The following is a 57,671-nucleotide window of genomic DNA, read 5'->3' on the forward strand; positions in this document are numbered from 1 at the left end:
CCCAGGCCTTGTTCGATGCACTGCGCAAGCGCGTACTGTTTCTCGACCAGGATCGCCCGCTGACCAACGATTTCCGCGCCGCCGCGGACGTGCTGCGCCAGTTGCCGCAATAAGCCGCTTTTCCCCCTAAAAAAATCGGACGGCGAATTTGCCGTCGATCCGACGCTGCGTATGCAGCTCTCTAGTCACGCCTGTTGTGTCTGGCATGTTGGCGTCTGCCGTCAGTTCACCGGCGCTAGGGGGGAAGCCGTCGTTATGCGTGCAGCGTTGTGCGCATGACCAAAAACAGATTTTTCCATCCCTTGGGAGTACTACATGAAGAAAGTTATTCTGGTTGCAGGTTTGTTGAGCGGTATTGCCGGCATGGCGCAAGCCCAAACCAACATCACGATGTATGGCATTGTCGATTTGGGGTTGAACTACACCAACAATGACGCTGGTAAAAGTGCGGTTCAAATGGAAAGCGGCTACGCACAAGGTAGCCGCCTGGGCTTCAAAGGCAACGAAGACCTGGGTGGCGGCTTGAGTGCGGTGTTCCAGCTTGAAAACGGTTTTAATGCAAGTACTGGTGCGCTGGGTCAAGGCGGGTTGCTGTTCGGACGCAAGGCATTGGTCGGTTTGTCGAGCACAACCGCCGGTACCGTCACACTCGGGCGTCAATATGACTCCATCATCGATTACGTCGCCGGGCTGACAGCGAATGGCAACTGGGCCGGCTATCTGTTCGCGCATCCGCTGGATAACGACAACACCGATTACTCGTTCCACATCAATAACTCGCTCAAGTACACCAGCCCAAGTTTTAGTGGCTTGCAGTTCGGCGGCGTGTATGGCTTCGGCGAAACAGCCGGCAATAATACGGCTAATCGTACCTATAGCCTGGGCGCCAGCTATGTTAACGGTCCATTGTCGGCTGGCCTGGGGTACATGAATCTGACCAGCCCCGGCAGTACTGCCAGCGGTTCTGTCACGCCAACCGACGTGACCTTCCTGGCTGCGCGGCAAAAAACCTTCGGCGCCGGTATCAACTACGCGATTGGTGATGCGACGCTCGGGTTCGTGTATACCGGCACCAATCTGACCAATCCAAGCGGCGTGAACAGTTACATCAACTCGTTTGCACCAGCCGTCGGCACCTTGACTTCGCTCAAGTTCCAGAACTACGAAATCAATGCCAAGTATCAATTCACACCTGCGTTTTACGCCGGGGCGATGTACACCTACACAAAAGCCAAGTACGACACAACGGTTGGCACTGCCAAACCGAAATGGTCGACCTTTGGTCTGATGGCGGATTACAACTTCTCCAAGCGGACTGATGTTTATGCGCAAGCCGTTTATCAAAAAGTTGGTGGGGATGCGACTGGATCGGTACTTGATCAAGCCTACATCCCCGGTTCCGGCGGCAGCGGTTCGGACAATGAAAAGCAAGTTGCCGTGCGCGTAGCATTGCGTCACAAGTTCTAGGCAACATCCGGGTAGCGCAGGGTTGCGCCGTTGGAGTTTGGCGCGACCCTGCAATATCTGTCATTTTGGTGCGGTGAAAGTCGTCCGGCGACAACCCGGGCTGGCAGGAACAGCTAGGCTACCTTTTCCACAGACTGGAGCCGAAACCGTCACTCGCTTTACCCGATAGCGGCCGTTTGAAGTTGGCCATAAGTACGGTCAGCTACTGACCCGTTTTGCAAGGCCCAACGCATTGTGACGGACGCATCCAGAACGAAACCGCCTGCCATCAGCGTCGTCCTCGCAGGCGCATTTCGGAGAATTGCTCTTGATTAATCGCAGCTGTACGCATTGCCTTGATAGCAACGATTGCTCCCCGCGTCTGTTGCGCAGCGCGACTGGCGCTGGGCACCAGATCAGCCACAGGTTCGCCCCGATTTGTAATGGTGATCCGTTCGCCCTGTTGCACTTGCTTGATGAGATCGGGCAGTTTTGTCTTTGCCTCATAAATACCGTATTCGCGCATGACTACCTCCGTAATTTCCGTGACATGGTCTAATCTAGACACTAGACCAACTTCATGCAAGGGATGAAATACTCAATGTCCGACAAATTAGGTTTTTATCTTATGGATGATTTGGAGCGGTCAACTGCCGGCAAGTACGGTCCTACCAGTTCGGGGTTTGTTTGCCAGGGATGTTGATTTGCCCATCGGATTGACGCATTTCCAGCCTACTTCTTAATCCGCCATGGAGGGATCGGCCCAAACTGTTGCGTCACATGCTCGATAAATTTCTTTACCCGCGCAGACAGGCCGCGGCGTTGGGGAACCAGGGCAATGACGTCGGCGGGCGGCATGCTCCACTCGGGAAGAAGTGCAATTAGCTTGCCGCTCCTTATGTTGTCAGCGACGTCCCACTCGGAACGGATGATGATTCCCTTCCCAAGCAAGGCCCATTGGTGGATAACTCTCCCCAAATTTTGACGCCCTGGTTAACCGACCTTGAAACCCCGGCACTTGTCCTGGATAGAGACCGGATGGACGGCAATATTGCGCGCATGCGTTCAAGCCTGGCCCGGTTCGATGTGCGTTTCAGGCCGCACGTAAAGACCAATAAGTCGATCAACGTTGTCAAGAATATGCTTGGAAATGCCTCCGGGCCAATGACGGTATCGACACTTAAGGAAGCCGAATATTTCTCGGCATATGGCTTTAAAGATATTTTGTACGCCGTGGGCATCATTCCGGGCAAGTTCGACCATGTGATCAAGCTGCGGCAAGCGGGTACAAAACTCATCGTGGTATTAGATAGCCTCGAAATCGCGCAGGCGTTATGCGACAAGGCGAAGCAAGCGAGCACCAGCTTTGACGTAATGATTGAAATCGACTGTGACGGTCACCGCTCCGGCGTCGCCCCCGAATCGTCATCCCTGATCGATATCGGCACAGCCCTGGTCGCAGGTGGACAACATCTCAGCGGCGTCATGACGCATGCCGGCAACTCCTATAACTGCCGATCCATAGACGCCATAAAAATGATGGCCAGCCAGGAGCGCGATGCCGCAGTGCGTTGCGCGCAACGCTTGCGCGACGCCGGAATTTCATGTCCCACGGTCAGCGTCGGCTCGACGCCTACGGCCATGTTCGCCGAAAACCTCGATGGTGTGACCGAAGTCCGTGCAGGCGTTTTCGTCTTCGGCGACCTGGTCATGGCGGGGCTGGGTGTCTGCAGCGCGGAAGACATTGCGCTTTCGGTACTCACAACGGTCATAGGCCATCAAAAGGATAAAGGCTGGATTATCATGGACGCGGGCTGGATGGCCATGTCGCGCGACCGTGGGACTGGCAAACAGCCGGTCGACCAAGGTTATGGCCTGGTCTGCGATCTGAACGGAGAGCTGCTTCCCGATGTTCTGGTGATCGACGCCAATCAGGAACATGGCGTGATAGCGCATCGTTCAGGGGATCCTTTGAAAACGCCCGATCTGCCCATCGGCACCATTCTGCGCATACTGCCAAATCATGCTTGTGCAACCGGCGCGCAACATTCCCGCTACCACGTAGTCCATCGTCATTCTTCCGAAATCCTGGACGTATGGGAGCGATTTCGCGGTTGGTAGAAAGTGAGGCGCTGATAGCGCTTGCTGAAAAGTTCGAAAGGAAAAATTCCAAGCTCAAGTCACCCGCCCGTAGTTTCAAAGCCTTGCCGCATGCCGATCGTCCTCAGCGCATCCAGGAGAACTTTAGTGCGACGTGGCAAGCCCTTTGAGCCATACACGGCATGCATCTGAGGGCTCTGTCCCGCTGAAGATACCAGGCGATATGCCGGGCATACCTGTACCAGGGTGCCGGCCTTGAGCGCCGGTTGCGCCACCCAGCTTGCGAGTCGTCCTATCCCAATCCCGGCGCACACCAATTCATACAGCCCGCTCCCGGTATTGACCCGATGGGCGGCCTGCATGCGCATCCGTACCGTGCGCAACTCAGACTTGAAGTACCAGTCCTTCAAAATTCGCGGAGCGGTATGCAGCGCCATGGCATGGCCGACCAGATCCTCCGGTTCCAGCGGCGCTCCATGCTGTGCGATATACCGGGGGCTGGCGCACAGGATACGGTCATACTTCCAAAGCGGATAACCAATCAGCTCGCTGGAAGCGGGATAGGCGCCGCGAATCGCAAAATTCAGGTTCTCCTGGATTGGATCGATTACCACGTCGGTATACAGAACATCGATCCGGATATCCGGAAAATCTCGCGCCAGAATGCCAATTTGCTCTGGAAGAAAGAAGCGGCTGCAGATTTCCGGCGCCGAGAAGCGGATCCATCCTTTTGGGTCGGATTGGAGGCTTGAAATTTCTTCTTCCGCTTCAGCCTGGACTTCAAGCATCTTCTTTGCGAACTCATAATAAATTTCGCCGGCGCCCGTCAAGCTAAGAAGCTTGTGCGAGCGCTGGAGCAGCTGGACGCCTAGTTGCTCCTCCAGAGACTGCAGGGTTCTTGTCGCGGAGCTGGGGGATATACCCATGAGTCTTGCCGCAGTGACGAAGCTTTGTTTCTCCACGACGGCACAAAATACCTTGAGTTCCCATAGTGTTCTTCCTTGCATCTGTCCAGATCCTCATTTGGTTTGCTGCAACACCGTGTTGCAGCAGCAACCAAGGCATCGACTCTACACTTCACCCGTCCGATTCTTAACCAAAATTCATATCCTGAGTCGGAGCCTTCTTCCGGAATCATTGTTAAGTGCAGCTTAATTTAGCAATACGGATAATTTAACCACATTGGCGAGGCGGGGAATGATAATTCGCAAACGCCAACCTGATTGGGACTGAGATGACCCCAAAATACCCAGCTTTGCATTCTAGAAAACGCGCTACGCGTTCATCTGATTCTGAACTATCAAAACAAATTCATCATGAAAATTATCCATACGCAAGCATCGCCGGCTCCGCTCGGTCACTATTCCCAGGCTGTTGAACAGAGCGGCTTTGTGTTTGTATCAGGAATGCTGCCGGCCGTCGGCGTGATTGACCCAGGCAAGCACGATTTCAAGCAGCAGTCTGAAGCGGTACTCAGTCAATGCCAGAAGGTATTGGAGGCAGCAGGTTGTACCTATGCCGACGTGGTCCAGGCCACGGTCTATTTGGTTGGCGTTGAAAACTGGGGCGCGTTCAACGAGGTGTATAGCCGCTTTCTCGGCGAGCACAAACCGGCCCGCGCGGTGGTGCCGGTTCCAGCCCTGCATCATGGTTTCGCGGTGGAGTTGCAAATCGTCGCGTATCTGCCGCCGGAGAAGCAATAATGACCAGCGATCAGAACGAAACTGCCATTGGCAGTCAGCACATACTTCTGCTCTCGGAAACAGGTACTGCTCCTCATTTGGTCTAGTGCAACACCGCGTTGCAACAGCAACCAAGGAATCGGCTCTACACTTCACTCATCCCATCCTTAACCATAGCCGAGAGATAAACATGAACACTAGCGATAACCTGCGCTTCAGCGATGTGCGACAAGCTGCCCAAAGGATAAAAGGAGCGGCGCATCGCACGCCGGTCATGACTTCCAGAACGGCGAATGAGCTCGCCGGCGCGGAACTTTTTTTCAAGTGTGAAAACCTGCAGCGCATTGGCGCCTTCAAGTTTCGCGGCGCCTGCAACGCATTGTCCCGATTCTCTGAAGAGCAGCGTCGCAACGGTGTGCTGACGTACTCGTCCGGCAACCATGCCCAGGCCATCGCATTGGCCGCCAACCTGCTTGGAATCCGTGCAGTGATCATCATGCCCGAGGATGCGCCCGAGTTAAAGATTCAAGCGACGAAAGGCTATGGCGCAGAAGTCCTCACTTACAACCGCTACACGGAAAACCGCGAAGAAATCGGCCGCAAGCTAGCCGAAGAAAAAAACATGACGCTGATTCCGCCCTATGACCATCCGGACGTCATTTGCGGCCAGGGCACGGCGGCGCTGGAACTGTTCGAAGAGGTGGGCGAGCTTGATGTGCTGCTGGTCTGTCTCGGCGGTGGCGGTCTGTTGGCTGGATCGGCGCTCGCCGCAGCGGGGCTCAGTCCACAATGCAAGGTGATCGGGGTCGAACCGGAACTTGGGAACGATGGACAGCAATCATTCCGTAAAGGGGAGGTTGTACATATTGCGGTGCCGGACACCATCGCCGACGGCGCAAAGGTAACGCATATCGGCCAGCATAATTTTGCGGTGATCCAGCGCCATGTTCACGACATTGTCACGGTATCAGATGCTCAACTCATCGAGACGATGAAATTTTTTGCCGAGAGAATGAAGCTCGTAGTGGAACCGACAGGTTGCCTGGCGGCTGCAGCGGCGCTTCACCACGCGTACCCGATAGCGGGAAAAAGGGTCGGCGTCATCATCAGCGGCGGCAACGTCGACCTGACTTCCTTCGCAAAATTTATAGCCTGACGTCATGCGGAGGGGCCGCCGCTGAAGCGGCCCGGCCCCTGTGAACAAGGTCACATTCGTCAGATTGCCGGCCGTCCGAGCGCCAATACTTTGCCCAGAAAAGCGCGGGTGCGCTCATTCGCCGGATTCGTGAAAATGGCTTCCGGCGGCCCCTCTTCCACGATCACGCCCTGATCGATAAAGATGACCCGATCGGCCACCTCGCGGGCAAAGCCCATTTCATGGGTGACGACGACCATCGTCATGCCTTCGATCGCCAGCGCTTTCATGACGGCCAGAACTTCCCCGACCAGTTCCGGGTCCAGTGCCGAGGTCGGCTCATCGAACAACATGACTTTCGGCTCCATCGCCAGGGCTCTGGCAATCGCGACACGCTGCTGCTGGCCGCCCGACAGATGATTCGGGAAGGCCGCGATCTTGTCGCTCAAGCCGACCTTCTCCAGCAGCTTTACCGCCATTTTCTCGGCGTCCTCGCGTTTTGTGCCGCGCACCTGCATCGGTGCCATCATCACGTTTTCAAGCACCGACAGATGCGGGAACAGATTGAAACGCTGAAACACCATGCCGACGCTTGCGCGCATTTTATTCAAATCGGTTTTGTGGTCATGCACCGCAAAACCATTGACAAACACTTCACCGGACGAGAGTTCTTCCAATGCGTTCAGACAGCGCAGGAAAGTACTTTTGCCGGAGCCGGACGGTCCGATCACGCAGACCACTTCGAACGGACGGATATCGCAATCGATACCTTGCAATACGGCATTGCTGCCGTAATTTTTGTGCAGAGCCTTAACGTGAATCATTTTTTCCATACCTTTTTTCCAGATGCTCCACAAACGCCGACATCATCAGGGTCATGACCCAGTAAATCACTGAAATCGTCAGATACGGCTCCCAATACCGCGCATACGCGCCCGACACGGTGCGTGCGGCGTAGGCGAGTTCGCCCAGGCCGATGGCAGACACCAGCGACGATTCCTTCAGGATAGCGATCGCATTATTGCCGAGCGGCGGCAACATGCGGCGGAATGCCTGCGGCAGGATGACGCGGCGCATGGTCTGCATATACGTCAGACCCAGCGAACGCGAAGCCTCGCTTTGTCCGCGATCCAGCGATTGAATCCCGGCCCGGAAAATCTCGGACACGTAGGCTCCCGAATTGAGCGAAATGGCGACCACGCCTGAAATGAACGCGCCGTAGTTGGAGCGCAGATAGCCGCCCATTTCGCCGGAGAAAATCAGGCCGTTGTTCGGGCTGATCAGCAACGGCATCAACGCAAAATGAATCATCAGAATTTGCACGAACAACGGTGTGCCGCGAAAGAAGCTGACGTACACGCGTACCGGAAATTGCACCAGATACTTCAGGACGTATTTGAGCGGCGCGTGCCGTGCCTCGGCCAGCCGCCCGACGCCCAGCAATAGACCGAGCGAAGTGCCGACAATGACACAGACCACCATACTCTTGACCGTCATCCAGGCACCCTCGACAAACAAGGGGGCGTATTCCTGGATGATGTCCCATCGGAACCAGGGTTGCATGTATTAAATCCTATAAAGTAAAGATGACGTAGCAGATCTGCGTACGTCGTCGAGGCAGCGCCAAATTGCCAGGGATTATTGGGCCGGTAATGCCGGTGCATCGGCACCGAACCACTTGCGATGGATCTTGTTGTAAGTACCGTTGGCGATCACGGCTTTCAGCCCGCCGTTGAGTTTATTCAGCAATTCCTTGTTGCCTTTTTTCACGGCCATGCCCAGATACTGGTCTTTGAAACGCGGATCGCGCATCACTTTGAAGTTCTTGTTCGGGTGGCTGTTGGTATAAAACTGCAATACGCCGACATCGCCGATAGCCGCACCGACGCCGCCCTGGAACAGCTCTTCGAGCATCAGCGGGGTCGAATCGAAACGTTTGATGGTCGGGCTGTTTTTACCGAATTCTTCGGAGGCGGCCGTGTCGCCTGCACTCGAATTGACGACCCCGATATTCACGCCCTTCAGGTCTTTCAGGGTCGCGGCCTTGCTGTCCTTGTTCAGCGCAACCGACTGATAGGCCACAAAATAGGGAGCGGAGAAATCGACTATTTCCTTACGTTTATCGGTGATGGTGATGCCGGACATCAAAATGTCGCGGTCGCCGGTGTCCAGCGTTGCGAAAATACCTTCCCAAGGCGTATTCACCACCTTGACCTTGAAGTGGCCCGCTTCGGCAATCGCCTTGATCAGGTCGATATCGAAACCGACGATTTCCTTATCTTTCGTTTCAAACTCGAACGGCCGGTAAGTCGCGCCTGAGCCGACGATGTATTCGCGTTGCTGTGCAGCAACGCCACTGGAAATCAGGACCAGCATCGCGCTCGCGGCGACGGTCAACAACTGTTTGAAAGACATAAAAACTCCTGTGGATGAAGATGAAACAATAAAACAGCATAAAACGAGCATGAAGCCATGAGCGGTTTAGCGCCCCTCGCTGACCCATCTTGCCGGACGCATGCCGGGTGCAATGCATCGCTGCGCTGACTGCCGGCGCGGTGCCGCTGACATGATTTCGTAGTCGAACCGATCCGTCAAGCATCGGCACCGAAAATATCCCGGTCAGCGTCCTGCGGACCCATTCGCAGGTATTCCGGCTGCAGCGCCTCTCAAGAGCGAAAAGCGTGCCAACTGCAGCAGGCATTACAGAAGCTGGCGGCATCCTGATGCATCACTTCGGTGACTTCCGTGATACATGCTGCACCGAAACAACGCTAGCACAGCAACGCCCGTGATTTTGCGTCGCCGGCCAGCTGGCGCGCTCATTGCACCGCCTTTCGATGCCGTGCATAGATTTCCACCGGATGGCCCGGCTGGTTGCCAGGGACGCTTTGGCGCCACCAGTCGGCGACCTCGGCGCCGCTGGCGAACCAGACGTCGCCGCACGCGCGCATGTGGCCGAGCAGTTCGCGCAGGACCTCGATGCGTCCCGCCGTGCCGATGATTTCCGGATGCAGCCGCAGCACGAAACACAGGCCGAAACGATGGAACCCGTCGAAGTCGGCCTTCCAGTTCGCCAGCACTTCGCGATACGATGGAATTCTCGGCTGTCCGACCGGCACCGCCGGTGCCAGGTTGTAGACGAAGTACGGTTCGTCTTCCAGTTCGTAGTGCAGCGGCAGCTCCACCAGACTTGGCGCGCTGCTTTCCGCAGCGGTATCCGCAACATGAAAATAAGGCAGATCGTCGCCGCGCCAGGAGGACGACCACGTCACCCCCTGCTCCCGCAGAAAGTCCGCGAATCCCGGCGCCCAGTTGCCGCTGAACGAGCGAAACCCCTGGGCGGGTCGGCCGAGCGCTTCCGCCAGCGCAGCCTGTCCCGCGCAGAACGCTTGTTTTTGCTGGTCGAGCGTCAGCCCGTCGAAATCCTCGCAGCGATAGCCGCTGATGCCGATTTCGTGCTGCTGCGCAGCAATGCGCCGCAGCAGCTCGGTATGCGTCTGGGCGACACAACCGGGCACAAACCAGCTCGCGCGCAGATTGAATTCTTCGAGGGTATCGAGAACCCGGTCCACACCGCGTTTTGCGCCATAGCGCCATACGGAAAGCGATTTTTCGCGTCCCGCGATAGCTGGCGCTTGCGTCAGGATGCCGTGTTCGTCGTTGAAGTCGACCGTGATGACGACCGCGCTTTGCGCGTTCTCCGGCCAGCGTGGATGTTTCATCTGTGGATTTCCTGTTGATGCGACGATGGATCTTGCGTACGCCACCACTCGGCCACTTCGCGGCAACGCGCGAACCACACGTCGCCTTGCGCCAGCATGTGGTCGATCAGACGTTCGAGCAGGACGATCCGGCCCGGCTTGCCCGACACCTTCGGGTGAAACAGCGTCGTCAGACACAGGCCGTCGCGATGCGAGCCGTCGAATTCGCGCCGCCAGTTGTCGAGCGTGCCGTCATAGCCGGCGATACGATCGAGGCCGGCAGGAAAGTCCGGATTGCGGTGATACGCGAGCGACGCGTAGTCGTCCAGTTCCCAGCGCCCCGGTATCTCGACCATCGTTTGATCGCTGCCGTCCACGTGCAGCAAATAAGGGCGGTCGTCGCCGCGCATCGAACTCGAATAGCGCACACCGGCTTCCATCAGCACGCGGATCGTGTCAGGCCCCCAGTCGCCGGAGGGCGTGCGAAAGCCGACCGGCCGAATGCCCAGATAGTCATCGAACACCTGTGCCGAGCGCGCCATCACTGCGCGTTGCTGAGCGCGGTCGAGTACCCAGAACGACTCGTGCCGGTAACCGTGATAGCCGATCTCATGACCGCGCGCGACGATCGCCGCGCATTGATCCGGCCAGTTCTCGACCACCCATGCGGGCACGAAGAAGGTGGCCGGAACCGCGCGCTCGTCGAGCATGTCCAGCAGCCGGCCGAGCGCGCGCCACGGACCGTAGCAGCCAAGCGTGAAATACGACGGATTGTTCCAGATCGAGCCGTCGAGCATCGCGGCGCCCGTCGGGCCGTCCAGGTCGAACGCCAGCGCGACGCAGGAACGGCGTCCCCCGGGCCACTGCGGCATAGATTGCATGTTCAAACCCCTTTCCACCCAGTTTCAATTGCTGGCATTCACCATTTGTCTTTGGATGCACTTAACTTAATACGATGGTCCAGTATAGGCATTGGCCCAGGCAACCTGTTCGTCGATAGCGCTTTGCAGGCGGGCGATCTGTTCAGCGACGCGCGCCGGCGCCGTGCCGCCGAAGCCGCTGCGCGCCGCCACTGCCGCATCCAGCGTCATGCACTCCAGCACCGCCGGCTCGAGGCGGGCGTCGACCTGCGCCAGCGTGGCGACCGACACCTCGCTCAACTCGATGCCCTGCTGCTCGCATGCGCGCACTAGCGCCCCCGTGATTTCATGGGCCTCGCTGAACGGCACGCCGCGCAGCGCAAGCCAGTCGGCCACTTCGGTTGCCAGTGTGAAGCCGAGCGGCGCCTGGCGCCGCATCTCGGCGACGTTCACCCGCATCGTGCGGATCATGCCGGCCATCGCCGGCAGCACCAGTTCGAGCGTGTCGAGGCTGTCGAAGGCCGCGATCTTGTCTTCCGCCAGATCGCGGTTGTAAGCCAGCGGCAGCGATTTCAGCGTCGCCAGCAAACCGCTCAGGTTGCCGATCAGCCGCCCCGCTTTGCCGCGCGTCAGTTCCGCGATGTCGGAGTTTTTCTTCTGCGGCATGATCGAGCTGCCGGTGGCATAGCCGTCGTCCAGTTCCACCCAACGGAACTGGCGCGAAGTCCAGAGGATGACTTCTTCCGAGAGGCGCGACAGGTTGACCGCCAGCATGCTCGTGATGAAGACGAATTCGGCGGCGTGATCGCGTGAGGCGACGGCATCGATCGAGTTCTCGCACGGCGCATCGTAGCCGAGTTCTGCGGCTGACAGGTCGGGCCGGAGGCAGATTGCGGATCCGGCCAGCGCTGCCGCTCCGAGCGGCGAACGCGCGCTGCGGCGATCCCAGTCGCGCAGCCGGTCGATGTCCCGATAGATCGCCTGGGCATGGGCCAGCAACTGATGGGCGAACACGATCGGTTGCGCCGGCTGCAGATGGGTAAAGCCCGCGACCACGCTGCGCAGGTGCGTGCCGGCTTGCGCGATTAATGCATGTTGCAAATCAATCACCGCCAGCGCCAGTTTGCGTGCCTTGTCGCGCAGGAACAGGCGCAGGTCGTTCGCGGCCTGATCGTTGCGTGAGCGGCCGGCGCGCAATTTCCCGCCGGTTGTGCCCAGCCGTTGCGTCAGTTCGCGTTCGAGGAAGGTGTGCACGTCTTCGTCGTCCGGCGACGGGCCGATCTTGCCCGCGAGAAACTCGCCTTCGAGACTATCCATCGCGCTCAGCAACTGCTGCAACTCGTCGTCGGTCAGGATTTCCGCGCGCTTGAGTTCCTGCGCATGGGCGCGCGAGCCCGCCAGGTCATAGGGTGCCAGGCGAAAGAAACTCGGGTCCGAGCGCGACAGAGCGGTCAATGCGGATGCCGGTTCGGCTTTGAAGCGGCCGCCCCACAGGCGGTCTGAGTGTTGGATCATGTAATGCTTCCTTGAAGTTGATGTTGCAAATGTGAGGCCGGCGAGCGGTGTTGCGTCATGTCCGGAATTCATGAATTCGACCGAAGCGGCGTTCAGGACCGGTGCAGCGATTTATGGATTCTAAAGGCTATTTTTTTTGCGACAAGTGGTAAAATTTCATGGTTTCCATGCACAACTTGCATAAATGAAGATCGATCGATATCCGCCGTTCAATGTGCTGCAGTCGCTGCTGGTGGTCACCCGCTGCGGCAGTTTCACGGCCGCGGCCCAGCAACTGTTCCTGAGCCAGAGCGCGGTGAGCCGGCATATTCAGCAGATCGAAGAGTATTTCGACTGTTCGCTGTTCGTGCGGCATACGCGCATGGTGGTGCCGACGGCGGAATGTCTGCGGCTGGTGCCTATCGTCGAGGAGCTCCTGGCCACCGCGCGTCGCTCGATGCAAATTGCCAGCACGGGCGGCCAAACCATCACGCTGCGCGTCACCCCGACGCTCGCTACGCGCTGGCTGCTGCCGCGCCTGATGAACTTCTATGCCGAGGTGCCCGGCACCCAGTTGAACATCGATACCGCGTGGTTTCTGCCGACCAACTTCGGCGAAGGAACGCTCGACGCCGTGATCCAGTTCGGTACCGGACGCTGGGACGGCCTTGAAGCCACCTGCCTGATGCGCGAAAGAGTGACGCCGGTTTGCTCGCCGCAGACAGCGCGCGGCACGCCGCCGCTGGTCGTACCGGCGGATCTGATGCAGCACACGCTGTTGCATTCGAATTTCGGCCGGTACGGCTGGATGTTGTGGCTGGAGCAAGAAGGCGATCTGGCGGCGCAGACCTATCGGGAACAGGTATTCGACACGCTGGACCTGGCATTCACTGCGGCCGCACGCGGGTTGGGCGTTGCGCTGGGCGACCTGAATCTGGTGGAAGAAAGCCTGGCGAGCGGCGAGCTCGTCACGCCGTTCGAACGCGTGGTCGAGACGGGTGCCGGGTATTACCTGGTGCACCCGCCGCGCAATGAGTATCGGGAAAAACTGAAGCCGCTCCTGACCTGGCTACTCGATTGCGCCAAGGATCAGCGCTGATCGGATGTGATGACGCCGCTCGTCTTCAGGCGTCGCTGGCCGGCGGCATCAGCGAGATGGCGAGCAAGGCGACCAGCGCCGCTCCCATTACATACAGCGCCGGCGCGAAGGCAACGCCGGTGGTGTAGGTGATCCAGGTCAGGATCGCCGGCGCAAAGCCACCCAGCAGCGTGACGGCGGTGTTATACGACAACGACATGCCGGACGAGCGCACCGCCGTCGGAAATATTTCCGCCAGGGCTGCCGGCGCGACACCGGCGAACATGGCAATCATTGCGCAGAACAGCGATTGGACGATGACCAGCGTCGCGGTGGTATGCGAAGCCTGCAGCCACATCATCAGTGGATAGACGCCGACCAGCAGCAGCACGGCCCCGATCCGCAGCATGGCGTGACGCCCGACTTTATCCGATAAGGTGCCGGAGAATACGCAGCCGGCGATCAGGAAGAAATTGCCGATGAACGCCGCCAGGAAGGCTTGCGAACCGGTGAAGCCCATCGTCTTTTGCACATAAATCGGCATGAAGATAATCAGCGCATAAGGTCCCGCGGCCCACAGCACCGACAGGCCGAAGCCGGCCAGCAACTGCTTCGGGCAGGCGCGGATCACTTGCAGCAGCGGCGTCTTGTTTTTCACGCCGGCCAGTTGCATGCGTTCCTGTTCCAGCTTGAAGTGCGGCGTCTCATCCAGCGTTTTCCGCATCCACAGTCCGACCGGCGCGATCGCCAGTCCGATGATGAACGGAATTCTCCAGGCCCACTCGCCGATCTGATCTTGCGTGAACAGCATCGTGACGACGGTCGCCACCAAGGCGCCGAACACATTGCTGATGCCCATGCTGGCTTGCAGCCAGGACGCATACTGCCCTTTCTTTTCGGCCGGTGCATGCTCGACCAGGAAGGCGGTGGCGCCGCCGATTTCGCCGCCGGCGGAAAAGCCCTGCAATACGCGGCCGCAAACGATGAGCAAGGGCGCGCCGATGCCGATGGCGGCATACGGCGGGGCAATCGCGATCAACAAGGTGCCGAGCGCCATCAGCATGATGGTCATGGTCAGCGCCGCCTTGCGTCCGGCCCGGTCGCCATACGAACCCAGCAGCAAGGCGCCGAGCGGACGTGCGACATAACCGAGCCCGAATGCCATGAACGCCCCCATCAATTGCACAGTGGCATTATCGTTCTTGAAAAAATTCTGTCCGATATACACGGCAAACAATGCGTACACGGTAAAGTCATACCATTCCAGCGCATTCCCTGCCGACGCGGCGATCACCGCCCTGCGACCGGTTTTTGCATCGTGCCTGACCTTGTCCGCGTGCGCCACGGGAGGATGATCGATGCCATCTCTTCCCGGATTGAATGCAACATCTTTCATTCGAATATCTCCTGTTGATCACATTGTCTGTGTTGCTGAATCGGATCCCGTCGCAAATCCAGGCGCAAATCCCATCGGTTGTCCGCCGACGGGCAACTTTCGCCGTTACCGATACCTGGCATCCGCAGTGTCGATCCGGCTGATCCCTTTTTTTGCAACCTCATCCAGCGCCTCGTCGTAACCGGCATCCGCATACCGCAGTACGCCGCTGGCCGTGTCATTGGTCATCGACAGACGCAGACGCTGTTCGGCGGCTGCGCTGCCGTCGGCGACCACGGTCACGCCGGCGCTGGTCATGTAGCCGCTGTAACCGCCGCCGCCGGAATGGATGGCGACCAGATCCGCGCAGGAAGAACAGTTGATCATCGCGTTGAGCAACGGCCAGTCGGCGATGGCGTCGGAGCCGTCGCGCATGTTTTCGGTCATGATGTTGGGGTGCGCCATCGCCCCGGCGTCCAGATGATCGCGGGTAAACGCGATGGGGCCGCTCAACTCGCCGGCGCGCACCATGCGATTGACTTCCAGCGCCAGTTCGGTGCGTTCGCCGTGACCGAGCCAGGCGATGCGCGCCGGCAAGCCTTCGAACGGAACGTACTGACGGGCCAGCCGCACCCAGTTGACGACGATCGCATTCTCGGCAAAGCGCTGCAGCAGAAATGCATCGATCTTGCGGATGTCGTCGGCATCGTTGGTCAGCGCAATCCAGCGGAACGGCCCGATCGCGCGCGCAAACAGCGGGCGCAGGAAAGCCTCGGTAAACACCGGAATCTCGAATGCGCGCTCGACGCCGCCCTGTCTGGCGTGTGTGCGGATCAGGTTGCCGTTGTCGAATACCACCGCGCCCCGGTCCTTGAACCCGAGCATCGCTTCGACATGCCGCACGATCGAGTCCCGGCTGGCTTGCATCAAGCCCGCGATATCCGTGGCGCGCAGCGCTTCGACTTGCTCCAGCGTATGGCCGGCGGGAACGTAGCCGTACACCAGATCGTGCGCGGAAGTCTGATCCGTCACGATGTCGGGGACAATCCCGCGCGCCAGGATTTCCGGGTAAATCTCGGCGGCATTGCCAAGCAGGCCGACGGAAATCGGCACGCGTCTGGCCATGGCGTCATGGATCAGCGCCAGCGCTTCATCCAGCGTGTCGGCGCGTTGTTCCAGAAAGCCGATTTTCAGGCGTTTCTCGATGCGCTCCGGGTTGACCTCAATGGTCAGGATTGCCGCGTTCGCCATGCGTCCCGCCAGCGGTTGCGCGCCGCCCATGCCGCCCAGGCCTGCGGTCAGGATAAAGCGCCCGCGCAGGTCGTGATCGAAATGGCGCTCGGCAATCCGGCAGAAAATTTCATATGTGCCTTGAATCACGCCTTGCGACCCGATGTATTGCCAGTCGCCTGCCGTCAATCCGCCCCAGCAAATCAGGTTTTGTTTTTCCAGCGCATAGAAATTCTCGGCCTTTGCCCACTGACCGATCATATTGCAGTTAGCCATGATCACCAGCGGCGCCTGGCTATGGGTTTGCAAGATGCCTATCGGTTTGCCGGATTGCACGATCAGGGTTTGGTCTTCTTCCAGATTGCGCAAGGCGTCGACGATGGCGTGATACGCCGGCCAGTCGCGCGCGGCGCGGCCGAGCGCCGCATACACGACCAGTTGTTCCGGCGCTTCGCCGACGGCCAGCACATTTTCCAGCAAGCGCAGCAGCGCTTCCTGACGCCAGCCCTTGCAGCGCAACGTGGTCCCGGTCTGTACATCGAATGTCTGCTGCATCGTCATTCCTTTCCCAATGCGTAATCGCTGAAATTAATCCCCAATGCCTGTTCCACCGCCGGATAGACGGACGGATCGGTGACGCTGGACGACAAGGGGATCTGGCTTTTATGGATATGGAAGATCAGGATTTCCATGCCTTCGCGGACGTTCCCGGCGCTGACCGGATTGCCGTTGCTGTCCAGCGTCGTGATGACGTCCGGATAGCTGGCGATGCGACTGCCCTGCGCATCTTCCACCGCCATATGCTCGTTCATCACATGGATCAGGCGCCGCTGTGCGCCGCTACCGATTTCGATCAAGCCGATATCGAAGGCCTCGTGCGTGTATTGCAAGGTGTTGCGCACAACTTTACCGCTGCCGATGATCTGGCCGCCGGTCTGTTTGCAGATGGCGTCGATGACTGCCGAGCTGCCTTTCGGTTCTGCGGCGAGAATCGCTTCGCCCAGTGCCAGCGCCATGCTGATGCCGCCCAGCGCAGCATGCTGGCGTACATAAGATGCCGGAATCGGATTGCGGCAGCTGGCGATAAAGCCGCCCGACATATCGGATGCCTTGCGCAGAATCGGCGACACCTTGGCGGTCGCGCCGCGCACCACCAACTCGATATACGCATTGCTGGCGCGCTTGCCGCCCACCGCACTCTGTATCATTTGCTGCGGACTGCTGGCCAACCCCAGAGAACCCATGTCGCCGGTCGGATGCGCGCGCAGATCGCCGACCGCATCGACCACCTTGGTGCCGAGCACGGCGGACGGCAGCCAGCCGTTCAAGGTGCTCGACATCCCGTTCTGACCGATGATCAAGCCGTAAATCGGCTGCCCCAATGCTGCTTGCGTGAGTTGCACCGCCTTCACGTAATCCATGCCCAGCATTTCCCAATCGCTGAGTCCGCCGGGCGCGCCGATGGCCGCTGCGGTAGCAATCCAGGCGCTGTCCGGCACTTCATCCATGCCGACCAGTTCCGGCCTGCCGATGGTGACCGCCATCGTTCCCAGTTCGCGCCCATGATCGGCCCAACCGCCTCCGCCGCAGGCAAACACGGAACCGCCTTTGACCGCCGCCTCTACATCCTTGAGAGTTAAGATTCGTCCCATTTCTCCATCCTTTTTTAATTGATTTATATCAGCGCAAGGCGCGGGCACAGGCGATGCCGGACACATTGCAGGTTTTGATGACCCTGATACTAGGTAGGATTTTCAATAATGTCGCATTACTTTTTGTGAATGGCACATAACATCAAGTTAACGTTCTTTTTTGGTGCATTGCGGTAGTTTTGACACCCTTGGAAAACCAGAGGAGCGGAGCGGGAACGGCGAAAGGCATGCATGCAAAAAGTGCAGGCATGCACCATCAAAGGACTATAGGAATTGTTGAAAAAATCGACGTATGTTGGTCTACCGTATAGAAGAATGCCGGTCCGCGCCTTGCCACTGTTCAGCGGCAAGTTATACGGGCATGCGTTCGAGCCGGCCGGCCCTCCGAGTTGCGGGGCATAGCGCAGAGCAAACCATGCGCGGGCCTCACTTGGGCAGCGGCGGTATCGGGATCGCACCCGGAAAAACATAGGCTTGCAGCATGGCAATCACGCCGATCACTGCGGCGCCGGCGATCGAGTACCAGAACACCTTGCGGAAAATCGGTCCGAGCGCGTGCGCGCGCTCGTGCGGATCGTCGTAACAGGCGGCGCAGGCCACCATGATGGACTGCGCGTCGATCATCTTGCCCATGACGCCGCCGGTTGAGTTGGTCGCCACAATCAGGATCTCGTTCAGGTGCAGCTGTTGCGCCGTGATGCGCTGCAGGCTGCCGAACAAGGCGTTGGACGCCGTGTCCGACCCGGTGAGGAAGACGCCCAGCCAGCCCAGATACGCGGCAAAGAACGGGTACATCACGCCCGCGCCGGTGAAAGCCAGACCCAGGACCGCGTCCGTGCCCGAGTAACGGGTAAGAAACCCGAGTCCCAGCACCAGAGAGATGACCAGAACCGGCGTCGCCATGCGGCGTCCGGTGTAGACAACGGCGTCTTTCCACTGCGTCGCGCTCAACCTCAGAACCAGGCCGGACAACAGCGCGGCAACGAACACGCCGGTCCCCGCGGCCGACAGCCAGTTGATGACGAAGCGCGCCGCCTCCGGCTTGGCGCTGGCCGCGACCACCGGCGGGGTCCGCTGAACCAGGTTGTGCAGCGCCGGCATATCCCATGCCGGCAAGGACAGCGTGCCCGTAAACGGCGAGCCCAGGAAGGTGGTCTTGAATGTGACGCCGGAGAACAGCGCATTCAGATAGGTCTTCCATGCAGGCATGCCCCATACCGCGCAGCAGATGATCAGGATGGTCCACGGCAGCCAGGCGTAGATTGTTTCACCGACACTGTAGGCGTACTTCCAGCTGCTGCGGTCAGTCGTCACAGCCGCAGCCTTGCCGGCTTTCGCGAGCGCCTCGCGCTCCGTTTTGAGGAGAAAGCGGGTCTTCGGATGCCAGACAAAACGCAGGAACAAGGCCGTGCAGATGACGGAGAAAACGCCCGCTACGACGTCGGTCATCAGGTGGAATTGCATGGTTCCCGAGGCGAAATACTGCATCAGCGCGAACGATCCGCCCGCGCACAGCGTAGCCGGCCACACCTCGAAGACCTCCTTCCACGTGCCCCCCTCCATCTTCACGAACACAGCGACCAGCCAGAATGGCACCAGCATCGATACCCAAGGCAACTGATGACCTGCCATGGCGGAGAGCGTGACCTGATCCAGGCCGCTCACGGAGGCCAGCACGACGATGGGAGTGCCGATCGCACCCCAGGCGACCGGGGCGGTGTTGGCGAGGAGATTGAGCACGGCGGACTGGAACGGTTTGAATCCCAGGCCCACCATCACGGCGCCGGCGATGGCCACCGGCGTGCCGAAGCCCGAGGTTCCCTCAATGATCGCGCCGAATGAAAAAGCAATCAGCACGCACTGGAGGCGCCGGTCAAAGGAGATGGAAATAATGGATTCCTTCACGATCTCGAATTTCCCGCTGATCACGGTCATCGTGTAGAGGAACATCGCACCCAGAATGATCCATATGATTCCCAGGAATCCCGAGAGTGAGCCCAGTGCGAAAGCCGACACGGCCGCAGCCAGCGGCATCTTGAAGGCGACGCAGGAGACCAGGAAGGCGGCGAGCACACCGCAGAATGCCGCGTAAGGAGCGGAGATGCCCAGACGCATCGTTCCACGGGCGTCGCGATGCGGATGCAGGGCAATGAAGTACAACAGGACGACAATGGGAACCGCTGCTACCAAAGTGGAAAGGAACGCGTTCCCCATCGGATCGTAACTTTGATAGTACATAAGTCCTCCTGCTGAAGGAACTACGTGGCGCTTATTTCCGGGGAAACGCGGTCTGTGTTCTTGTCTCCTGACAGCGCTCCGGGTAACTACGCTCAACGCGTATGACGCGATTCACGGTCGTTGTCTTAGCGACCACTTGACTTTCATTCTTGTTCATGAATCAGTACCTGTCAATCGCTGTCTCGCTTTTGGGGAAATCCTTGAAGGACCGCTTTTGGCCTGGCTCTCAGCGGATTGAGGAGCACTGTTAATACCCCCAAATCAAGGAGAAAAAAAAGCGCCCGGTCCGAAGACTTGGGCGCTTTCGCCTACCGAAGATTAATTACTTGACAACAGAAATTTGCGTGCGTGCACCATCTTTGTAGGTGTACAAAGTCAACGAACCATCCTTGATGTCGCCCTTGGCATCGAAAACGATATTGCCGGTAACACCCTTGTGATGGATCTTGGCCAGATACGGCAGGTATTTTTTCGGATCGGCCGACTTCGCTTGTTGCATGGCGTCGACCATGGTCATCAGCGCATCGTAGACATATGGTGCGTAGATCACGACTTCCTGATTGAATTTCTTCTGGTACGCGGCCTTGAAATCTTCCAGGGCTTTTTTACCGGACTCAGGCACACCGCCGGCTTCCGCACAGACTACCTGATCGTCTTCCAGGCCGTCGCCAGCCAGTTTGGCCAGTGCGTTACTGCACAGGCCGTCGCCGCCCATGAACTTGGCTTTCAGCCCGAGCTGCTTCATTTGACGCAACATCGGGCCGCCAACGGCATCCATGCCGCCGAAGAACACCAGGTCCGGATTCCTGGCCTTGATCGCGGTCAGGATGGCGCTGAAGTCGGTCGCCTTGTCGTTGGTGAACTGGGTCGCCACGATATTCACGCCAGCGCCTTTTGCGCCTTTGCTGAACTCGGCCGCAACCCCTTGACCATAGGCGGTACGGTCATCAATGACGGCGATGTTTTTGGCTTTCAGGACGTTGGCGGCATAGCGGCCCAGGGCGCCACCCAGCTGGCCATCGTTGGCAACCACGCGGAACGCCGTGTTAAAGCCTTGCTGGGTGTACTTCGGGTTGGTCGCCGATGGAGAGATTTGCGGGATGCCGGCATCGTAATAGATCTTCGATGCGGGGATCGTAGTGCCCGAGGTCATGTGACCGATGACGCCATTGACGTGGGCATCGACCAGTTTCTGGGCGGCCGAGGTTGCTGCCTTAGGATCGGCGGCATCATCTTCCGAGGCCAATTCGAATTTTACTTTTTTGCCGCCGATCATGGTGCCTTTGGCATTCAGTTCATCGATCGCCATGCGGGCGCCGTTTTCATTGTCCTTGCCCAGGTGGGCAATCGCGCCAGTGATCGGACCAACGTGGCCGATCCTGACGATCTGTTCCTCGGCGGAGGCCGTGCCTGCCAAAGCCAAAGCCATTGCGCCAGCCAGTGGAATCATTTTTGTCTTGAACTGCATGAACGTCTCCTGATAATTATAAAAGTGCATGGCTGCCGGAACACTGTTTAGAAAGAATGGGTAATGCCCACGTTGACCAGCGTCGAATAATCGAAAGCGCTGCCGTCGTGACCGTCGTAGCCGTCGATGCCGAAGGCTGCGTTACCCTTGTTCATGATCTTGGCAGCTGAGGCGTACAGCGTAGTCCGCTTGGACAGCGAGTGCAGATAGCCGATGCCGAATTGATCCGCGGTATTCGCATTGGAATTGCGGCCGGACGAGCGATTCCAGCTTGCCATCACCTGGTCGGCCTTGCCAACCGGCGCACTCATGCCGACCAGATAGTAGTTGGCCTTGTCTACAATGCCTGCGGAGTCCGCCTTTTTGGTCGCGACCAGCGTGTGCAGCTTGGCCGGGCCGAAGTCATAGGTGAATGCAAGGGCGTCGCTCTTTTGATTGAAGCCCACAGTGGCAGCACTCACCACCCCGGCGCTCTTGTCATCGATATGCACATAGCCGACGTACACCGGACCCTGGCTGTAATTCAGGCCGACAACGCCGACACTACCCTGGCTCGACCCGGCCACCTCGCCTAGGCTATACAGCAAGCTGCCGCTGAAGCCATGCAGGTTTGGCGTGTCATAGCGGAGACTGTTGTTGGCGCGGATTGCGCCCAGGCCGATCCAGCCCTGTTCCGGCACACCTTTCAGTCCGCCCACCGGGAACAAGGCTTTGTTGCCGATGTGAATATTACCGGCAGAACCGGCCAGGCCTACACCCATCGGATCGGCATTGTTGAGCAACTCGAATGCCGGCGTATCTTGCCGTCCGAGATGCACTGAGCCGAAGCCGCCGTTCAGGCCGACCTTGGCTGCGCGTCCGAACAACACGCCGCCTTGCTCGGAGTGGCCGGTATCCATCTGAATCCCCATTTCCAGCTTGAAATCGGCGCTGAGTCCGGCGCCCAGATCCTCCGTGCCCTTGAAACCGAGACGACTGCCTGCCAGGTTATTGCCTGCATTCGAGTCCAGTCGATTGACCGCGCCGTTGGATTGCAGGCCGCCATTACTGCCGGAGAAGTGGTTGAGTGATATATCAGCGATGCCGTAGATGGTGACGTTGGTTTGCGCCGCCGCGAACGCCGGCACGCCGAGTGCTGTGAGTGCTGCGAGCGCAAGTAGTGATTTTTTCATTTTTTTTAGTCTCCTGATTGGATGGATACAGCTGATTGATACCTTGCAAAAATTCGGGCAAGCGCCTGCACTGCATTGCCGTCTTGAACACGTTTTTCTCGCGACCACTTGCAACTCAAGACTTCTGGTCGCTATAGCGCAGGGAACGGCTATTTGTGGATTGATGGTAGAAACAAAAATAAATCACACTCAATATCAGCAGAAACGGAAGGCCGAACAGCAGCGTGAATTTAAATTCGTCGGTAAAGAAAGTGGTGACCAGGATGGCCAGCATGAGTACCGCACCCATGCCAGTCAGCACCGGAAAGCCCCACATCCGAAATGCCAACGGGCCATTCTGTTCTGCCATCCAGCGGCGTCGAAAAAAGTAATGCGTCACGAATATCATCAGCCAGGTAAACATTGCCCCAAACATCGAGATCGCCATCATCAGCGTGAACGAGGTTTTCGGATACAGGATACTGAGACTCGTTGCGAGCGCAATGCCGATGCAAGATAAGGCCAATGCCTGCACTGGCACGCCACGCTTGTTCACATTGCCGAAACGCGGCGATGCATAGCCGGCGCGTGACAGACTGAACATCATGCGGGTGGTGATGTACAACTGGCTATTCATGGCCGACAGTGCCGCGACCAACACGACGAAGTTGATGACCGCCGGTGCACCGGCGATGTGGATAGCCTCCATGACGGTCACGAAGGGGCTTTTGACGGTGCCGGCCGCAGACCACGGAACGATTGCCAGGATCAATGCCAGCGTCAGCATGTAAAACACCACCAGCCGGCCGATGGCAGCGCGGAACGCGTAGCTGACGGCCTTGCCCGGCTCTTTGGCTTCACCGGCGGCGACGGCAATCATTTCGATACCCAGGTAACTAAAGATAGAGACGATCACCGCGACCCAGGTACCCCGGAACCCCTTCGGAAAAAAACCGCCGTATTCAATGTAATTCTTGAAGCCGATCGGGCTGCTGTGCGGCGCGCCATACACGATATAGGTGCCGAGCAGAATGAAGCCGACAATCGCCACGATCTTGATCGCGGAAAACCAGTACTCGACCATCCCGAAAATGTTCACGCTGAGTGCGTTGACGATGATCAGGCCGCCGGAAAACAGTACGATCCAGACCCAGGACGGCGAGCCGGGAAACCAGTACTGCATGTAGAGCGCCACCGCCGTGACTTCGGCACCGATGGCCAGCACATTGCAGGCCCAGTACGCGTAGCGCACCATGAAACCGGCCCACGGACTGATGTAGTGCTCGGCATAGGCACCGAACGAACCTGAAGTCGGGTGCGCTACCGTCATCTCCGCCAGGCATCCCATCAGGAGCAAGGTGATGAAGGCACCAATGGCGTAGCTGATCAATACGCTGGGACCGGCGAAGCTGATGGCGAAACTGCTGCCCAGGAACAGACCGGTGCCGATCGCTCCTCCGATCGCAATCATCGACATCTGGCGGCTGCTCAGATTGCGGTGCAGTCCCTGTTCGCGATGAATGATTTTTTGAAATGTATTCTCAGTGTTACTCAACATTGTCTCCTCTTGTTTTGTGAAACCTGCGATGAATGCTATTGCCCTTGGGAAGGGGCCATCGCGCTTAGGCAGCCGCGGATTTTGCAAGCCCATGACTGTCCGGGCCTGGGATAATCCGCATCATCTATTTCGGGTAAAGCCCCGTTGAATGTCTTCTGCTCACGAAGACTGCACCAATGTCACTGAGTAGCAAAAGGCGCGTCGCCTGCTATCGGACAGTCAAAAAAACAACGCAACTGCTGTTGCCAAACAGGCCCAACTACTTTAGACATAAACAATTTAATCGTCAATTATTATTTCGCGTTTGCCGCAATGATTGCCCGTCACAGCAACATCCGTTGCCACTATCCAACGACTGGCGTCCGGTTGGGGCTACTTCAAGCGGACTCATGCAGCGCCGACCTTACCCGGCAGGACGAGTATCAATACAGAATTCAGTGGCAGACGCCTGCCTTGGTGCACTGCGCTGTCATGGTGCAGGTTTTGCCCAATACCAGGGCATCAGTTGCCGCTCGCAAGTTCAAGAAAGCAGCCAGGTCTCTGAGTTTTTGAATTACGCTCGTGCGGTTGTCTTTGGCATGGTTTCTGCTTACTATCGCTATATTCCACGAGATATAGCGAGAAGCTGATGGACCTTGGTTCGCAGCACACAACATGACCAGCAACAGCATAAAAACCGTTTGCCCGTACTGCGGCGTCGGCTGCGGCATGATCTTGCACGTTGAAGGCGGCCAGGTCGTCAAGATCTCGGGCGACAAGGACCACCCGACCAATTTTGGCCGCCTCTGCACCAAGGGCTCGTCCGCCCATGTGGCCTTGCGCAAGTCCGGCCGCCTGGAGAGTGCCTTTGCGCGCCGCGACCGTGGCCAGGATCCCATCCCGCTGCCGATGGCCGAGGCGATTGCCGACACCGCCCGGCGCCTGCGCGGGATCCTCGACAAGCACGGGCCGGACGCCCTCTCCTTTTATGTTTCGGGCCAGATGTCGATCGAAGCGCAGTACCTCATCAACAAACTGGCCAAGGGTTTTGTCGGCACCAACAATATCGAATCGAATTCGCGGCTGTGCATGGCCAGCGCCGGCAGCGGCTACAAACTCTCGCTGGGGGCTGACGGCCCGCCGGGCTCCTATCAGGACTTCGACAAAGCCGATCTGTTTTTTGTGATCGGCGCGAATATGGCCGACTGCCATCCGATTTTATTTCTGCGCGTCATGGACCGCGTGAAGGCCGGCGCCAAGCTGATTGTGGTTGACCCACGACGCAATGCGACGGCCGACAAAGCCGGCCTGTTCATGCAAATCAAGCCGGGAACCGATCTGGCACTGCTGAATGGCCTGCTGCACCTGCTCCATAAAAATGGGCATACGGACACCGGCTTCATCGCGGAGGCCACCGAAGGCTGGGAGGAGATGCCGGCCTTTCTTGACGACTACGCGCCTGACAAGGTGGCTGCAATCACCGGGATTCCGGAGGCCGATATCCGTCAGGCGGCGCAGTGGATTGGCGCAGCGCCGGAGTGGATGAGCTGCTGGACCATGGGCCTGAACCAGAGTACGCACGGCACCTGGAACACCAACGCCATCTGCAATCTGCACCTTGCCACCGGCAAAATCTGCCGTCCCGGCAGCGGGCCGTTTTCGCTGACAGGTCAGCCGAATGCGATGGGCGGGCGTGAAATGGGCTATATGGGACCGGGCCTGCCAGGGCAACGCTCGGTGCTGGTTGAAGACGACCGCGTTTTTATCGAGGACCTATGGGGTGTCCCTCCCGGCACACTCACAACCACGCTGGGCCAGGGCACGGTGGACATGTTCGCGCGCATGGCCGCCGGCGAGATCAAGGCCTGCTGGATTATCTGCACCAATCCGGTGGCCACCGTGCCCAACCGCCAGAATGTGATTGCAGCCCTGCAAGCAGCCGAACTAGTGATTGCGCAGGATGCCTTTCTCGATACAGAAACCAATCGCTACGCCGACATTCTGCTGCCGGGCGCGCTTTGGGCCGAGGCCGAAGGCGTCATGATCAACTCCGAACGGAATATGACACTCATGCAGCAAGCCATCGCGCCACCGGGCGCAGCATTGCCGGATTGGCAGATCATCGCGCGCGTCGCCTGCGAGATGGGTTTTGCCGAGGCCTTCAGTTACGCCTCGGCGGAACAGGTGTTCGCGGAAATCACGCAGGCCTCGAATCCCAAGACCGGTTACGATCTGCGCGGCGCCAGCCACGCGCGCTTGCGCGAAACGCCCTTGCAGTGGCCGTGCGCGCCGGGCAGCACGCATGACCGCAATCCGCTGCGCTATATCAATGACGGCGTCAGTCAGACGCTCAAGGAAAAACCGGACGGCAGCCGGCCGCGCCTGAGCTTTCCCACCCCGCAAGGCAAAGGCGTTTTCTTTGCACGCCCGCAGGTATCTCCGGCGGAAATGCCGGACCCGGATTTTCCTATTGTGCTCAATACCGGGCGTTTGCAGCACCAATGGCACACCATGACCAAGACCGGCAAGATTCCGATGCTGAACAAGCTCAATCCCGGCCCCTTTGTGGAAATTCATCCGGAAGACGCCAGCGCGCTGGGCATCAAGGAAAAAGATACGGTAGAGGTTCGCTCACGCCGTGGCCGCGCGCTGCTGCCGGCAGTGGTGACTGATCGGGTCCGTGCCGGCAACTGCTTTGCGCCAATGCACTGGAATGATGTTTTTGGCGAAGACCTGTGCATCAACGCGGTCACCAATGATGCGATAGACCCCATCTCGCAGCAGCCCGAATTCAAGTTCTGCGCCGTCGCGCTCAGCCGCGTGGCACCTGCGGCAAGCATTGCGGCAGCTGACATCTCGGAAACTGCCGCAGGCCCGGAACGGCCTGCACCAACGGCCTCCCATCACTCACCCCAGGAACTGGACATGTCTCGTATCAATGCCCTCGCCACCCTGATCAATCTTCCTGAATTCCAGGTGCCCCAACTCAGCGATGCCGAGCGCACCTACATGGCAGGTTTTATCAGTGGCTTGCGTTCGACCGAGGGCCGGCAAGCAGGCGGCGTTCCCACGCTACCGCCCAGCGCGCCGCTTCCTGCTGCCACCAGGCTCTGGCTTGATGGCGTTCTCGCCGGCCTCTTTAGCAGGGCCGATCTGCCCGTGCCCACACTAACGGGACCAGCCGACCCGCTGCCTGTGACTGGAAGTTCGCCCGCCGTGCAGATACTGCACGCGCGGCCAAAAGTTGCGCTGCTTTGGGCATCACAGACGGGGAACATCGAATCGTTGATCGAGCGTTATGCGACGCAGTTGATGGAATCAGGATTTGAGATACATCCTTTCAGCATGGCCGATTATCAGATTTCGGCATTGGAAAAAGTTCAGTATGTATTGCTGATGACGAGCACGTTTGGCGACGGCGACTCTCCCGACAACGGCCAGAGCTTCTGGGCAGCGTTGAAGGCCGATAGCGCTCCCCGGCTGGACGGTTTGCGTTATGCGGTACTGGCCTTTGGCGACCCGAATTACGATCAATTCTGCGGTCATGGCCGTAATCTCGATGCCCGCATGGCTGAACGCGGAGCGGTACGGCTGCTAGACCGGGTTGACTGCGACACCGAGTATCAACCTGCGGCCGATGCCTGGCTGGAACGGATAATCACGCGTATCAAGGAGGAAGACGCGGCGATGCATGCAACCCCCGCCGGTGAAATGATGCCTGCCGCAATGTCTCGGGCCGTGCCTTCAAAGACGCATCCAGCGGCTTCGCGTTTGGTGAAGAATCTGCGACTCAATAAACAGAGCACCAAGGACACACGCTATTTCTCGCTGGCGACCGGCGATTCGGGCCTCGAATATGAGGCTGGCGATGCGCTAGGGATATGGCCCAGCAACTGCCCGGAACTGGTCGATGAAATCATCAGCCTTGGCCAGCTCACAGCCGATACCACCGTGAGCGTGGCAGGTTCCGGCGATATGCGGTTAGCCGAAGCGCTAGGCAGCCATTTCGAAATTGCACGTCCCAGCCCGGAAACGCTGGCATTCATTGCGACCAGGACCAAAAGTGGTGGATTAAAGGACTTGTTGCGCGAGGACCGTAAAGCCGACTTCAAGCAATGGCTATGGGGTCGGCAACTGGCCGACGTGCTGCATGAGTTCCCGGTGGCGCTTTCAGCGCCGGAGCTGATCGGCATGCTCAGGCGCATGCAGCCGCGTTTGTATTCGATTGCCTCCAGCCCGAAGGCGCATCCGGGCGAGGTGCACCTGACCGTGGCAGCGGTGCGGTATGACAATGGCCGGCGTCAGCGCAAAGGGGTTTCCTCCACTTTCCTGGCGGACCGCGCCGGTGATGTCAGCGTGCCGGTGTTCGTGCAAAAGTCGACGCATTTCCGTCCTCCTCACGGCCCCGATACACCCATGATCATGGTCGGCCCCGGTACCGGCGTGGCACCGTTTCGCGGCTTTTTGCATGAGCGGCGTGCGCGGGGCGATAGCGGCCGCAACTGGCTGTTTTTTGGCGAACAGCGTGCCGCCACGGATTTCTACTACCGCGAAGAGTTGGAAGACATGCGCAAGACCGGGCTGCTGACGCGGCTCGATCTGGCTTTCTCGCGCGATCAAGCCGAAAAAATTTACGTGCAGGACCGAATGCGCGAGCAAGGCGCGGAACTGTGGACCTGGCTGGAGGCCGGCGCCCATTTCTATGTCTGCGGTGACGCCAGCCGCATGGCCAGGGATGTCGATGCGGCGCTCAAATCGGTTGTCGCCCGGCATGGCGGCATGACCGAAGAAAAGGCCTCGGAGTATGTGAGTCGCCTGGCCAAAGAGAAGCGCTATGTGCGAGATGTTTATTGAGTTACGGCGCTCGAAGCTTCCCCCGCAAGCCGGTTTGATATTGCGATCATTCGGAAGGTAAGCGCAAAGAGTCAGATTTTCGAATTTCTATTATTTTGCGGGCGCTATGTTTATAAGACAGCTTAAGTATTTGGTTAGCCTGGCAGAGCTGGGTCATTTCTCGCGTGCGGCCGAAGCATGCCACGTCTCGCAACCGGCCCTCTCCACCGCCATCCGTAATCTGGAAAAGGAGTTGGAACTCAATCTGGTCCGCCGCGGCAGGAACTATGAGGGATTGACCGCAGAAGGCGAGCGGGTGGTGGGATGGGCGCAGCATTTACTTTCCAGCTACGAAGCGATGCGCCAGGAGACGGTGAACGCACACAAAAACCTGTCAGGAACATTACGCATCGGAGCGATCCCGACCACCATGCCGGTGGTGCCGTTTCTGACTGCGCCTTGCCAGGAAGAATATAGCGAGATCAAAGTGACGGTCCTGTCGCTGTCTTCAGACGAGATTGTGCGGCGCCTGGACAATTGTGACCTTGATATCGGCCTTACCTTCCTTGACGAAAAGTCCCTGGCCGGCTTCCAGACACATCCCTTGTTTGTGGAGCGCTATGTGCTGGTGGCACGCGATGAGGCGATTTTCCAAGGCAGGCAATCGCTAAGCTGGAATGAGGTCGCGGAGTTGCCTTTGTGCTTGTTGACTGCCAACATGCAGAGCCGCCGGATGATTGATGCGGCATTTCGGCGCGCCGGCGCGACGCCACGGATTCGGGTCGAGACCGATTCCATCTTTGCGCTGTATGCCCAGCTGCGCTGCAGCGACTTATGTGCGGTAGTGCCGCACAGTGTGTTGAGCTTGATTGAACTGCGGCAGGAAATATCCGTTGTGCCGATCACGCCTTCGCTGTCGCGAGAAATCGGCCTGGTGGTGCGCCGGCAAAATCCATATCCGCCGGTGACAGCGGCAGCATTGGAAATGGCTTTGAAAGTGCCGCTACAGGCACGATTCGATAGTTTGATAAGCGGCAGCTATTGAACTATTGCCCTTCGGTATTGGGAAATCCGGTTCGAATTGCGCAGAATCCTCCTCACGGCCTGCCTGCTGCATCTTTCTACATTGATAAAGCAGAGCGGTCGCAACGATGCGCCAATTCTTTGGCTCAGGGCGACAATAAAACCATTTCGCCCTGCAATTCAACCATCCAGGAGGATTCAAATGGCAAAGATTATCTGTGTTCTGTACGATGACCCGGTCACCGGCTATCCGAAAACCTACGCGCGCGACGATCTGCCGCAGCCGGAGCGTTACCCTGACGGCCAAACATTGCCCACGCCGAAGGGCATCGACTTCAAGCCAGGCGCGTTGCTGGGCAGCGTTTCAGGCGAACTTGGTTTGCGCAAGTATCTGGAATCCCAAGGACATCAACTGGTGGTGACCTCCAGCAAGGATGGCGCCGACAGCGTGCTGGATCGCGAACTGCATGACGCAGAAATCGTCATTTCGCAGCCATTCTGGCCGGCCTATATGACGGCCGAGCGCATCGCCAAGGCCAAGAAGCTCAAGATGATCGTGACCGCCGGCATAGGCTCTGACCACACCGACCTGCAGGCGGCGATGGAGCGCGGCATTACCGTGACCGAAGTGACTTACAGTAACAGCAACAGCGTGGCCGAACATGTGGTGATGATGATCCTGGCGCAGGTGCGCAACTACATTCCGTCCTACAACTGGGTAGTCAACGGCGGCTGGAACATTGCCGATTGCGTGGCACGCTCCTACGACCTGGAAGCCATGAACGTCGGCACCGTGGCCGCCGGCCGCATCGGCCTGCGCGTGTTGCGCCTGCTCAAGCCCTTCGACGTCAAACTGCACTATCTGGACCGCCACCGCCTGCCTGAATCGGTCGAGAAGGAGCTCAACCTGACTTATCACACCAGCCTGGAAAGCCTGGCCAAAGTGTGCGACGTCGTGACGTTGAACTGCCCGCTGCATCCGGAAACCGAACACATGATCAATGAAACGACGCTGAAGAACTTCAAACGCGGCGCCTACCTGATCAACACGGCACGCGGCAAGCTGTGCGACCGCGATGCCATCGTGCACGCCCTGGAGAGCGGACAGCTGGCAGGCTATGCCGGCGATGTCTGGTTCCCGCAACCGGCGCCGAACGACCATCCGTGGCGCACCATGCCGCATCACGGCATGACGCCGCACATCTCCGGCACCAGCCTTTCGGCACAGACGCGCTATGCGGCCGGCACACGCGAGATTCTGGAGTGCTATTTCGAAGACCGGCCAATCCGTGACGAGTACCTGATCGTCCAGGGCGGCAAGCTGGCTGGCGTCGGCGCACATTCCTACAGCAAAGGCAATGCCACCGGCGGTTCGGAAGAGGCTACCAGGTTCGACAGGAAGAGCGCTTGACCTGACAGAGCAATTGTGTGATTTAGTAGCGGGAGAGCGATGATTGCAGCTGGCAAGCCATCGCAAATGGCGGTTTGCCGGATTGCCGTATCACTTCAACCTCGATCCCGAGACAGGCTTGCACCAGCGCTGGCGTCATGCTGACGCCCGGCGTGTCTTGCGCCAACAGCGTGCCATGCGCCAGCCATGCCAGCTGATCCGCATAACGCGCCGCCAGATTCGGATCATGCATGATCGCCAGAACACCAATATTCCATGCACCAGCCAGCTGTCGCAGTGTCGTCAGCATGTGATGTTGATGTGCGAGATCCAGCGCGGCGGTTGGTTCATCCAATAATAAGTAACGCGGTGCAGGCTGTAACGCCTGCGATGGCTTCTGCGTCGGCCGCAATTGTGCCAATACGCGCGCAAACTGCACTCTTGCCAATTCACCTCCCGACAAGGTGGTGACATCGCGTTCTGCCAGCGCGGCGGCGCCTGCCAGCGTCAGCGCTTCCGCTGCGACCATGCGATTCGCCATGCTGTTACCGCCACCGTGCGGATAACGTCCCAGCAGTACTATTTCCATCGCCGTAAACGGAAATGCCAACTGTATGCTTTGCGGCAATACCGCGCGTGTCAGTGCCAACGCTTGTGAGGTCATCGCGTCGAGCGGTATGTCGTTGAGCGTGATCTTGCCCTCCAGCTGTGCGCCACTCCTTTGTCGTGGCGCATGAAATTCACCTGACATCGCTTTTAGCAAAGTGCTTTTCCCGGCACCGTTGCGTCCTAACAGTGCAACGATCTGGCCCGGCGCGATACGCAATGTCAGGTCGCGCAAGATGGTTTGATTCCCGCGTCGTACCGAGAGTTGATGGGCGATCAGCATGGTGATGGTTATCCTTTATATTTTTTTAAATGCCCATTACAAGCCAAGCTGACCGCGCCGACGCCACAACAACGCCAGGAAGAACGGTCCGCCCAACAGCGCCGTCAATATTCCCAGCGGCATCTCTGCCGGTGCGGCGACGGTACGCGCCGCCAGATCGGCAAGCAATGTCAGGATGGCCCCGAACAGGGCGGCACCGGGCAGCACTATGCGTTGATCGGGGCCGCAAGCAAGGCGGATGCAGTGCGGCGCTACCAGCCCGATAAAGCCGATGGTGCCGGTGCAGGCGACCAAAGCACCTATGCAGACTGCGCTGGCGATCAGCACCTGGCGCTTGATGGCCTGTACCGGCACGCCCAGATGCTGCGCTTCTGCTTCCCCCAGCAACATTGCATTGAGTGCTGCGGAATGCCGTGCCAACAGAGCGACACTGATGCAAACGACCGGTATGGCGACAGTCAGCAATGACCATTCCGCACCGGCCAGGCTACCCAGATTCCAGAACGTCAGTGTGCGTAATTGATCGTCGCTGGCGATATACGTCAGCAAGCCGATGGCGGCGCCCGTCACCGCGTTAATCGCGATGCCGGCCAGCAGCAATAGCGGCAATGCCAATCGACCGCGGCTTGCGGCAATTTTGTACACCAGCATGGCGACCGCCAAAGCACCGGCGAAGGCCGCCAGCATGGGGGCATAAATGCCGCTGAACAGCAAGGCAGCCGGCCAAAGTGCGGTGCCCAATACGATGGTCAGCGCCGCACCGAGCGCCGCGCCGCTGGAAACGCCGATCAAGCCAGGGTCGGCGAGCGGATTGCGAAACAAGGCTTGCATCGCGCTGCCGGCCGCACCGAAGCCACAACCCACCAGCAGCGCCAACAGCACACGCGGCAGGCGGATATCCCGTAGCACTGCGCGCGCCTGCGTTTCGGCCTGACTGAGTTCGGCACCGGGCCAAAGCAGCCGTGGAATCTGCATGGGAGCAATGCGGTACGCGCCGAGCGCAGCGCACAGCAGCGCGCTGATGCACAGCAGAAGCAGCAGGCCGATCAGGATCAGGCGGCGGCGTTGACTATGCGTGGCCGGCAGTGGCATAGGCTGGATACCTGGAAGAGAAAGCGAAGATGGCATGAAGACTCTGCTGGCAGCTTTAGAAGATTGGCAATGTTTAGCTATGCAGTTGCGCGGACAGCCTGGTTAATGCCTGCGGCAAACGCGGCCCGAAACCCAGCAAAAACAACGCATCCATATCGGCCACGACGCGCCGCTTCCTGGCCGCCGGAGTGAGCGCGATGCCAGGCGTGCCGATGAGTTTGGCGATGCCGCCGATGGCAGCCAATCCTTCACTGGTGATCATCAGCACATCGGGTGCCGCCAGCACCGCGCTTTCGGCGCTGAGTGGCTTGTAGCCCGAGAAACCACCCCGCCCGCCTTCGCCGCCAAGCGCATTGCGCGCGCCGGCGTAGCGGATCATGGCATCGGCCGCCGTATCGCGCCCGGCTACCATGGCTTGGGTGCCGCCATGACTGAGGATGAACATCACCCGCGGCGGGTGCGCCTGACGCTGGCGCTGGATTGTCGCCAACGCTTGCTCCCATTCCATATCGAAGCGTTGCAGCAGACTGTCGCCGCGTGAGGACAGATCGAGTGCGGCTGCCGCGCCGCGGATGCGGTCGCGCACGGCCTGGACATCGTGGCGCGCACCGAGCCTGATCACCTGCACGCCGGCAGCGGCGATCTGCGCCAGTGCCGTAGGCGGACCCGCTTCAGCCGTCGCCAGCAGTAAATCCGGATGCAGCGACAGCACGCCTTCGGCCGAGAGCGCGCGTTGGTAGCCTATCTTTGCCAATCCTTGCGCAGCGGCCGGATAGGTGCTGGTGGTATCGGCACCGACCAGCATGGCTTCCGCATCGAGTGCGTAGACCACTTCGGTGATCGCCCCGCCAGCGACGGCGACGCGGCGCGCTTGCGCCGGCCCTCGCGCCATTTTTGTCCGTGCAGCAGCGCTTGCCGATGCCGCCATTAACGGCAGCAGTGTCGCAGCGCCGCTTGCCAGACCGGTCAGCATCAAGCGGCGGCGTGTACTGAAGAATGGCGCCATCATTTTTCACCCATCGCAGGCAGTTGTGTCGCGGCTTGACGCCATGCCGGCAATTCGGCCTGACCCGGTTTCCGCACACCGAATAGCATGGCGATTGTCTGGCCTTCACGGTCAAACAATTCCAGGGAGGTGACCTCGCCATCGCTGGTTGGCTTGCTGACGACCCAACTGCTGGCGATATGGTCTTCACGCAGATGCAGATTGAATCCCGGATCCAGCACATTGATCCACGGTCCCATGACCTTGATGTTGGCGACCGGGCCGGAATGGATTTGAATCATGCCCGCATTACCAACGAACACCATGATGGGCAAAGCGCTCGCGGCGGCGTCTTCCAATATGTTTTTCAGGGCGTCGTTGTGCACCTGGCGCGCATATTGCGGCGCTGCCAGACGCAATGCCTGCGGGCGTCTGACACCGAAATCGCGCAACAGGTCAAAGAATTGGTGGGTATCTGTCATGCCGCTCCAGGCAGCCCGAAAACCAGCGACATCAATCTCAAGGTCCGGTGTTTCGGCAGTCGCAGGCGGTTTTTGTTCTACTCTGATCCCGGGTTGCTGATCGGCATCGCGCCAGCGCGCGACCAACGCAGCGAAGGCTGCGTGATGGCTGTGTTCACGCAAAAATACTTTATGTACGGCGCTGCCGTGCCGATCGAAAAACTGCAGACTCTTTTGCGTGCCGCGTGGCGTTGGTTCGATTACTGCGCAGCCGAAGCGCCATTGTTTATAAAAGATGCGCAAGTCGATTACCGGGCTTAGCGCGAGGCCGACATGACCCTCGTGGCGCATGTTTTGATAGCTGCCGTCTTTTTCATGTACCGCGCTGTCATTCCGGGTCAGCGCCATGACCGGGCCGAGTTGCGGGACTTCTTCGAAGAGCGGGATGAAGTCCGGCTGCAAGCGGATCACGTCGGTGCCGATACAGGCAGCGAGTGCTTCGCCTTCGGATACACCGACGGCAGCCGCAGCATCGCGGTTGCGCAAGTTTTGTTCGGTTTTCGCGCGCAGGAAAGCTGTGCGCAATTGTTGCGGGTGCTGCTGCAGACTGGTTTGCATAGTCTGGTTTGATGGGATTGCGGCAGGCATGGGCGTTCTCCTTTTTAGTATTGCAATTTCAGGCCGACATTGAAGCTGCGGCCGGGGGCCGTGTAGGCATCCTTGACGGTGGAACTGTCTGTCAGACCACGAACGTCTGACCAGTTCCAGTATTTGTTGTCGAACAAGTTGCTGACCCCGGCGTACAGCGTCGCGTATTTGTTGATGTGGTAGCCGGCGCGCAGGTCAGCGATGGCGGCAGCGGATGGTGCGAAATCGGCCGGTTTCGACATGTCGCTGCGGCGCTTGCCTGCCTGATAGCTGACATCGGCTTGGGCATGCCAGCGTGCGCCGGGCTCGTAACGCAGGCCGAGCACCGCCATGAAGGGATTGATACTGTCGAGCGGTTTGCTGACCCCATCGGACTCGGTGCTGCCCTTGGCGTACGCCATACCCGCCTTGACGCCGAGACCGTTGGCAAATTGCCAGTCGAGCCGCGCTTCCAGTCCGCTGATGCGGGCGTTGCCGCGGTTGACATATTGGATGATGAATGGATCGTCATAGGGGCGACCGCTGCCGCTGATGCGTTCTTGCGAGATGAAGCTGCGATAGCGTCCGGCAAATGCGGCCGTGCTATAGCGCAGCACGTGGTTGCCCGCGGCGCCGATCTTGCCGCGCAATCCAAGTTCAATCGTGTCGCTGGTTTCAGGCTTGAGATCGGGATTGCCGATGGTGACGTAGCCGTGCATCGGGTTGCCGAAGCTATTATTTACCTGGTCCGGCGTCGGCGTGCGGAAACCCCGTGCATATTGCATGTAGGGTATGAGCGCCGGATTGATTTCAAGCATTAAAGCCAGTCTTGGCGAGACGGCGTGTCCGCTGGAGGCGGTTGGGTTGCCGGTGTAGGCCGGGTCGTCCGTTTTGGGGGTCAGCCGATAGGCATCGAAGCGTACGCCGGGAATCAAGGTCAGAACGCCATGCGGCGCGAACCGGATTTCATCTTGCAGAAAAGCGCCGAATAGAGCGTAGTCGGTATCGGGAAAGGCCTTGTTCGGGAACGGTTCCTGGCCGGAGCCGGGGATAGCGCCGTTACGCAAGCCCGTGATGCGCGCCATGCTGGTATCGAAACCGGCCACCAGCTTGTGTAGCAGGCTGCCCGTATCGAACCCGCTTTCAGCTTGCGCCGAACCACCAAGAGTATTTTCGCGATAGGTGTTGTCGCGGCTGCGATCGACGGCTGGAGTGCGTTTTTCGTAAGAATACTGACGATTGCCGGCATCCTGAAAATACAGCTGCGCATGCGCCTTCTGGAACAGGCGGCTGCCGTTTTCCTGGCTGCCCTTGAAATCGTAGTCGAGGCTGTAGCGATTCCGCTCCACCCTGTCGTCGGCGTTCAGTCCCAAGGTTGTCGGCGTGATGGCGGATAAGACATCGGAGACGGTCTTTTTTTCGTGATGTTCAAGCGTCAGCGTCAACTTGTCGCGCGGACTCGCCTTGAACACCAGCTTGCCAAGCAAGGAGTTGCTATCGCTATCCTGAGGATTGGCGGTGTCGCGATCCGGGCCGGCGATGTTGCGCCGGCCCTGGGTTTTTACTTCATGGCCATGCCGTTTATTCGCAATCAACATGGCGTCAAAGCGTTCGCCGCCAAGCGCCGCCACTGCCGTGGTGGAGACGCTGCCATCCATCGAATCGTAGGATGGCTTGATCGAGAAGTAAGTCGTTGCGTGAAAAATATCCAGGAAATCGGCGGGATCTTTTGTGATGAAATTCACCGCGCCGGTCAGGCCGTCGCTGCCATACATTGTCGAGGCCGGGCCGCGCAGAATTTCGACCCGCTTGTACAGATCCATCTCGCCATAATCACCGCGCCCCGCCTCCAGCGGCCCGAATGAAAATGCGCTTGGCAGCCGAATGCCGTCTTCCATCAACAGGATGCGATTCCCTTCCAGCCCGCGAATGTTGATGCCTTCATTGCCGCCACGTCCGCCGCCGCTGGCTGCGGAGGACGGACGATAAGGACCGCGCCGCACCGTCACGCCGGGTTCGTAACGCAGCAAATCCTTGACGTCCCTGGCTTGCTGCTCTTCGATGGTGGCGGCATTGATTACCGAGATACTGCTGGGCGTGCGCGCCAACGGCGTCTCGGATCGGGTTGCCGTCACCGAGATTTCTTCGAGTGCGTGATCCGGGTTGTAACCCGCTGATAACGGTGTGGCGGCTGGGCTGTCAATGTGTGCCGGTTGTGCTGATGCAGGCAAAGATGTGACTGCCGCAAGCAAGGCCAGCAAGCGTGTGGCGGTGGCTAACTCCGATAGGGCAAGCCGAGGTGAGGAAGTGGACAAAGCGTACTCCAAAGTCAATAAACAAATGCTTATTGGCTGGCTACGCTAAGATGCGGCTGGCTAAGATAAGGGGCGCGTTGAGATGAAAAACTGCGCGGACGAATGGGGTGTGACTTGCACGAACGAGATGCTAGCACAAGTGCATCATGGAATCATGATAGGTGACAATCATTCTCATTTGCAAGTGCAAAACCTAAGCAAAACCTTAATAGGACTTCTGCGACGTAGGTTTGAGAACACCCTCCTTTCTGAATTTGCAGGAATAGGCACTATTCATATGTTAGGCAACGGACCTGCATACTCAGGTTTTCCAAAGCGAAGCGCCTCCCCGCCAATTGCCTCACGCTTGCCTTTTTAACTTGCTTCCACTACAGTCAACGTTCGCTGGGATAACCGAAGCCGCACTACGAAACCCGATTCTTTGCATTGCTCGGTCATGGCTGTCAAGCACATGCCGAGATGATCAGTATCGGATTCGCCATGGGCATACAGGTCTACCTTCTCGCGTTAACGGCGTTCATTGCCGCCATTGATGAAAATATTTTCATCGGCATCCTCCCTGTCGTTGCGCAAGACTTACAGGTGTCGGTCGGGGCGGCGGGGCAATTAACCAGCATTTTCTCTATCACCTTTGCGCTGACCGCGCCGCTGCTGCTGGCATTCACGGCCCGCATCGAGCGCAGAACTCTTCTCGCCTTTGCCGTCGCTGTCTTCGGGCTCAGCAATCTGCTGGCCGCATTGAGCGGTAGTTATCTGCAGCTGTTTTTTGCCAGAATGTGCATGGCGATGAGCTGCGCGTTGATTTGCCTGCTGGCGACGACCATTGCGACCAGGATCGTGGCGCCAACCCATAAAGGGCGTGCCATCGGCATTGTGTTCATGGGCATCAGCGGATCCCTGGTGCTGGGGATTCCGGTCGGCTTGCAGGTATGCGATATCTGGGGCTGGCGCGCGATATTTTATGCGCTGGCCGCGCTGTCGGTACCCTTACTGGTCGCGATCAACATGATGCTGCCGAAGCTGGCCCCCGCTGCGGCGATCCCCATGATCAGCTACTGGCGGCATATCCGGCAAAGCAAAATGCTCAGCGGACAAATGATCTCGATCCTGATGATCGGCGGTCATTTCACGCTGTTCGCTTATCTGACGCCGTATGCCCAGGCGAAGCTCGGCATCAGCCTGGCGTCGATCAGTTTGCTGTTTATGCTGTTCGGCATCGCTGGCGTAGTGGGTGCTTATCTCGGCGGCTGGGTATCGGATCGGGTCGGGGCAACGCAGGCGCTGATACTCAGTCCGTCGCTCTATCTGCTGACAATGTCGATGTTGCTGTTTACCGGTGGCTCGGTATTCCTGTTTGTCCCGTTCATGATGTTATGGGCTTGCCTGAGCTGGACTATCACGCCGGTGGTACAAAATTACCTGATCCAGAGCGACCGCAAAAATGCCGACGTCAGCGTCAGCCTCAACCTGTCGGCGATGCATGTGGGAGTTGCGCTGGGCACGGCGGTTGGCGGGTGCGTGGTGAACTACGGTTTGCTCGATGCCACACCATGGGTCGGCTGCGGCATTGTCTTGCTGGCGATCGCGGCGGCGATTTTTTCCACCCGCAGCGGCAGTGTTGCTATCGACCCATCGACACAAACCGACGCTGCTTAACAATCAGGACTTGCGCAAAACCGCCGGCATCCGCAATGCATGCTCGAATGCCGGTCGACCTCATGGGCGCCTATAGCTTCTAGTTGTTGCCAAACTCCCTGGACCACTCACGGGCGAGCAGCGCGAAGAGCACGTCGTCAACCCACTCTCCGCGTAAATGATAGCTTTCCACGTGATGCGCCTCTTGACGGAAGCCCAGCTCTCGGAACAGTGCCACGCTCGCCGTGTTGCGAGGGTCGACTGAACAGATCAACCTGCGATAACCCCACTGCCGGAAAGCGAGGCTGATAGCGGTCGCCACGACCTCGCGTGCATATCCTTTGCGCTGATGAACTGGTCTGAGCGATACACCGAACTCGATTGGATCCTCCGTTGTTGCCGGGAACTGTACTCCGAAGTCGCCGATCAACTCGCCGGTTTGCTTGTGGCGGATGGCAAGTTGACACCATTCACAGGCCTGGCCGAATTTTATGTTCAACTGCCCGGAAATGAAATCGACCGTCTCTTTGACGCTGGCAGGTTGCCAGCCTTGATACCTGGCCACCTCCGGATCGCCACGATGTTCATAGAGAGCCTTTGCGTCTTTTTGACTAAGCGCGTCAAGTATCAAGCGCTCCGTCTCAATCAATGTTCCTATGTTTCGCTCCACTTCTGCGTTCCTTTATTTGGGATCCGTTCGTGCACTGCGTCGCGCAGTATACCGCTGGCCGGAGCTGACCCATCCAAATGGATAGTGGATTTCACGTCCGATTAAAACTCGTCTGTCGCAACCGAGAAAATCAGCGTCGCGTGGTTGCAGGCGCAGGTACTGACGGCAAAGTACGCTCGGCTGGTTGCCCTCACTGCTTCGGAGAATGAAATGTTCAAACGCCACTTCGCATCCAGGATGCCAGGCCTTCTCACCATGTCGTTTGCGGCGGCAGTCGTGGGCGTGTCCGTAACGCCCGGTACAGTACATGCGGCTGGCGCAGCCTACGACCATGTCTATGCATTTGGCGATAGCTATTCGGACAACGGCGCCCTGCTACATCTCGCGCAACAGACCGTCGCAGCGAAAATTCCCGAGGCAGTGGTTTTGCCAGCCGCTCCCGAGGCGAACCTATATTGGAAGGGCCGCTGGTCTAACGGCGCCACCGCCGTAGAGGATCTGGCGAAGAAGCTGGATGTCGAAATCACCGATTACGCGATGGGCGGTGCGAAGAGCGGCGATGGCAATTATTATGCGTGGCTAGACTACTTCCGCGACACCGGGCTGCTTGGTCAGGTGCGAGCGTTTACCGAGAGCCTCGGCGGCAAGCCCGCGAATCCGCGCGCGCTGTACTTCGTTTCGGCATCGGCGAACGACTACTTCCAGATGGGCGATTTCTCGCGTACTGAAACTCCGGAACGGCTTGCCGAGCGCGCTGTGGCGAACACAAGGTACGCCGTGGAACAATTGGTGTCAGCTGGGGCGCGCAACATCATGGTGTCGAAGTCATATTGGCTCAGCAATGTACCGGCAGTATTTACGGCTGCTCGGGCGGTCGCCACCGCAAAGGCGTTCGCGCAGAGATACGACGATGAGTTGCCGCGTGCATTGGGCGGCATCGGCCGCCTTGCGGACGTCAAACTGACTTACTTCGAATGGAGCAGGGCCATGCAGCAGATCGCAGCCAATTCGAAGCAGAATGGCATTTCCGATGTGCAAACGCCTTGCCAGGTGACGCTGCCCAAGCCTGCTCCCGCCTGCGCTAATCCTGATGCGCATCTGTGGTGGGATGAGTACCACCCGACGCGGCACACGCATGCGTTGTTGGCCGACGCAATGGTTAAGGCATTGAAGCCGCGCTGAGACGTCAACGAAACTTACCTGTCCCGGACGATATATTGGGGGCTGTTATATGGACGTCGACGCACGGAAGCCGTTGGCAATCAATAGAATATGTTGGCATAATCTTTGTCGGCATTATTCATTGTTCCAGTCCAAAAAGGAGAACCCATGCAACTCATCGGAATGCTCGATTCGCCTTACGTGCGCCGCGTCGCGATCTCGTTGCAGCTTCTGGATCTGCGCTTCGAGCATCGTTCCATCTCGGTCTTCAGCACATTCACGCAGTTTCAGCAAATCAATCCTGTCGTCAAGGCGCCATCGCTCATCTGCGACGACGGCGAAGTCCTCATGGATTCAACGCTGATCCTGGAGTACGCCGAGGCGCTCGCCGCTTCGCGCAAGAGCCTCATGCCCGCCGGCATCAGCGAGCGTCGGCACGCGCTGCGGGCCATCGGGCTGGCCCTGGCCGCGTGCGAGAAGAGCGTGCAGATCGTCTACGAACGGAACCTGCGGCCTGCCGAGAAGCGCCACGAACCCTGGGTTTCCCGCGTAACCGGCCAACTCCTCGCGGCCTATGAGGCGCTCGAAGCCGAACTGGATCGAAGGCCGCCCGCCGTTAGCAGCGCTGCCATCGATCAAGCCGGTGTGAGCATGGCGGTCGCGTGGCACTTCACGCAAATGATGCTGCCCGACGTTGTCGATGCAGCCAACTATCCAACGCTGCGCAAGTTCTCGTCGCAGGCCGAGTCGCTGGCGGAGTTCAAGGCTGCGCCGCATGGGCCAGACACCTACCGCCACGGAGGCTGACACCTGTCGAGCTTTCGCTCTTGGGAAGCGCGAATGGCGCAGTGCGGCAGGAAACAGATACCTCGTTTCACGACGTGCCAAGAAATCGCAGATCACCATTATCTACAGGGATTGACAATCGTTTTCAAACACGCTAAGTTTCCACACGGAAACAGACAGAGCCGTACGGGAGCGTCGCATCCGAGTGAATAAAGCGGGAGGCAAGCATGCTGGATACCCTTTCTTCTTACTTCGAGACGAGCGGTTTCATGCCGCACGGTCATTGTTTTCTCTGGACCCCATCATTGCTTTGGAGCTATGTAATAGCTGACTCCATCATCGCCGCCTCCTATTACTCGATCCCGGTCGCACTGTGGTACTTCGCGCAGAAGCGGCCGGATCTCCCGTTCCGCTGGATTTTCGTGATGTTCGGCGTCTTTGTGATGGCTTGCGGTACTACCCACATCTTTGCGATCTGGAACATATGGATGCCCAATTACTGGGCTGACGCGGGAATGAAGGTGCTCACGGCAAGTGCTTCCGTCATGACGGCGGTCCTACTGTGGCCGCTGATACCCCAGGCGCTCGCCATCCCAAGCCCTGAACTGCTTAGGCGTGCCAACCAGGAATTACAAAATGAAGTGAGCCGGCGCATTCAGGCAGAAAACGAGCTGCGCAAAGCCAACAGTGCACTGGAACAGCGCACTGCACAACTTGAGGCCGCAAACAAGGAACTTGACGCTTTCAGCTATTCAGTGGCCCACGATCTGAGAGCCCCTCTGCGCCGCATCGGTGCCTTCTCGCAGTTTCTCCAGGAGGATCTTAAGAGTCCTAATGGTCTTGATACCACAGACGCCCACTATTTCGACATCATTATCCAGTCGGTCAGCAAAATGGGCAAATTGGTGGATGACTTGCTCATTTTGGCGCACACAGACCGTCTTAAGATGAATCGGCAAGCCGTCGATCTGAACGGCATTATCGAAGCGGCGCGCAAGGAATGTGAGCCCTTGGGCGGAGAAGATGCCGAATGGCAATTAGGCAGCCTGCCGACAGTGCGGGGGGACGCAACGCTATTGCAGGTGGTTTTCACGAACCTGCTCTCCAATGCGGTGAAGTTTAGCCGTAAGCGTGACCACCCGATCATCGAGATTAAATCTCTGCCCGGTAAGGGCGATGAGATGATTGTGGTCGTGAAAGACAATGGTGCGGGCTTCGATCCCAGTCTGGAAGACAAGCTGTTCTGCGTTTTCCAGCGCCTTCACCGGGACGACGAATTCGAGGGCAACGGCGTCGGCCTCGCAACCGTGCAGCGTATTATCCATCGACTTGATGGTCGGGTCTGGGCTGAGGGAAAACTGGGTCAGGGCGCGATTTTTTTCGTTGCCCTGCGACGCGCATAAACTGGCGGCTTGCCCGCATGACGGATCAAGGCAGTAGATCGTATGCGGCCGGTCGCAGCGTTTCATACAATCCTTTCAAGCCGGATTTTCGACATGGCTGACAGCCGCAAGCAAGCCGGACGGATACGGAAAAACCAGCGAACTTCTTACACCGAAAGATACGCCCGGCGCACCGCATCATCGGCCGCCAATTGCGCCATCGTGCCCTGATACCGGATATGCCCGTTTTCCAGCACGTAGGCGCGATCGCTGACCAGTTCGGCGAAGTGCAGATTCTGTTCCGACAATAGAATCGCCATGCCTTCCCGCTTCAGGGTCATGATCATGTTCGCCATCTGTTCGACGATCACCGGCGCCACCCCTTCCGACGGCTCATCCAGCAAGACCAGGTAGGGATTGCCCATCAGCGTGCGCGATACGGTCAGCATTTGCTGTTCGCCGCCGCTCATCTGGCCGCCCGGCCGTTGCGGCATTTCGCCCAGGTTCGGGAACAGCGCGAACAGCTTTTGCGGGGTCCATTCGACCGCGCCCGGGCGCTGCGGCTGACGCCCGACTTCGAGATTTTCAAGCACTGTCAAATCGGCAAAAACGCGCCGGTCTTCCGGCACAAAGCCCATCCCCATGCGGGAAATCTCATACGGCTTGGAACGGCCGATATCCGCACCGCGAAAATGCACATCGCCGCGGGTGCGGTCGAGCAAGCCCATCACGGCCTTCATGGTGGTCGATTTGCCGGCGCCGTTGCGTCCCATCAACGCCACGACTTCACCGCGCCGCACTTCCAGACCGACGTCGAACAGGATATGGGCGCGCCCGTAAAATGCGTTGAGGCCAGCGACCTTCAACAAAATATCGTTACCGGACTTCATACAGCGCCCTCCTCTTGGTCGGCGGATGCCTTGTTTTCAAACGTTTTACCGCTGCCGAAATACACTTCCTGCACTTTGGGATGATTGCGGATGGTCTCGCCGTCGCCTTCCGCGATCAACTGTCCGCGTGCCAGCACGATCATGCGGTCGGCGAAAGCGAACACCACATCCATGCTGTGCTCGGTAAATAACACCGACAGATTGCGCTCAACCACCAATTGCTTGGTCAGCGCCATCAGCGCGTTGCGTTCTTTCGGCGCCATGCCGGCGGTCGGCTCATCCATCAGCAACAGCTTGGGACGATTCGCCAGTGCGATCGCGAGTTCCACACGCTTGACGTCGCCATATGCCAGCACGCCGCAAGGACGTTGCGCCTGGGTTGCCATGCCGACCTGCTCCAGCAATTGCATCGCTTCATCGCGATAGAAAGAAGCCGCCGGACGCCATAGCTGGAACAGCTTGCGCTCGCGCGACATCAAGGTCATTTGCACGTTTTCGACGACGCTCATCGAACCGAAGGTGGCGGAAATCTGAAACGTGCGGCCAACACCGAGACGCCAGATGTCGCGCGGTTTCATATGGCCGATATCGTGGCCGTCGAACTTGATGGAGCCGGTGTCCGGACGATACTGGCCGTTCAGGATATTGAAGCAGGTCGATTTGCCGGCCCCGTTCGGCCCCAGCAAGGCCAGCAACTGGCCGCTGGGCAAATCGAACGACACGCCATTTACCGCTTTGACGCCGCCAAACGCCTTACTGATGTTATTTACCTGGAGCAGACTCATACTGCCTCCTTGCCGGACGACGCCGCTTGCTCTGGAGCATCGCTATCTTTATCTCGCTCAAAATATCTCTGGAAAAAGCCCACGATACCGGCCGGGAACAGCAATACCAGCAACAGAATCGTCATGCCCAGAAGCGCGCGCCAATAATCGGTTTCCCTGGCGACGGTATCCTGCAGCCAGGTAAATACGGCGGCGCCGACCACCGGCCCCAGCAAGGTTTGCACGCCGCCCAGCATCACCATCACCAGGCCATCGACGGAACGGCCGACGCTGATCGCTTCCGGCGAAATGCTGCCTTTGGAAAAGGCGAACAGCACCCCGGCAACGCCGCAAAACAGACCCGCCAGCACGAACGCCATCCATTGCACCCGTTTCACATTGATGCCGATGGCATCGGCGCGCAACATCGAATCGCGGCCGGCCCGCATGGCATAGCCGAACGGCGAAAACAGCATGCGCCGCAACAGCCAGACTCCCACCACGCTAAGCCCCAGCGCCAGGTAATAGTAGGCGATGGGCGACGCCAGCCAAGGCGCCGGCCAGATACCTAGCAGGCCGTTACTGCCGCCGGTAAACGCATCCCACTGATAAATGATGGCCCACACAATTTGCGAAAACGCCAGCGTCAGCATCGCCAGATAGACGCCGGACAGGCGCACGCAAAACCAGCCGAACAGCAGTGCCCCAAGCGCGGCAATCAGCGGTCCGGCAATCATTGCCACTTCCATCGGCAGATGCAGTTTGGTCAGCACCAGTGCCGCACCGTAAGCGCCCAGTCCGAAATAAGCAGCATGACCGAAGGAATGCATGCCGCCCGGTCCCATGATGAAATGCAGGCTGGCGGCGAACAGCACCGCGATCAGGATTTCCACCAGCAACACCGTCAGGTAGGGAAACATGGTGGACAGCAACGGCACCAATAACAGACCGGCCAGCGCGACCCAGCCGAGCTTGCGCAGCAATCGCGTGGCCGGGCGCAACGGCGTCTCCGGCTGCCCGCTGCTGCGCGCCGCCGCCTGCGGCCGTCCCAGCAAACCCCAGGGGCGCACCACCAGGATCACTGCCATCACCAGAAACTCGACCACCAGCGTCAGCTTGGATAAGGACACTTCAAACCCGCCCAGCGATATCTGGCCGACGCCGATACAGAGCGCCTTGATTTCAGCGATCAGCAGCGCGGCCAGGAAAGCGCCGCTGATCGACCCCATGCCGCCCACCACGACCACCACGAACGCATTGCCGATGGTTTCCAGATCCAGCGCCAGATTGGCCGGCACCCGCGGCCCTTGCAGCGCGCCGCCCAGACCGGCCAGGAAGCAGCCCAGCGCAAACACGCCGGTAAACAGCCATGACTGATTGATGCCGAGCGCGCCTACCATTTCCCGGTCCTGGGTCGCGGCACGGATCAGCGTGCCCCAGCGCGTGCGATTCAGGATCAGCCACAGGATGCCCAGCACCAACGGGCCGATCAGGATCAGGACCAGATCGTATTGCGGCAGCCGGTGCCCAAGAAATTCGATCGAGCCGGCCAGGCCCGGTGCGCGCGGCCCAAACAAATCTTCCGGCCCCCAGATATACAAGGCGGCATCCTTGAGTACCAGCACCAGCGCGAATGTGGCCAGCAACTGGAACAGTTCCGGCGCCCGGTAGATGCGCCGCAAAATGACGATTTCCACCAGCGCGCCGAGCAGCGCCACCGCCGCCGCCGACAGCAATACCGCCGACCAGAAGCCGACTCCGCTGGCGCCGATCAGGCTGACCAGGGTATAGGCGATATAGATCCCCAGCATATAAAACGAGCCATGCGCAAAATTGACGATACGGGTCACGCCGAAAATCAGCGACAACCCGGCCGCCACCAGAAACATGGTTGATGCATCGGCCAGGCCGTTGATCAACTGCACTAACAAACTTGAGAGATTCATACACTAAGTCCCATAAGGTGGCGGGGAAGGATCACACTTCCATAGCCGGAAATCGCTTGCATCCCCGCGTACCGGTCAGTCCGCCGGACGCAGTTTTTTTACTTCCGCATCGGGCAGTTGTACCGATGCCCCATCGACATACGTAAAGCTGGTCATCACGCCTTTGCCGTCCTTGATTCCGGTGCGTCCGACGAAGGCGCCCATCGTGGACTGGTGATCTTGCGCGCGATAAGTGATCGTCCCGACCGGCGTATCCACTTTGAGTCCGCTGAATGCCGCGGCCAGCTTCTCGCTATCGGCCGCCCCGGCCTTCTTCAAACCGGCCGCAACCGACATCAGCGCCGAGTAGCCGACCAGCGAACCGTTGCGCGGATAGTCGTTGTATTTCTTGCGATACGCCTCCACAAATTTCTTATGTTCCGGGGTGTTCAAGGCATACCAGGGGTAACCGGTCACGATCCAGTTGGCCGGTGCTTCGGCGCGCAACGGATCGAGATATTCCGGCTCGCCGGTCAACAGCGACACCACATCGCGGCCTTCAAACAAGCCCCGAGTGTTGCCCTCGCGCACGAATTTGCCAAGGTCCGCAGCAAACAGTGCATTGAAGATCGCATCCGGCTTGGCATCGGCCAGCGCCTGGGTGACGGCACCGGCATCGACCTTGCCCAGCGGCGGCGCCTGCTCGGCGACGAACTGGACGTCCGGTTGCGCTTCTTTCAAGAGCTTCTTGAAAGTCGCCGCTGCGGATTGACCGTATTCATAATTCGGATAGACGATGGCCCAGCGCTTCTTTTTCAGCTTGGCGGCTTCCTTGACCAGCATCGCGACTTGCATATACGTGGATGCGCGCAGGCGATAGGTATATTTATTCCCGTTTTGCCAGACGATCTTGTCGGTCAACGGTTCTGCCGCCAGGAAAAATATCTTGCGCTGCTTGGCGTAGTCGGTGAGCGCCAGACCGGTGTTCGACAGAAAACCGCCAAACAGCAAACTGACTTGCTCACGCGTCACCAGTTCTTCCGCCACCCGTACCGAATCGCCGGGATTGCCGTTGTCGTCGCGCGACACCACTTCCAGCTTCTTGCCCAGCACCCCGCCGGCCTGGTTGACTTCATCCAGCGCCAGTTCCCAGCCGTGCTTGTACGGCTCCAGAAAGGCCGGCTGCATCTTATAGCTATTGATTTCACCTATTTTGATGGTGGCCTGGGCCATTGCACCTGCCGCGGCGGTCAAGCCGGCGATAGCAATGGCATGTCGTAGAAAACGTGTACGCAAAGTCATGATGATTCCTTCCGTCAAACGAGATTAGTGAAGCGATCCGATACTGTTAAAACACCCTGCCATCCCGCAGCAGCCACGCGTCGCGGCTGCCGCCTTGCGAGTTCTTATCAATGCTCCGCCGTTGCCTGCGCCCGTATCCGCGCCACGCTGTCCTCTATCCCGGTCCAGGCCGGTTTGTCGGCGGCAAAACGTGCACGCAAATAGCGCGCCAGTTCGACCACCTGCCGATCGTTAAAGCTATCCTTGAACCCCGGCATGTAACCGAGCTCCGCGCTGGCCGGTGCCGCGATCCCGTTGAGAATCACTTGCACCAGGTTGTCCGGGGTGGCGCTATGCAAATTGGTATTCAGCGCGAGCGAAGGCTTGACGCCGAATAGCGCCGGTCCGCTGCCGGCCTGGTGACACACCGCACAGGCGCCCTGATACAGATTCTTGCCCAGCGTCGACACATTTTGCGCCGGCAGCAGGCTGTTTTTTTCCATCTGCGCAGCCAGTTCGGTGTGCTCTGCCGCGGGCGCGGCGGGTGGATTGAACGAGGCGATGTAATGGGCGATCGCGCGCACATCGTCTTCCGGCAATTGCGTCAACTCGGTGACCACCGGCGCCATCGGGCCGGCCGCCACACCGTGCAGCCGCGAGTAGCCGGTGCGCAGATAATTGAATAGCTCTGTCTCGCTCCAGGGAATGGGCGCCGTCGACAATGCCGTCAGCGCGGGCGCTTCCCATCCTTCCGCCACGCCGCCGGTCAGATAGGCGCGCCCGCCTTTTTCCGCGCCGAGCAGATTGCGCGGCGTATGGCAGGCGCTGCAATGCCCCAGCCCTTCGGCCAGATACGCGCCGCGATTCCATTGCGCCGAGCGGGCCGGGTCCGCCTGGTACACCTGCGCTTTGTGGAACAGCAGGTTCCAGCCGGCCATCAGGGGCCGCAGATTGTAGGGGAAGGCCAGCCTGGTTGCGGGCGCTGCGCTCGCAACCGGCGGCTGCGCCATCAGGTAGCCGTACAGCGCCTGCAAATCGGCATCGCTGGTTTTGGCGAATGCGGTGTAGGGAAAGGCGGGATACAAATGTTTGCCGTCGCGATGAATGCCCTCGCGCATCGCACGTTCGAATGCGGCATACGACCAGTTGCCGATACCGGTTTTCACATCGGGCGTGATGTTGGTGCTGTAGATGGTGCCAAATGGCGTGTCCAGCGCCAGTCCGCCGGCATTCGGGACGCCGTTGGGCGCGGTATGACAGACCACGCAATCGCCTGCCGCTGCGACCAGCCGGCCGCGCGCAATGGTCGCCGCGGAATACAACGTCGGGTCCGGCGACGCGACCGGTGCAATCGACGAACGCCACGGCAACGCCAGCAAAACCAGGCCGGCTAACGTCGCGGCGGCAGCGCCCAATGCACCGTAGCGCCGCTTGCCGGGCGCGCGCCGATTCCCGGCCAGTGCCAGCTTGATGCGTTCACCGCTGAACGGCGGCGAACGCAGGCGCACGCCGGTCGCATCGAAAATCGCATTCGCGACCGCGGCAGCGGCAGGCAGCGCAAACGCCCCGCCGGCGGCCAGCCGGGTTGGCCCGGCCACGGTCGGGCATGCGCCGACCAGTTCCACCGCAGGGACCTGGGCCAAGGGCGATACCGCCAGCGTTGCAAGGTCATACTTGGCCGTGCCCCAGTTGTCAAACGACGCGCCGTGTTGCAACAAGCCGCGCACGGTTTGCCTGGCGTCGTCCTGGATCGGTTGGTTTTCAATGGCTTGCAGTGGCGGCGCTACCTGATCCGCGTCGGCAAAGTCTTGTCCGACCACCACCCGCGTCACGCTGACCTCACCCGATTGCTGATCGTACTCGACATCGGCGACCCAGGCCGACCAGCTGCGCCGCTCGTCGGCGCCGGCGTTTTCGATCACGTTGGCGTAGGCAAAGCCGCGCCCGCGCAGGATGCCGTCGGCTGTGGACGCGGCGCTTGCATCGCCCTGCGCACACCAGCCGGCTTGCCGCGCCACTGTTTCAATCAACGCCGCGCCGCGTGCATCCTGCAGGTGGCGCAAGCGAAATGCGAGCGGATCGGCGCCGGCCTGATGCGCGGCCTCATGCATATACGACTCATGGGCGAAGACGTGCGCCTGCGCCGGCTGCTGCAGCACACCGGCGCAGGCCTCTGCCACAGCGGTGTTGACGATATGCAGATTGGGAAAGGCATACGGCGGCAGCAGCGCCGGCGCCAGCCCCGGCTTATCCTGCACATCGCTGACCGGCAGGCGGGTGCCGGTCAGCAATAAAGCCAGGGTCGGCATTGGGCCTGCGCCGCTGCGGGCAGTCGTCGTATAGGTGTAGGCGGCAATGTTGCTTGCCGCATCCAGCGCGCCGGCGACATGCGCGACCAGATCGTGATGTGTGCCGGGTGGATGGCTGCGTACCTGCGCGGCATCCAGTTGGACCCGCACCATTTTCCTGACCGCATGCGACAGCAACGCCGCATCAGCGGCGGCATGGTTGCCGCCAGTAAGATGCGCGCCGGCACCCGGTGCAGCGGCAATGATACTGACGGCCGCTTGCGGGAGTGCCAGCAACGCTGCAATTTCCGCCGCCAACACGCGCGGCGCCGCGGTGGTCGCCCAGACCGCGATGTTTCTGGCGCTGCAATGCGCGATGGCCCATAAAGAAGGATCGCTTGCGTCGGTGGCGTCAGGGAGCTCGGGCCAGGCATAGGTCCGCTCCACCAGCGCAACGGCGTTTTGCATTGCGTCGGCCACATCTCCGCGTGCGAATAACGTTTGCCGGAGCGGCACCGACGGCTGGTTTTTATCCGCGCGGCCGAATGGCAGTGCGCGTTGCGGCAGCTTCCACGTCACCTGCAATCTGGCCACCGCCTGCAGCGCATATTTATCGTGCGTCGCCACCACGCCGACAAAATTGCCCTGCACCACGATTTTCACGATACCCGGGATATCGCTGACCGAGGCCGCATCTACCCGCTCCAGACGCGCACCGTTGTAGCGCTGGCCATCCCAACCGGTCAGCGGCGGACGCAGCACGCGGCCGAACAGCATATCGCTGCCGCCAGCCGTTGGCATCGCAGCGGACGGCGAGCCGGGGCGCATGTTCTTGCCCATCATGCGGCCCCCTCCTGCCGGCTTGCCGCGGCCGTCAATTTGACCGCGAGTTGCGCCGCGCGCAGGATTTCGATATGCGTGCCGCAGCGGCACAGGTTGAATTCCAGTTCGGCGCGAATCTCTTGTTCCGACGGATCCGGCTGGCGCAGCAGCAGTGCCTTGATGGTCATGATCATGCCGTTCAGGCAGTAACCGCACTGCGCTGCCTGTTCTTGAATGAAGGCTTGCTGCACCGGATCGGGCCGCCCGTCGCAAGCCAGGCCTTCCAGCGTGAGTATCTTGCGGCCTTCGACACCCTTTACCGGAATCACGCAGGAACGCGCCGCCACACCGTCGATCAAGACGGTACAGGCGCCGCACTCGCCCAGGCCGCAACCGAACTTGGGACCGTTTAAACCGAGGTCGTTGCGCAGTACGTACAACAAGGGCACGTCCGGCGCCACGTCCAGCGTATGTCGGGCGTGATTGACATCAAGTGAAAAGGCGCGTGTCGCTGACATGGCGTGTCTCTGAAAAGCTCTGCTGGCTTATTTAATTTAACGGCGATTTAGGTATCAGACCAACGGCACCTTGAAAACGTCATAACCGAAGCACCAGTCCGGATTTTCATTGTCGCGCAACCAGGTGTTGTTGTGCGAAACCAGTTGTACTTTGCTGGCACGCTCGGCGCGATTCGCCTCGTATAACGCAAATGCGCTGGAGAAATCGCTCAGACCGACTTGCTGGAAACAGCGTGTCAGCATCGCGGCATCCTCGATCGCCATCGCCGCACCCTGCGCCATATGCGGCTTCATCGGGTGGCAGGCATCGCCCAGCAGCACCAGGCGGCCACGGCTCCAGAGCGGCAATGGATCGCGCTCCAGCAGCGGCCACTTGGTGACATTCTCGCTGGCATCGATCAATGACTGCACGCCGTGGTGCCAGCCGTCGAACGCGGCGTGCATTTCATCGCGGCTGCTCGGCACCCAGCTTTTGCTCAAATCCCAGGTCGCTTCCGGCACCCCGGTCACATAATAAATCTCGTCTTTCTTGCCGGTAACGAAATACACCATCATATGGCGGTCGTCGGACCACCACTTGGTGCACAGGTCGTGGGTAAAACCCTTGACGCCGGACACCGGGAACACCGCGCGGTGGCCGACGTAGCCGGTGTATTTTGGCGGTTCCTCGCCGAGCAAGGTATCGCGGATCTTGGAATTGATGCCATCGGCGCCGATCACGATATCGGCTTCTTCGGTAGTGCCGTCGGTGAACGTCAGGTGCACCACGTCGCCGCGGTCTTCCACCTTGCTCAAGCGCTTGTTGTACGCCAGCACGCCGGCTGGAATCGCATCGATCATCAAGGCATGGAAATCGCCGCGATGCACGGTCAGGTAGCTGGAACCGTAATGCGACAGCGCATAGTCGCCCAGCGGGATCTTGGCGATTTCCTCGCCCGTCTTCCAGTCGCGGCTATACCAGAAATCGGGATGCGAGCCGGTCCTATTAAGCGCGTCTTCAATCCCGATCTTGCGCATCACTTTCATCACGTTCGGCCCCAGATGGATACCGGCGCCCAGGCGGGAAAACACCGGCGCCTGCTCATACAGCCTGACGTTAAATCCAGCCTGATGCAGCAACGATGCCGCAGCAGCACCTCCCAGTCCGGCCCCGATAACGGCAATACGCGGTGATTTTTGCACGATCTCTCTCCTAGCGATGATTCGAAAATTTGGTCGTCGTTTGATGAACTCGAATTAAGTGTACACACCACAAATTGCATTGTAAAGAAAATGTTTTCAGCAAATAAGCGCGCCCTTGTTTCGGGCGACAAATGCTGCATTGCGCCAATTTAGAGCATTCATACGCACTATATTGGTGATGAGAGTGAAAACCCAGACAAAGGCGAAAGCTCGCTTGCAAAGCGTCAAAAATTGTAATAATGTAGTGCATACACTATACATTGCTGGAAATAGCTCCCTTTACGGAAAGCTGCCGGCCTCTCAATGCAGCACTGTCAATTGGCTGTTTCACACTCAAGGAGATCAAGATGCAAAAAGCTTTCCGAATCGGGCAGATCGTGCCGAGCTCGAACACCACGATGGAAACCGAAATTCCAGCCATGTTGATGGCACGTCAACAGATACGCCCCGAACGGTTCACCTTTCACTCCAGCCGCATGCGTATGAAGAAGGTGGAAAAAGAGGAGCTTGCTGCGATGGATGCGGAATCCGACCGCTGCGCGCTCGAACTCAGCGATGCGCGCGTCGATGTGCTCGGCTATGCCTGCCTGGTTGCCATCATGGCAATGGGCCACGGCTATCACCGCGTTTCGGAAAAACGCCTGACCGCGCATACCGCCGCCAACGGTGCCGACGCCCCCGTGGTGACCAGTGCCGGCGCGCTGATCGATGCCCTCAAAGTCATCGGCGCCAAACGCATCGTCGTCGTCGCCCCCTATATGAAACCGCTGACCGAACTGGTGGTGGACTATATCCGCAACGAAGGTTTCGAGGTCGTGGATTACCGTGCACTTGAGATTGCCGACAACCTGGAAGTCGGCCGTCACGACCCCTCGCTCCTGCCCGCGATCGTAGCCCAGATGGACACCAGCGGTGTCGATGCGATCGTGCTCTCGGCCTGCGTCCAGATGCCGTCGCTGCCGGTGATTGCGCAGGTTGAAGCGATGACCGGCAAACCGGTGATTACCGCAGCGGTCGCCACCGCTTACGCGATCCTCAAGCAATTGCAACTGGAGCCGATCGTACCGGGCGCCGGCGCCCTGCTGTCCGGCGCATACTAATCGCACGCATCCGCAGAAAGCCATCATGAACAGCACTTTCCTCTACGGCGCCAACGTCAACGCCAACGGCATTCGCCAGCATTATCTGCGCTATGGCGGCAGCGCCGATGGCCGCGACCGGCGCGATGCCGTCATCATCGTGCCCGGCATCACCAGTCCCGCGATTACCTGGGGCTTTGTCGGCGAGCGCTTTGGGCGCGCATTCGATACCTATATCCTGGACGTGCGCGGGCGCGGCCTGTCGCAAGCCTCGGACACGCTCGATTACGGACTCGACGCCCAGGCGGCCGACGTCAGCGCTTTCGCGGCGGCGCTTGGACTGCAGCGCTACGCCATCGTCGGCCATTCGATGGGCGCCCGGATCGGGATCCGGGCCGCGCGCGCACAGCCGCCCGGCCTGTGCAAGCTGGTGCTGCTGGATCCGCCGGTATCCGGCCCCGGACGGCGCGCCTATCCCGCCAAATTGCCGTGGTATGTCGATTCGATGAAAATCGCACGGGAAGGCTGCAGCGCGGAACAGATGCGCGCCTTTTGCCCGACCTGGACCGAGGCCCAGTTGCAATTGCGCGCCGAGTGGCTGCATACCTGCGACGAACGCGCCATCATCGCCAGCTTCGACAGCTTTCACACGGACGACATCCATGCCGATCTGGCGCAGGTCAAGGTCCCGTCGCTGCTGATCGTTGCCGGGCGCGGCGACGTGCTGCTGCCGGTCGATATCGACGAATGCCGCAGCTTGCTGCCGCAGCTGGAAGTGGCGCGGGTAGCCAATGCGGGGCACATGATTCCGTGGGATGATGAAGAAGGCTTTTATGCCGCCTTCGGCGACTTCCTGGGCGCCCCGCTGCAAGCTGACTAATTACTGTAATCAACACAAGGAGCGCACATGGCTGTCAGCGACCACGATCTTATCCAAGCCTGGACCCAGGTATTGACCCTTTCCAAACTCGCACCCGGACAAATCGTGACGGTGCTGACCAGCAGCGCCACGCATCCGCAAACACTATCCACCGCGATCACGGCAGTGGGCTTGCTGGGCGCCATTCCGAACCGGCTCGACCTGCAACCGGTGAATGCCGAAAAATCGCTCAGCCGCGACGCGCTGGCGTATCTGGGCACCACCCCGCTGACCGGCAATCGCGCCGCCATCGCCGCCCTCAAGGAGAGCGATCTGGTGCTCGATCTGATGACCTTGCTGTTCTCGCCCGAGCAACATGACATCCTGAAAACCGGCACCAAGATCCTGCTCGCCGTCGAACCGCCCGAAGTCTTGCTGCGCATGGTGCCGAGCGAACATGACCGGACCCGCGTGACGCGCGCCGCCGAACGCATCGGGCGCGCCAGGGAAATGCACATCGTGTCCGATGCCGGCACCGACCTGCGCTGCCCGCTGGGCGAATTCCCGGTCATCAGCGAATACGGCTTTGTCGATCAGCCGGGGCGCTGGGATCACTGGCCGAGCGGCTTCGTGCTGACCTGGCCCAACGAACGCGCCACCCAGGGCAGCATCGTGATCGACCGCGGCGACATCCTGCTGCCGATGAAGTCGTATGCGCAAGCGCCGGTCCGGGTCACCGTCAAAGACGGTTTCGTGAGCGCGATCGACGGCGAGCTGGATGCCGAACTGCTGAGCGAATACATGGCGTCATTCAACGATCCCGAAGCGTATGCCATGTCGCATATCGGCTGGGGCCTGCAACCGCGTGCTCAATGGTCGACACTCGCCATGTACGACCGCGAAGCGACCATCGGCATGGATGCGCGCGCTTACGAAGGCAATTTCCTGTTTTCCTTCGGCCCCAACAATGAAGCGGGCGGCAGCCGCACCACCGCCTGCCATATCGACATCCCGCTGCGCCGCTGCAGCATCGCGCTGGATGGCGAGCAGGTAGTACGCGCCGGCAAGGTTCTGGACGGTTACCAATACACATAAGGAGTCGACAAAATGCATGCAGAAGTATCCACCTACCAACGCCAGGGCTTTGGCAATGACTTGCCGATCAAGGCGCCGTTCGGTTTGCTGATCGTCGATCTGGTCAACGGTTTTGCCGATCCGGAAGTCTTCGGCGGCGGCAATATCCCGGCGGCCATCGCGCAAACCGTGAAGCTGCTGGCAGCGGCCCGCGCGCAAGGCTGGCCGGTGGCGCATAGCCGCATCGTGTTTGCGCCGGATGCGTCCGATCGCAACATCTTCGGCATGAAAGTGCCGGGTCTGGTGACGCTCACGGAAGATGCGCCGAACAGCGCCATCGTGCCCGAACTGACACCGCAAGCCGGCGAACTGGTGGTCCGCAAGACCGTGCCGTCCGCTTTCTTCGGCACCTCGCTGGCGCCGTGGCTGACCCAGCATGGCGTGCAAACCCTGCTGGTGGCCGGTGCCGTGACCAGCGGTTGCGTGCGCTCCAGCGTGGTCGATGCGATGTCCTACGGGTTCCGCCCGCTGGTGGTATCCGACTGCGTCGGCGATCGTGCGCTGGGCCCGCATGCAGCCAATCTGTTCGACATGGCGCAAAAATATGCGACGGTGCTGCCGCTGGAAGAAGCACTAAACGCCATCAGGCAAGTTCAGGACTGCTAACCAAGGAAGCAGGATGACCCGGACGCCCTATCAAACGCCGAAAACCACCCGCCGCAGCCTGCTGCAATCCGGCAATGTGCTGCTGGTGACGCGCGCGCCGCAAGCCGCGCCGCAGCCGGCCTCCGGCCAGCCCGGCGCGGCATCAGCCTATGTCGCAGCCGAACCCGATGTATTTATCGCGGTGTTCGGCAACGGCACGGTGTCGGCCTTCAACGGTCACGTCGATCTGGGCACCGGCATCCAAACGGCGCTGGCGCAAATCGTGGCCGAAGAACTCGACGTTGCGCTGGAACAGGTCAGCATGGTGCTGGGGCATACCGGAGAAACGCCCAACCAGGGGCCGACGATTGCCAGCGCCACCATCCAGATATCGGCCGTGCCGCTGCGCAAAGCCGCGGCCCAGGCGCGCCAATTCCTGCTGGCGCGCGCCGCTGAAGTCTTGCATATTGCGCTGGAAGACCTGACGGTCGAAAACGGCACCATCGGCACCATCGGCGCCGGCAGCGATCCCGCCAGCGCCATTGAATACGGGCAATTGCTGCAAGGCCAACGCATCGAACTGACGCTGAGTCCGGCTGACATACCGCTCAAGCCGGTCAGCGCATATCGCATCGTCGGACGCAGTACGGCGCGTGTGGATATCCCGGCCAAGGCCGGCGGCGCGCTGGTGTACGTCCACGACATGCGCGTCCCCGGCATGCTGCACGGCCGCGTGGTACGGCCGCCGTATGCCGGTCGCGACAGCGGCGACTTCATCGGCCGCAGTTTGATTGCGGTCGATACCGGCTCGATCCGGGATCTGCCGGGCATCGTCAAAGTGGTGGTACTCGGCGACTTCGTCGGCGTGGTGGCCGAACGCGAAGAGCAGGCATGCCGCGCCGCCAGACAGCTCAAGGTGGAATGGCAGCCGCATCCGCCCTTGCCCGA

The 57,671-nt window shown here is 59.4% G+C and carries 48 protein-coding genes (2 of these 48 running past the window's edge); 19 read left to right on the plus strand and 29 right to left on the minus strand.

All coding sequences use genetic code 11. The features are described 5' to 3' along the window. Window positions 1–113, plus strand: the 3' end of a protein-coding gene (locus AC3CHX_RS18555) for an HAL/PAL/TAL family ammonia-lyase (protein WP_488644860.1). Its footprint begins 1,495 nt before the window's first position; the window shows 113 of its 1,608 coding nt (coding positions 1,496–1,608); its start codon lies off the left edge, out of view; the stop codon is at window positions 111–113. A gap of 202 nt (window positions 114–315) precedes the next feature. Then, a complete protein-coding gene (locus AC3CHX_RS18560) occupies window positions 316–1,467 on the plus strand; it encodes a porin (protein WP_488629502.1) in 1,152 nt (383 codons plus the stop codon). Between the two features lie 268 nt (window positions 1,468–1,735). On the opposite strand, the gene AC3CHX_RS18565 is transcribed toward AC3CHX_RS18560, so the two are convergent. Continuing rightward, a complete protein-coding gene (locus AC3CHX_RS18565; protein WP_488629503.1) occupies window positions 1,736–2,014 on the minus strand; it encodes a type II toxin-antitoxin system Phd/YefM family antitoxin in 279 nt (92 codons plus the stop codon). 164 nt (window positions 2,015–2,178) lie between these two features. Further along, a complete protein-coding gene (locus AC3CHX_RS18570) occupies window positions 2,179–2,424 on the minus strand; it encodes a LysR substrate-binding domain-containing protein (protein WP_488629504.1) in 246 nt (81 codons plus the stop codon). Window positions 2,425–2,484: 60 nt separating this feature from the next. Between AC3CHX_RS18570 and AC3CHX_RS18575 the strand changes: the two genes are divergently transcribed. Then, the gene (locus tag AC3CHX_RS18575; RefSeq protein WP_488629505.1) at window positions 2,485–3,567 is read left to right on the plus strand and encodes a DSD1 family PLP-dependent enzyme; all 1,083 of its coding nucleotides are present in this window, start codon (window positions 2,485–2,487) and stop codon (window positions 3,565–3,567) included. A 59-nt stretch (window positions 3,568–3,626) separates the two neighbouring features. Here AC3CHX_RS18575 and AC3CHX_RS18580 read toward each other — a convergent pair whose 3' ends face one another. After that, entirely contained in the window at window positions 3,627–4,553 is a 927-nt protein-coding gene (locus AC3CHX_RS18580) for a LysR family transcriptional regulator (protein ID WP_488629506.1), read from the minus strand. Between the two features lie 309 nt (window positions 4,554–4,862). Between AC3CHX_RS18580 and AC3CHX_RS18585 the strand changes: the two genes are divergently transcribed. Together AC3CHX_RS18585 and AC3CHX_RS18590 are read left to right on the plus strand one after the other, a co-directional pair. Beyond that, a complete protein-coding gene (locus AC3CHX_RS18585) occupies window positions 4,863–5,249 on the plus strand; it encodes a RidA family protein (RefSeq protein WP_488629507.1) in 387 nt (128 codons plus the stop codon). Window positions 5,250–5,418: 169 nt separating this feature from the next. After that, window positions 5,419–6,384 carry a threo-3-hydroxy-L-aspartate ammonia-lyase gene (locus tag AC3CHX_RS18590; RefSeq protein WP_488644861.1) on the plus strand — a complete coding sequence of 322 codons (966 nt, stop codon included), beginning with the start codon at window positions 5,419–5,421 and terminating at the stop codon, window positions 6,382–6,384. A 59-nt stretch (window positions 6,385–6,443) separates the two neighbouring features. Here the strand turns inward: AC3CHX_RS18590 and AC3CHX_RS18595 are convergent, their stop codons facing one another. From AC3CHX_RS18595 to argH, 6 genes are all read right to left on the minus strand, one after another. Further along, the gene (locus AC3CHX_RS18595; protein ID WP_488644862.1) at window positions 6,444–7,187 is read right to left on the minus strand and encodes an amino acid ABC transporter ATP-binding protein; all 744 of its coding nucleotides are present in this window, start codon (window positions 7,185–7,187) and stop codon (window positions 6,444–6,446) included. Then, entirely contained in the window at window positions 7,174–7,926 is a 753-nt protein-coding gene (locus tag AC3CHX_RS18600; protein WP_488629508.1) for an amino acid ABC transporter permease, read from the minus strand. Before AC3CHX_RS18600 ends, AC3CHX_RS18595 begins: the two co-directional genes overlap by 14 nt. Window positions 7,927–8,001: 75 nt before the next feature. Next, entirely contained in the window at window positions 8,002–8,778 is a 777-nt protein-coding gene (locus tag AC3CHX_RS18605; protein WP_488629509.1) for a basic amino acid ABC transporter substrate-binding protein, read from the minus strand. 404 nt (window positions 8,779–9,182) lie between these two features. Then, on the minus strand, window positions 9,183–10,085 hold the full coding sequence (locus tag AC3CHX_RS18610) for a polysaccharide deacetylase family protein (RefSeq protein ID WP_488629510.1): 903 nt from the start codon (window positions 10,083–10,085) through the stop codon (window positions 9,183–9,185). Further along, window positions 10,082–10,945, minus strand: coding sequence for a polysaccharide deacetylase family protein (locus AC3CHX_RS18615; protein WP_488644863.1), 864 nt, complete (start codon window positions 10,943–10,945; stop codon window positions 10,082–10,084). The genes AC3CHX_RS18610 and AC3CHX_RS18615 overlap by 4 nt, the downstream gene beginning before the upstream one ends. Before the next feature lie 66 nt (window positions 10,946–11,011). Further along, a complete protein-coding gene (argH, locus tag AC3CHX_RS18620) occupies window positions 11,012–12,439 on the minus strand; it encodes an argininosuccinate lyase (protein ID WP_488629511.1) in 1,428 nt (475 codons plus the stop codon). Between the two features lie 184 nt (window positions 12,440–12,623). Here argH and AC3CHX_RS18625 point away from each other — a divergent pair, with 184 nt between their 5' ends. Then, on the plus strand, window positions 12,624–13,517 hold the full coding sequence (locus tag AC3CHX_RS18625; RefSeq protein WP_488629512.1) for a LysR substrate-binding domain-containing protein: 894 nt from the start codon (window positions 12,624–12,626) through the stop codon (window positions 13,515–13,517). A gap of 25 nt (window positions 13,518–13,542) precedes the next feature. On the opposite strand, the gene AC3CHX_RS18630 is transcribed toward AC3CHX_RS18625, so the two are convergent. The 7 genes from AC3CHX_RS18630 to AC3CHX_RS18660 all read right to left on the minus strand — a co-directional run bounded on the left by AC3CHX_RS18630 (window position 13,543) and on the right by AC3CHX_RS18660 (window position 24,168). Further along, a complete protein-coding gene (locus AC3CHX_RS18630; RefSeq protein WP_488629513.1) occupies window positions 13,543–14,892 on the minus strand; it encodes an MFS transporter in 1,350 nt (449 codons plus the stop codon). A 105-nt stretch (window positions 14,893–14,997) separates the two neighbouring features. Beyond that, window positions 14,998–16,656 (minus strand): thiourocanate hydratase, encoded by a 1,659-nt coding sequence (gene ertB, locus AC3CHX_RS18635; protein WP_488629514.1) that lies wholly within the window; start codon window positions 16,654–16,656, stop codon window positions 14,998–15,000. A gap of 2 nt (window positions 16,657–16,658) precedes the next feature. Then, window positions 16,659–17,753, minus strand: a complete 1,095-nt coding sequence (gene ertC, locus AC3CHX_RS18640; protein ID WP_488629515.1) for a thiohydantoin desulfurase — start codon at window positions 17,751–17,753, stop codon at window positions 16,659–16,661. Between the two features lie 426 nt (window positions 17,754–18,179). Further along, on the minus strand, window positions 18,180–19,991 hold the full coding sequence (locus AC3CHX_RS18645; RefSeq protein WP_488629516.1) for an L-lactate permease: 1,812 nt from the start codon (window positions 19,989–19,991) through the stop codon (window positions 18,180–18,182). Between the two features lie 322 nt (window positions 19,992–20,313). After that, window positions 20,314–21,459 carry a branched-chain amino acid ABC transporter substrate-binding protein gene (locus tag AC3CHX_RS18650; RefSeq protein ID WP_488629517.1) on the minus strand — a complete coding sequence of 382 codons (1,146 nt, stop codon included), beginning with the start codon at window positions 21,457–21,459 and terminating at the stop codon, window positions 20,314–20,316. A 47-nt stretch (window positions 21,460–21,506) separates the two neighbouring features. Continuing rightward, window positions 21,507–22,631: a porin gene (locus AC3CHX_RS18655; protein ID WP_488629518.1), complete on the minus strand. Its 1,125-nt coding sequence runs from the start codon at window positions 22,629–22,631 to the stop codon at window positions 21,507–21,509. Window positions 22,632–22,746: 115 nt separating this feature from the next. Continuing rightward, window positions 22,747–24,168 carry an amino acid permease gene (locus tag AC3CHX_RS18660; protein ID WP_488629519.1) on the minus strand — a complete coding sequence of 474 codons (1,422 nt, stop codon included), beginning with the start codon at window positions 24,166–24,168 and terminating at the stop codon, window positions 22,747–22,749. A gap of 176 nt (window positions 24,169–24,344) precedes the next feature. Here AC3CHX_RS18660 and AC3CHX_RS18665 point away from each other — a divergent pair, with 176 nt between their 5' ends. From AC3CHX_RS18665 to AC3CHX_RS18680, 4 genes are all read left to right on the plus strand, one after another. Beyond that, the gene (locus tag AC3CHX_RS18665; protein WP_488629520.1) at window positions 24,345–24,797 is read left to right on the plus strand and encodes a hypothetical protein; all 453 of its coding nucleotides are present in this window, start codon (window positions 24,345–24,347) and stop codon (window positions 24,795–24,797) included. Window positions 24,798–24,822: 25 nt separating this feature from the next. Further along, window positions 24,823–29,001 (plus strand): bifunctional nitrate reductase/sulfite reductase flavoprotein subunit alpha, encoded by a 4,179-nt coding sequence (locus tag AC3CHX_RS18670; RefSeq protein ID WP_488629521.1) that lies wholly within the window; start codon window positions 24,823–24,825, stop codon window positions 28,999–29,001. Between the two features lie 106 nt (window positions 29,002–29,107). After that, a complete protein-coding gene (locus tag AC3CHX_RS18675) occupies window positions 29,108–30,025 on the plus strand; it encodes a LysR family transcriptional regulator (RefSeq protein WP_488629522.1) in 918 nt (305 codons plus the stop codon). A gap of 180 nt (window positions 30,026–30,205) precedes the next feature. Beyond that, window positions 30,206–31,414, plus strand: coding sequence for an NAD-dependent formate dehydrogenase (locus AC3CHX_RS18680; protein ID WP_488629523.1), 1,209 nt, complete (start codon window positions 30,206–30,208; stop codon window positions 31,412–31,414). 22 nt (window positions 31,415–31,436) lie between these two features. On the opposite strand, the gene AC3CHX_RS18685 is transcribed toward AC3CHX_RS18680, so the two are convergent. The 5 genes from AC3CHX_RS18685 to AC3CHX_RS18705 are packed head-to-tail and all read right to left on the minus strand — an operon-like array spanning window position 31,437 to window position 37,762. Then, window positions 31,437–32,282, minus strand: a complete 846-nt coding sequence (locus AC3CHX_RS18685; RefSeq protein ID WP_488629524.1) for an ATP-binding cassette domain-containing protein — start codon at window positions 32,280–32,282, stop codon at window positions 31,437–31,439. A gap of 36 nt (window positions 32,283–32,318) precedes the next feature. Continuing rightward, window positions 32,319–33,410 carry a FecCD family ABC transporter permease gene (locus AC3CHX_RS18690; protein WP_488629525.1) on the minus strand — a complete coding sequence of 364 codons (1,092 nt, stop codon included), beginning with the start codon at window positions 33,408–33,410 and terminating at the stop codon, window positions 32,319–32,321. A 37-nt stretch (window positions 33,411–33,447) separates the two neighbouring features. Further along, on the minus strand, window positions 33,448–34,383 hold the full coding sequence (locus AC3CHX_RS18695) for a heme/hemin ABC transporter substrate-binding protein (RefSeq protein WP_488629526.1): 936 nt from the start codon (window positions 34,381–34,383) through the stop codon (window positions 33,448–33,450). After that, window positions 34,380–35,438: a hemin-degrading factor gene (locus tag AC3CHX_RS18700; RefSeq protein ID WP_488644864.1), complete on the minus strand. Its 1,059-nt coding sequence runs from the start codon at window positions 35,436–35,438 to the stop codon at window positions 34,380–34,382. Before AC3CHX_RS18700 ends, AC3CHX_RS18695 begins: the two co-directional genes overlap by 4 nt. Before the next feature lie 44 nt (window positions 35,439–35,482). Further along, window positions 35,483–37,762, minus strand: coding sequence for a TonB-dependent hemoglobin/transferrin/lactoferrin family receptor (locus AC3CHX_RS18705; RefSeq protein WP_488629527.1), 2,280 nt, complete (start codon window positions 37,760–37,762; stop codon window positions 35,483–35,485). 459 nt (window positions 37,763–38,221) lie between these two features. Between AC3CHX_RS18705 and AC3CHX_RS18710 the strand changes: the two genes are divergently transcribed. Then, the gene (locus tag AC3CHX_RS18710) at window positions 38,222–39,418 is read left to right on the plus strand and encodes an MFS transporter (protein WP_488629528.1); all 1,197 of its coding nucleotides are present in this window, start codon (window positions 38,222–38,224) and stop codon (window positions 39,416–39,418) included. 79 nt (window positions 39,419–39,497) lie between these two features. Here the strand turns inward: AC3CHX_RS18710 and AC3CHX_RS18715 are convergent, their stop codons facing one another. Further along, window positions 39,498–40,067 (minus strand): GNAT family N-acetyltransferase, encoded by a 570-nt coding sequence (locus AC3CHX_RS18715; RefSeq protein ID WP_488629529.1) that lies wholly within the window; start codon window positions 40,065–40,067, stop codon window positions 39,498–39,500. Window positions 40,068–40,277: 210 nt separating this feature from the next. On the opposite strand from AC3CHX_RS18715, the gene AC3CHX_RS18720 reads away from it, so the two are divergent. The 3 genes from AC3CHX_RS18720 to AC3CHX_RS18730 all read left to right on the plus strand — a co-directional run bounded on the left by AC3CHX_RS18720 (window position 40,278) and on the right by AC3CHX_RS18730 (window position 43,417). Next, on the plus strand, window positions 40,278–41,249 hold the full coding sequence (locus AC3CHX_RS18720) for an SGNH/GDSL hydrolase family protein (RefSeq protein ID WP_488629530.1): 972 nt from the start codon (window positions 40,278–40,280) through the stop codon (window positions 41,247–41,249). 147 nt (window positions 41,250–41,396) lie between these two features. Then, a complete protein-coding gene (locus AC3CHX_RS18725) occupies window positions 41,397–42,035 on the plus strand; it encodes a glutathione S-transferase (protein WP_488629531.1) in 639 nt (212 codons plus the stop codon). 206 nt (window positions 42,036–42,241) lie between these two features. Then, the gene (locus tag AC3CHX_RS18730) at window positions 42,242–43,417 is read left to right on the plus strand and encodes a sensor histidine kinase (RefSeq protein ID WP_488629532.1); all 1,176 of its coding nucleotides are present in this window, start codon (window positions 42,242–42,244) and stop codon (window positions 43,415–43,417) included. Window positions 43,418–43,563: 146 nt separating this feature from the next. On the opposite strand, the gene AC3CHX_RS18735 is transcribed toward AC3CHX_RS18730, so the two are convergent. The 7 genes from AC3CHX_RS18735 to AC3CHX_RS18765 form a co-directional block, all read right to left on the minus strand. Further along, complete coding sequence (locus AC3CHX_RS18735; RefSeq protein WP_488629533.1) at window positions 43,564–44,286, minus strand: ABC transporter ATP-binding protein; 723 nt, start codon at window positions 44,284–44,286, stop codon at window positions 43,564–43,566. Continuing rightward, window positions 44,283–45,071 carry an ABC transporter ATP-binding protein gene (locus tag AC3CHX_RS18740; protein ID WP_488629534.1) on the minus strand — a complete coding sequence of 263 codons (789 nt, stop codon included), beginning with the start codon at window positions 45,069–45,071 and terminating at the stop codon, window positions 44,283–44,285. The genes AC3CHX_RS18735 and AC3CHX_RS18740 overlap by 4 nt, the downstream gene beginning before the upstream one ends. Beyond that, on the minus strand, window positions 45,068–46,996 hold the full coding sequence (locus AC3CHX_RS18745) for an ABC transporter permease (protein ID WP_488629535.1): 1,929 nt from the start codon (window positions 46,994–46,996) through the stop codon (window positions 45,068–45,070). Before AC3CHX_RS18745 ends, AC3CHX_RS18740 begins: the two co-directional genes overlap by 4 nt. A 75-nt stretch (window positions 46,997–47,071) precedes the next feature. After that, window positions 47,072–48,277 carry an ABC transporter substrate-binding protein gene (locus tag AC3CHX_RS18750; RefSeq protein ID WP_488629536.1) on the minus strand — a complete coding sequence of 402 codons (1,206 nt, stop codon included), beginning with the start codon at window positions 48,275–48,277 and terminating at the stop codon, window positions 47,072–47,074. A 107-nt stretch (window positions 48,278–48,384) separates the two neighbouring features. After that, entirely contained in the window at window positions 48,385–51,387 is a 3,003-nt protein-coding gene (locus AC3CHX_RS18755; protein WP_488629537.1) for a c-type cytochrome, read from the minus strand. Continuing rightward, the gene (locus tag AC3CHX_RS18760) at window positions 51,384–51,884 is read right to left on the minus strand and encodes a (2Fe-2S)-binding protein (RefSeq protein WP_488629538.1); all 501 of its coding nucleotides are present in this window, start codon (window positions 51,882–51,884) and stop codon (window positions 51,384–51,386) included. The genes AC3CHX_RS18755 and AC3CHX_RS18760 overlap by 4 nt, the downstream gene beginning before the upstream one ends. 54 nt (window positions 51,885–51,938) lie before the next feature. Continuing rightward, window positions 51,939–53,066: an FAD-dependent monooxygenase gene (locus AC3CHX_RS18765; protein ID WP_488629539.1), complete on the minus strand. Its 1,128-nt coding sequence runs from the start codon at window positions 53,064–53,066 to the stop codon at window positions 51,939–51,941. A 347-nt stretch (window positions 53,067–53,413) separates the two neighbouring features. On the opposite strand from AC3CHX_RS18765, the gene AC3CHX_RS18770 reads away from it, so the two are divergent. The 5 genes in view from AC3CHX_RS18770 to AC3CHX_RS18790 are tightly spaced (at most 27 nt apart) and all read left to right on the plus strand, a layout consistent with a single transcriptional unit that may run on beyond the window. Further along, on the plus strand, window positions 53,414–54,166 hold the full coding sequence (locus AC3CHX_RS18770; protein ID WP_488629540.1) for a maleate cis-trans isomerase family protein: 753 nt from the start codon (window positions 53,414–53,416) through the stop codon (window positions 54,164–54,166). Between the two features lie 25 nt (window positions 54,167–54,191). Continuing rightward, window positions 54,192–55,025, plus strand: a complete 834-nt coding sequence (locus AC3CHX_RS18775; RefSeq protein WP_488629541.1) for an alpha/beta fold hydrolase — start codon at window positions 54,192–54,194, stop codon at window positions 55,023–55,025. 27 nt (window positions 55,026–55,052) lie between these two features. After that, window positions 55,053–56,099, plus strand: coding sequence for a 2,5-dihydroxypyridine 5,6-dioxygenase NicX family protein (locus AC3CHX_RS18780; protein ID WP_488629542.1), 1,047 nt, complete (start codon window positions 55,053–55,055; stop codon window positions 56,097–56,099). A 12-nt stretch (window positions 56,100–56,111) separates the two neighbouring features. Further along, on the plus strand, window positions 56,112–56,744 hold the full coding sequence (locus tag AC3CHX_RS18785; RefSeq protein WP_488629543.1) for an isochorismatase family protein: 633 nt from the start codon (window positions 56,112–56,114) through the stop codon (window positions 56,742–56,744). Window positions 56,745–56,757: 13 nt separating this feature from the next. After that, window positions 56,758–57,671 carry the 5' end (the start) of a xanthine dehydrogenase family protein molybdopterin-binding subunit gene (locus tag AC3CHX_RS18790; protein ID WP_488629544.1) on the plus strand. It continues 1,354 nt past the right edge of the window, so 914 of the gene's 2,268 nt are visible here — the first part of the coding sequence; the start codon lies at window positions 56,758–56,760; its stop codon lies beyond the right edge, outside the window.

It is taken from the genome of Glaciimonas sp. OK215 (assembly GCF_057787885.1).

What these genes read in the sequence shown, in the direction of transcription:
- AC3CHX_RS18595 (WP_488644862.1), bottom strand. Translation starts at nt 7,187, where the DNA reads ATGATTCACGTTAAGGCTCTGCACAAAAATTACGGCAGCAATGCCGTA.
- AC3CHX_RS18750 (WP_488629536.1), bottom strand. Translation starts at nt 48,277, where the DNA reads ATGACTTTGCGTACACGTTTTCTACGACATGCCATTGCTATCGCCGGC.
- argH (WP_488629511.1), bottom strand. Translation starts at nt 12,439, where the DNA reads ATGATCCAACACTCAGACCGCCTGTGGGGCGGCCGCTTCAAAGCCGAA.
- AC3CHX_RS18650 (WP_488629517.1), bottom strand. Translation starts at nt 21,459, where the DNA reads ATGCAGTTCAAGACAAAAATGATTCCACTGGCTGGCGCAATGGCTTTG.
- AC3CHX_RS18740 (WP_488629534.1), bottom strand. Translation starts at nt 45,071, where the DNA reads ATGAGTCTGCTCCAGGTAAATAACATCAGTAAGGCGTTTGGCGGCGTC.
- AC3CHX_RS18685 (WP_488629524.1), bottom strand. Translation starts at nt 32,282, where the DNA reads ATGCTGATCGCCCATCAACTCTCGGTACGACGCGGGAATCAAACCATC.
- AC3CHX_RS18735 (WP_488629533.1), bottom strand. Translation starts at nt 44,286, where the DNA reads ATGAAGTCCGGTAACGATATTTTGTTGAAGGTCGCTGGCCTCAACGCA.
- AC3CHX_RS18725 (WP_488629531.1), top strand. Translation starts at nt 41,397, where the DNA reads ATGCAACTCATCGGAATGCTCGATTCGCCTTACGTGCGCCGCGTCGCG.
- AC3CHX_RS18670 (WP_488629521.1), top strand. Translation starts at nt 24,823, where the DNA reads ATGACCAGCAACAGCATAAAAACCGTTTGCCCGTACTGCGGCGTCGGC.
- AC3CHX_RS18630 (WP_488629513.1), bottom strand. Translation starts at nt 14,892, where the DNA reads ATGAAAGATGTTGCATTCAATCCGGGAAGAGATGGCATCGATCATCCT.
- AC3CHX_RS18655 (WP_488629518.1), bottom strand. Translation starts at nt 22,631, where the DNA reads ATGAAAAAATCACTACTTGCGCTCGCAGCACTCACAGCACTCGGCGTG.
- AC3CHX_RS18755 (WP_488629537.1), bottom strand. Translation starts at nt 51,387, where the DNA reads ATGATGGGCAAGAACATGCGCCCCGGCTCGCCGTCCGCTGCGATGCCA.
- AC3CHX_RS18780 (WP_488629542.1), top strand. Translation starts at nt 55,053, where the DNA reads ATGGCTGTCAGCGACCACGATCTTATCCAAGCCTGGACCCAGGTATTG.
- AC3CHX_RS18730 (WP_488629532.1), top strand. Translation starts at nt 42,242, where the DNA reads ATGCTGGATACCCTTTCTTCTTACTTCGAGACGAGCGGTTTCATGCCG.
- AC3CHX_RS18665 (WP_488629520.1), top strand. Translation starts at nt 24,345, where the DNA reads ATGTCACTGAGTAGCAAAAGGCGCGTCGCCTGCTATCGGACAGTCAAA.
- AC3CHX_RS18615 (WP_488644863.1), bottom strand. Translation starts at nt 10,945, where the DNA reads ATGCAATCTATGCCGCAGTGGCCCGGGGGACGCCGTTCCTGCGTCGCG.
- AC3CHX_RS18590 (WP_488644861.1), top strand. Translation starts at nt 5,419, where the DNA reads ATGAACACTAGCGATAACCTGCGCTTCAGCGATGTGCGACAAGCTGCC.
- AC3CHX_RS18745 (WP_488629535.1), bottom strand. Translation starts at nt 46,996, where the DNA reads ATGAATCTCTCAAGTTTGTTAGTGCAGTTGATCAACGGCCTGGCCGAT.
- ertC (WP_488629515.1), bottom strand. Translation starts at nt 17,753, where the DNA reads ATGGGACGAATCTTAACTCTCAAGGATGTAGAGGCGGCGGTCAAAGGC.
- AC3CHX_RS18700 (WP_488644864.1), bottom strand. Translation starts at nt 35,438, where the DNA reads ATGCAAACCAGTCTGCAGCAGCACCCGCAACAATTGCGCACAGCTTTC.
- AC3CHX_RS18710 (WP_488629528.1), top strand. Translation starts at nt 38,222, where the DNA reads ATGATCAGTATCGGATTCGCCATGGGCATACAGGTCTACCTTCTCGCG.
- AC3CHX_RS18720 (WP_488629530.1), top strand. Translation starts at nt 40,278, where the DNA reads ATGTTCAAACGCCACTTCGCATCCAGGATGCCAGGCCTTCTCACCATG.
- AC3CHX_RS18610 (WP_488629510.1), bottom strand. Translation starts at nt 10,085, where the DNA reads ATGAAACATCCACGCTGGCCGGAGAACGCGCAAAGCGCGGTCGTCATC.
- AC3CHX_RS18675 (WP_488629522.1), top strand. Translation starts at nt 29,108, where the DNA reads ATGTTTATAAGACAGCTTAAGTATTTGGTTAGCCTGGCAGAGCTGGGT.
- AC3CHX_RS18600 (WP_488629508.1), bottom strand. Translation starts at nt 7,926, where the DNA reads ATGCAACCCTGGTTCCGATGGGACATCATCCAGGAATACGCCCCCTTG.
- AC3CHX_RS18695 (WP_488629526.1), bottom strand. Translation starts at nt 34,383, where the DNA reads ATGATGGCGCCATTCTTCAGTACACGCCGCCGCTTGATGCTGACCGGT.
- AC3CHX_RS18775 (WP_488629541.1), top strand. Translation starts at nt 54,192, where the DNA reads ATGAACAGCACTTTCCTCTACGGCGCCAACGTCAACGCCAACGGCATT.
- AC3CHX_RS18605 (WP_488629509.1), bottom strand. Translation starts at nt 8,778, where the DNA reads ATGTCTTTCAAACAGTTGTTGACCGTCGCCGCGAGCGCGATGCTGGTC.
- ertB (WP_488629514.1), bottom strand. Translation starts at nt 16,656, where the DNA reads ATGCAGCAGACATTCGATGTACAGACCGGGACCACGTTGCGCTGCAAG.
- AC3CHX_RS18680 (WP_488629523.1), top strand. Translation starts at nt 30,206, where the DNA reads ATGGCAAAGATTATCTGTGTTCTGTACGATGACCCGGTCACCGGCTAT.
- AC3CHX_RS18585 (WP_488629507.1), top strand. Translation starts at nt 4,863, where the DNA reads ATGAAAATTATCCATACGCAAGCATCGCCGGCTCCGCTCGGTCACTAT.
- AC3CHX_RS18645 (WP_488629516.1), bottom strand. Translation starts at nt 19,991, where the DNA reads ATGTACTATCAAAGTTACGATCCGATGGGGAACGCGTTCCTTTCCACT.
- AC3CHX_RS18560 (WP_488629502.1), top strand. Translation starts at nt 316, where the DNA reads ATGAAGAAAGTTATTCTGGTTGCAGGTTTGTTGAGCGGTATTGCCGGC.
- AC3CHX_RS18785 (WP_488629543.1), top strand. Translation starts at nt 56,112, where the DNA reads ATGCATGCAGAAGTATCCACCTACCAACGCCAGGGCTTTGGCAATGAC.
- AC3CHX_RS18625 (WP_488629512.1), top strand. Translation starts at nt 12,624, where the DNA reads ATGAAGATCGATCGATATCCGCCGTTCAATGTGCTGCAGTCGCTGCTG.
- AC3CHX_RS18575 (WP_488629505.1), top strand. Translation starts at nt 2,485, where the DNA reads ATGGACGGCAATATTGCGCGCATGCGTTCAAGCCTGGCCCGGTTCGAT.
- AC3CHX_RS18770 (WP_488629540.1), top strand. Translation starts at nt 53,414, where the DNA reads ATGCAAAAAGCTTTCCGAATCGGGCAGATCGTGCCGAGCTCGAACACC.
- AC3CHX_RS18660 (WP_488629519.1), bottom strand. Translation starts at nt 24,168, where the DNA reads ATGTTGAGTAACACTGAGAATACATTTCAAAAAATCATTCATCGCGAA.
- AC3CHX_RS18760 (WP_488629538.1), bottom strand. Translation starts at nt 51,884, where the DNA reads ATGTCAGCGACACGCGCCTTTTCACTTGATGTCAATCACGCCCGACAT.
- AC3CHX_RS18580 (WP_488629506.1), bottom strand. Translation starts at nt 4,553, where the DNA reads ATGCAAGGAAGAACACTATGGGAACTCAAGGTATTTTGTGCCGTCGTG.
- AC3CHX_RS18690 (WP_488629525.1), bottom strand. Translation starts at nt 33,410, where the DNA reads ATGCCATCTTCGCTTTCTCTTCCAGGTATCCAGCCTATGCCACTGCCG.